This is a genomic window from Rahnella sp. GSA61A, assembly GCF_019969905.1.
In the GTDB taxonomy this organism is placed as follows: domain Bacteria; phylum Pseudomonadota; class Gammaproteobacteria; order Enterobacterales; family Enterobacteriaceae; genus Rahnella; species Rahnella aceris.
This window is the reverse complement of sequence record NZ_JAHXYO010000012.1, coordinates 115,145-172,815: the sequence shown is the minus strand read 5'-3', so window position 1 is coordinate 172,815 and position 57,671 is coordinate 115,145. Positions and strand designations below refer to the sequence as shown.

The following is a 57,671-nucleotide window of genomic DNA, read 5'->3' as shown; positions in this document are numbered from 1 at the left end:
ACATATTACCGGTAATTTCACTGCCCACGGACTCAAAGCTTTCATGCGGATCAAGGCTGGTAATGATGTCGAGCTGAATAGCCATGACCAGTATTGATGCCGGCGTGGCAGCAAACACGGCATCAAATTTCAGGTAGGACAGCACAGGTATTGCGGAAAAACCGGTAACAAATTGACGCCTGGTAACCATAACTACTCCCATCGTGTTGATATATAAAAGTAAAATTAAAAATCACGGTGGCAAACCCTTGACTTAACTCCGGGCAACTGGCTTAAATGAAAAACGGTTGCTTTGCACTCGTCGACGTTTCATATCGAAAAAACTAATGTGAAGCGTACTGTGTTTGTTCAAAGCTGGTGCAGCATGACTCCATTACTGCACCCCGCATGAACAAATCTCCGTTGTCTTAGTCATGCTTAATCAAAGGTAGACCTTTTTTATGAATAACGTAGCGCACGGAACTGAAGAATTAATGCCGGTTTTTGATGGACATAACGATGTTTTGCTGCAACTTTGGACAGAACATCATCAGGATCCTGAACGCGCATTCCTTCAGGGGCCCGCCAGCGGACAACTGGACCTGCCGCGCTGTCGTGAAGCAGGCTTTGCTGGCGGGCTTTTCGCCGCCTGGGTGCCGACTCCGGATATTGATCTAGCAATTAGCGTGCCGGATCGTTCAGTGGACCCCCGTTTTCTGCCCGAAGGTACTCAAAAACATCCTGATTTTTCCCCGACACCTTCTTTCGATTTTGCACGTGATGTCACATTTGGCATGATGGCGTTCCTGCTGAGAATCGAAGCGCAATCGCAGGGCAAGGTGAAAATTTGTCGTACCGCGCAGGAGATCAGGCAGTCAATGCATAACCATGCATTAGCTGTGGTTATGCATATTGAGGGCGCCGAGGCAATTGATGAGGATTTGTATAATCTTGATGTGCTTTACAGCATGGGCCTGCGTTCCCTGGGGCCGGTATGGAGTCGTCCGAACATCTTCGGTGAGGGGGTACCGTTTAAATATCAGACCTCACCGGATACCGGACCGGGGCTGACAGAGGCGGGTGTGCGTCTGGTGAAAGCCTGTAACCAGAAACGCATCATGATTGACCTCTCTCATCTGAATGAAAAAGGCTTCTGGCAGGTGGCTGAATTAAGTGATGCGCCGCTGGTGGCCAGCCATTCCAACGCATTCAGTATCTGCCCGCAGTCACGTAACCTGACCGATAAGCAGCTGCACGCCATCAAAGAAAGCCAGGGCTTCGTCGGGCTGAACTTTGCGGTGCCATTCCTGCGTGAAGACGGTAAACGCAGTGATGATACCGGCACCGATATTATGGTACGTCATATGGATTATCTGGTTGAGCATCTGGGTGAGGAGGGGGTCGGATTGGGATCAGACTTTGATGGCGCATCGATGGCACCGTTTTTGAAGGATGTGCGCGGGTTACCGGTGCTGGTTGAAGCCCTGCGCAAAGCGGGCTACGGCAATGCGCTGCTGGAAAAAATCTGCTACAAAAACTGGGTGAATGTGCTGGAACGTACCTGGGGAAACTAAGCGGGTTGCAAGGGCGTTCGCGGCAAAAAAAAGCAGCCACCAGGGTTAATGCCGGTCACTTAAGGTGACCGGCATTGTTTTTTAAGGGATATTTCGACCTTTTTTCTCTCACTTCCCTGGCATATTCACGCTCACGTCTCGAGGGCAGTTTTAGCATCGCTGCGTTGCTGTAAAAATGCTTCAGATGACCCGGGATGGCTTGCTGAATGAGGTCAGGAGACAGGAGGTCAGCGAGGCTTTGAACTTCATCGGGGGCAGTAAGATTGATAATACCGAGAGCTTGTGAAAGTTCCATTTAAAAAGGGTCCATGATGAGCATGAACCCTTTTTACACGAGCCACCGGATCGGTCAACTGATCCTTAAACGATCGGCATTAAGCCACCTGGGCTGCCTTTTTGCTGTCTGTCATTCAGACTTATTTGAAGAAGTCTGCGCTTACAGTCAGGTTGCCACCGCTCTTGTTCTGCCACTGGCGGGTAATGTGGTAGAACTTGGCACCCTTGGCAGCCGCACGGTTCGCGACTTCCTGCGAAACATCCGTGGTGCTGTTGAAGTGGCCGGTAAAAGTGGTGGAATCAAACGGAACCATCTGTGCGGCAGTTACGTCATTCACTTCCTGAATCTTTGCACCGTTAGTGGCAGTGACAGTGTAACGCTTGCCAGTTGATGACTGCGTTTCAAAGAAACGGCCAACATCACGGCTTGGGCTACCAGAGGATGCCACACCCGGGATTTCGACCTTGGCTGCTGCTGCGCCGCCCGCTGCCAGTGCTGCTTTACCGGCTTCAGAATCAGCAGGGATAGCATCCGGAGACTGAACAACACGTTTTTGTGCATCTTTCTTATAAATGAATGCAGTGATGTACTGGTTGCCGCCGCTGTTGGCATCAATCTGGCGAACGATGAAGAAGGAATACGCCCCTTTTTCTTTCGCTGCTTTCGTAATGGCATCGTTGACGTCTGGCTGGCTGCGGTAGAAACCGTTAACGGTGACGGTATCGAAAGGTTCGAGGCCGTAAGCAACATCTTTAGGCAGCTCAACCACACCGTTGATAACACGGTAGTGAGGATCATTGCTGATTTCTGGCGCATCTTTTTTATAGATGTCTGCAACTACGCGCCAGTTCCCGCTATTGTTAGTGCTGTTGGTATCTTGAATATAAAAATAATCTGCACCCAGCGTATCGGCACGGCGGGAAACGGCGTCAGCGGCGTCGCCCAGCGTGTTGAACCGCCCGGTAATAACAATGCGATCAAAAGGCTTGATGGCTGCGGCTTTCTGCGGGCTAATTTCCTGCGCGGCATGTGCAGCAGACAGCGCAGAAACAGAAAACAGGGCCGATGCGATGATCGTTTTTGTCAGCTTCATAAAAAATCCTTCCACCTTGCGCAGTAATGTTGAAACGTGCTGAATTCTTGATGTGTAACAGGTTAGCGGACGATTATTGCATGTAACAATGCCAAGTGTCTCAGCAATTTATGGCAATAATGCGTGTGCTACCGGTATATCACATCACTTTTATTACTGCGCATAACTTATATAAGTTTGTTGAATAATCCAAGTAGTGAAATAAATGTTAATTATTCACTATTTTCTAACTTTTATGCCCAGTCCGAGCGGGTTATGGTAGAAGGATCCTGAGTGATTGATCCGGTGTTACGGTTGTTATGAGGTGGATTAAAGGCTTGTTTCTCAGGGTTTGCAGCAGGTTTGCGGACCATATCGACTTTTTTAATATTAATTACCTGTCTATCGCTGTGATACGTAGATTATTGATTAGATATTCAGTAGGTTATAGTCAGCCTGAAAAAATAAAATTCGGTGGCTTATGAACCGACGGGCTTGTACTTGAATTGTTATGTCGATGACAAAAATCATCAATGAAAAGGGTGAAGGGAATACTATGCGTATTGGTGTACCAAGAGAGCGGTTGACCAATGAAGCCAGGGTTGCAGCCACGCCGAAAACGGTGGAGCAGTTGTTGAAACTCGGCTTTACGGTCGCTATCGAACAGGGGGCCGGTAAGTTAGCCAGCTTTGAAGACTCGGCTTATGAGCAAGCGGGGGCATCAGTCGTCAGCGGTGATGATGTATGGCACTCAGATATCGTTTTGAAGGTTAATGCGCCAGAAAACGATGAAATCGATAAATTACAGGCGGGAACCACGTTAGTCAGCTTTATCTGGCCTGCGCAAAACCCTGATCTGATCCAAAAACTGGCCGACCGTCAGGTGACGGCAATGGCTATGGATTCTGTGCCGCGTATTTCCCGTGCGCAATCCCTTGATGCCCTGAGCTCAATGGCTAACATTGCCGGTTATCGTGCGATCGTTGAAGCGGCGCATGAGTTCGGTCGTTTCTTTACCGGGCAGATTACTGCCGCAGGTAAAGTGCCACCGGCAAAAGTGATGATTATCGGTGCCGGTGTGGCAGGGCTGGCTGCTATCGGTGCAGCTGGCAGCCTCGGTGCTATCGTCCGTGCGTTTGATACCCGCCCGGAAGTGAAAGAGCAGGTCAAAAGTATGGGCGCTGAATTCCTCGAGCTGGATTTCGAGGAAGAAGCAGGCAGCGGCGACGGTTATGCCAAAGTGATGTCCGAAGCGTTCATTAAAGCGGAAATGGCGTTGTTTGCGGCGCAGGCCGAAGAAGTGGACATTATCGTCACGACCGCGTTAATCCCTGGCCGTCCTGCACCGAAACTCATCACCAAAGAGATGGTTGCCTCTATGAAGCCGGGCAGTGTGATCGTCGATCTGGCGGCTCAGACAGGCGGTAACTGTGAGCTGACAGTAGCAGACAAAATCACGACCACTGAAAACGGCGTGAAGATTATCGGCTATACCGATTTGCCAAGTCGTCTGCCAACGCAGTCTTCCCAGCTTTACGGTACCAACCTGGTTAACCTGCTGAAATTGCTGTGCAAAGAGAAGAACGGGGAAATCGAGATTGATTTCGAAGATACCGTTGTGCGCGGTGTGACAGTCGTGAAATCCGGCGAAGTCACCTGGCCTGCACCGCCGATTCAGGTCTCTGCTCAGCCTCAGGCTGCGAAAGCCGCAGAGCCTGTTGCCAAAGCTGAAGCCAAACCGGCGTCGCCGTGGACCAAATTCATCATTATGGCTGTGGCTATTGTGCTGTTTGGCTGGCTGGCGAACGTTGCCCCGAAAGAATTCCTTTCCCACTTTACCGTATTCGCGCTTTCGTGCGTGGTCGGTTATTACGTGGTGTGGAATGTCAGTCATGCGCTGCATACCCCGCTGATGTCGGTGACTAACGCCATCTCCGGGATTATCGTGGTCGGTGCCGTACTGCAAATCGGTCACGGCGGCTGGGTGAGTTTCCTGTCCTTCGTCGCAGTTCTGATTGCCAGTATCAATATTTTCGGCGGATTCACCGTCACTCAGCGCATGCTGAAGATGTTTCGTAAGAACTAAGGGGAATATATGTCTGGGGGTTTAGTAACAGCAGCATATATTGTTGCCGCAATTCTGTTTATTTGCAGCCTGGCTGGGTTGTCAAAACATGAAACATCCAAGCAGGGTAACATTTTCGGTGTCACCGGGATGGCGATCGCGTTAATCGCGACCATCCTTGGACCTGACTCCGGCAATGTTGGCTGGATCATCGTTGCTATGGTGATTGGCGGTGCGATCGGTGTTTATCTGGCGCGTAAAGTCGAAATGACCGAAATGCCTGAGCTGGTGGCGATTCTGCACAGCTTCGTGGGTCTGGCGGCGGTTCTGGTGGGCTTTAACAGCTATCTGGATCACGGTGTTGTGCCGATGGAAGGCGTGATGGAAAATATCCATCTGACCGAAGTATTCCTCGGTATCTTCATCGGCGCAGTGACCTTTACCGGTTCGATTGTGGCGTTCGGCAAACTGCGTGGGATCATCTCTTCCAAACCGCTGGCATTGCCACACCGGCATAAACTGAATCTGGCTGCACTGGTCATTTCCTTCCTGCTGATGGTGATGTTTGTTCGCACTGAAAGCGTAGGGCTGCAGGTTCTCGCATTACTGATCATGACCCTGATCGCACTGGCGTTTGGCTGGCACCTGGTGTCCTCCATCGGTGGCGCGGATATGCCGGTTGTGGTTTCCATGCTGAACTCCTATTCCGGTTGGGCTGCAGCTGCGGCAGGTTTCATGCTCAGCAACGACCTGCTGATCGTCACCGGTGCGCTGGTGGGGTCTTCCGGTGCAATTCTGTCCTATATCATGTGTAAAGCCATGAACCGTTCGTTCATTAGTGTGATTGCAGGCGGTTTCGGTACTGACGGTTCTTCTACCGGTGATGCTGAAGAGATGGGTGAATATCACGAAGCCAGCGCGGAAGATGTGGCTGATATGCTCAAAAATGCCAGCTCAGTAATCATCACTCCTGGCTATGGCATGGCAGTTGCTCAGGCACAGTATCCGGTGCATGACATCACGGCGAAATTGCGCGCGAAAGGCATCAAGGTGCGTTTCGGTATTCACCCTGTTGCGGGGCGTCTGCCGGGCCACATGAACGTCTTGCTGGCCGAAGCAAAAGTGCCGTATGACATCGTGCTGGAAATGGATGAAATCAATGATGATTTCAGCGATACCGACGTGGTGCTGGTTATTGGTGCCAATGACACCGTGAACCCGGCCGCGCAGGAAGATCCGCGCAGCCCAATCGCCGGTATGCCAGTGTTGGAAGTGTGGAAAGCGCAGAACGTGATTGTGTTTAAACGTTCAATGAATACCGGTTATGCCGGTGTGCAGAACCCGCTGTTCTTCAAAGAAAATACCCAAATGCTGTTTGGCGATGCTAAAGAAAGCGTAGAGAAAATCCTGCGCGCGCTGTAATCAATCGAAATCCGTAATGCAAAAAGGCCAGTCAGTTGACTGGCCTTTATTTTTTGTATGAATCAGACTTTACTCGTCTTCATCTTCTTCGTCGTCATCTGACGTAATAGGGCATTCGAAATCATCGGGTTTGATTGCCAGCAAATCGCATTTCAGATGGTCGATCACCTGTTCGGTAGTATTCCCCAAAAATGCGGCAGAAAGGCCGGTGCGGCCAATCGCACCAAGAACAACCACACCTGCCTGCAAATGCTCTGCAAGGTCAGGAATGACTTCTTCCGGCAGGCCTTTTTCCACGTGCGTATATTTTTCATCAAGCTGGAATTTCTGTCGCAACGCTTTCATCGCGATCAGATGCTGACCGCGGATGGCGTCGTTATATACGCTTGGGTCGAAGTCCGGCAGTTCAATAGCAATATTGATTGGCGTAACCGGATAGGCGCCGACCAGATGGACTTCCGTCTGATTAACGTGAGACGCCAGCTCAATGGTCTCTTTCACCAGTTTAATGTTGAGCGGGTCGTGATAAGGTTCTTCGCTGGAAAGGTTGACAGCAACCACCGCTTTGCCGCCTTCCGGCCACGGCTGGTCTTTTACCATCCATACCGGACATGGACATTTACGCAGTAAGTTCCAGTCAGTCGGGGTGAAAATAACAGACTCAAGGCGGTCATGCTGATGAGCCATTTTCAACAACAAGTCGTGATTATTGGAAACGACTTCCTGAATAATGGCTTCGAAAGGCTTGTTATGCCAGACAACTTTGACATCAATGGGAATGCCCGCTTCGACATAATACCGGCACTGTTCTTTAATCCATTCTTCCCGTTCGCTGATCACACTTTGTCGCATACTGGTCCGTTCGTCGGGCGACAGCATGGTGGTCATCTCATAGGAGAAGTCATAAATCGACAGGAAGGCTTTGATGCGGCCACCATTACGTTGCACCAGATAAACGGCACGACGTAGCGCGGGTTGGTCATCCTGATTGGGGTCTATAGCAACCAGTAAATTCTGATACTTAGCCATGGGGACTCCTTAACACCTGTAGAGGAACGGCGGTCAGTGTATTAAGTACAGAGTAAACCAAGATTAAGCAATCGGACAGAGGAGAAATTGAGTCGGATCAACAAATTATTCTTTGCAGATCCGACTCAATATTTATCAGGCAGAAACCGGAGCAGACTGACCGGCTAATTGAGAAAGCATTTCATGATTCTCAATGGTGATGTATTTACCTTTTACGCTCAGCATTTCTGATTTCTGGAAACGACCGAGTAAACGGCTGATAGTTTCCACGGTCAGGCCGAGGTAATTACCGATGTCGCCACGGGTCATGGTCAGGCGGAATTCGCGCTGAGAGAAACCACGTTGCGCAAAGCGGCGGGAGAGGTTGTAGATAAATGCAGCCAGTCGTTCTTCAGCATTTTTCTTCGACAACAGCAGGATCATATCCTGGTCGCCTTTTATCTCACCGCTCATCAGGCGCATCATTTGCTGGCGCAGATTCGGCATTTTTCCGGAGAGATCGTCGAGGGTCTCAAACGGAATTTCACAAACCATAGACGTTTCCAACGCTTGCGCAAAACTTGGATGCTGTAAGCCTCCAATGGCATCAAAACCCACTAAATCGCCCGCAAGATGGAAGCCAGTGATTTGCTCGTCGCCTTGCTCAGTGATGGTGTAACTTTTGATGGTGCCTGAGCGAATCGCATATAAAGACTTCAGTTCATCACCGGCTTTAAACAATGCCTGACCTTTTTGGATCGGCTTTTTCCTTTCAATAATGTTGTCTAACTGATCGAGTTCATGTTCGTTCAGCGTGAAAGGAATACAAAGCTGGCTGATGCTACAGTCCTGACAATGGATTGCACAGCCACCAGATTGGATACGTCGAATAATACGCTTTTCCGGGATCATAAGAGTCACTCTGGCAATATTGATATGGGTCAATTTTAACATCTTTTGCAGCGAGTGATAAGTAGCTATAAGTAGCTAAAAGGGCGAAATGTTAAAAAACCCCGTTTTTTAACGGGTTTTTTTTCTCATTATTTTGATCTGCACTGAGAATTAAGCCCAATTGAGAATCAATGAGATTCAAAGCTGGATCAAATTATCAGTAAAAAGAATATTTAAATTTTAGAGAATAAGTAGATTGAATCAATTTAGGAGAGAAAACGTCTATTTCATTATCCGTTTTGGTTCGTTATTGACCAAGGTTTTTTGCAATTCTTGCCGTAAAAGACGCATCGGATTATGGCATAAAACGCCGTACCGGATCGACTTTGATACCCATTCACCTCACAACCGCTTACAATGGCTGAATTCGTTTAGCTTTTGTTTACTTTAGGAAAGGTGTAATGCAGTCTGATTCTCTGGGTTTTCCGTTTGAAACCACGCTTGTTTTTGTCGTTGTAGCTGTTGCGGCGCTGCTGACTGACATCTTTGCCCACCGCAGTCATAAGCCTATCGGCCTGAAAAGTGCCTCCCTTTGGACCCTATTCTGGATCGCTGTTTCTCTTGGTTTTGCCGGATTCTTATATATCCATCACGGCAAAGAAGTCGCCAGTCTTTTCCTTACCGGTTATGCGCTGGAACAGGTGCTTTCCATTGATAACCTGTTTGTGATTATGGCCATTTTTGCCTGGTTTAAAGTGCCGGATGGCTATCGTCACCGCATTCTTTACTGGGGCGTGATTGGCGCAATTGTCTTCAGGGGGATTTTCGTGGTGATTGGTACCAGCCTGCTGGCGCTGGGGCCATGGGTGGAAATGGTGTTTGCCGTTGTCATTCTCTGGACCGCTATTCTGATGATGCGCGCCTCCAGCGATGATGAAGAAAATGATGATTACTCCGATCATATTGCTAACCGTATGGTACGTCGTTTCTTCCCGGTGTTCCCGAAACTGGTGGGGCCACATTTTCTGGTCAGCAGTGAGCAGGTAGAAGCTGAACTGGCGAAGCCGGAAAATCAGGGCTTCAGCTTTACGGTGAAGAAGGGCGTACGTTATGCAACGCCGTTATTGCTGTGCATTGCTGTGGTTGAAATTTCAGACCTGATGTTTGCGTTTGACAGCGTACCTGCCGTCATCGCTGTCAGCCGTGAACCTCTGATCGTCTATTCCGCCATGATGTTTGCCGTGCTTGGTTTACGTACGATGTATTTCGTGCTCGAGGCTCTGCGTAAATATCTGGTGCATCTGGAGAAATCAGTGATCTTCCTGCTGTTCTTCGTGGCGGCAAAACTGGCACTGAATTCCAGTAACCATCTGTGGCATCACGGGATTGAAATCAGCGCATTAGCCAGCCTTTACGTGGTGCTGGGTGTTCTGGCGTTAGGCATCATTGCCAGCTTACTTTTCCCAGGGAAAAAAGAAGCCGCGTAACGCCAGTCTGAAATTTATGCATAAAAAAACGCTGCGATTGCAGCGTTTTTACTTTCTGCGGTAATTCTTTTAAAAGGCGTTACACATCGCCTTCATTATCTTTTTCGACTGCTTCATGAATGCGGTCCAGCATGTCCGGGAAGGCGGACTGCACACGGCTCCAGCTTGGAATGAACGGCTTTTCGCTCGGCGTATCCACAAAAGCCTGACCGGCTTCCATGATCGCGCCTGAGAATAATTCTACCGCCGATTCCTCGCTGTGACGGTCAAAAGTTAACCCGTTCATTTTGGCGTCATTTTCAAATCCGTCGATCATGTCCAGCGCATTACGATAATAGGTCGCTTTCAGAATACGGAAAGACTCACTGGTAATATTCACGCCGAGAATAGCCATCTTACGATACAGCGCTTTGGTGATATCAATACTCATGCGCTGTAAACCATTAGACGCATCCTCTTCTGACATCGGCTGGTGTTTATGGTCGTAATTGTCGGCAATATCCACCTGACAAATACGCTTGGTCGCCGTATTACGGTGCAGTTCTGACAGCACACCAATTTCCAGCCCCCAGTCACTCGGAATGCGCAAATCGTTCAGAACATGCGTGCGCATCGCAAATTCACCTGAAAGCGGGTAACGGAAGGTGCGCAGATACTCAAGAAAATCAGAATGGCCGTAAACGATTTGCAGGGATTTCAGCAACGGGAAAACCAGCAGGCGACCGACGCGGCCATTGAATTTCCCGTCTGCCACACGGGCGTAATAACCTTTGCAGAAATCGTAATGGAAGTTGGGATTTGCCACCGGATACATCAGGCGAGCCAGCATCTCGCGACTGTACGTGACAATGTCACAATCATGCAGCCCGACCACTGAGGTGCGGCGCGAGGCCAGCGTATAGCCGACACAAAACCACACATTGCGGCCTTTGCCCGGTTCATTCGGGGAAAGGTTTTCTTTCTTAAGCTCCTCATCCAGTGCAGTCAGGCGCGGACCGTCATTCCATAAAATGCGGTGACGCTGCGGCAGGCGGGAGAAAAATTCGCGGGCAAATAAAAATTGATCACGGTCAGCGCGATCTAAACCAATAACGATTTCTTCCAGATACGGGACTTTCGTCAGCTCGTCGACAATGCGCGTCAGCGCCGGACCTTCCAGTTCTGAAAATAACGACGGTAATATTAATCCCATTGAACGGCGGCCGGAGAACACCTGCAGATCGTATTCCAGTTCTTCGACTTTACGGTTCGTCAGATTATGAAAATTAGTAATGACACCATCCTGATAAAAATCGCTCATACGGTATTCTCCAATTTTAGAATAGATAAAATTATTGGAAGTCTTCTCTGCAAACACAGAACGATAAACAATGTGGAAACCAACTATTAATAAAGTATTTTACCTTTTCCATTTTTCCTTCAGAGAAGGGTAATAAAATGATTCAGCCCCTGACTCCAGCCGCGCGGGCCAAATTCATCGGTGCGAAAAACCTGTGTCACATCGTCTCGCTGTAGCGGCATTTCATGCTCATGATGGCCTTTGATCACCACGGCGTAATTCACCGCTTCCAGCATAGATAAATCATTAGGGCCATCTCCCAGACCTATGCTTAACACCGGATGACCGCGTTTTTGCTGATAGCGCGCCGTTAACCATTGCACCGCCTGACCTTTACCGGCACCAGCCCCCATTACGTGCCAAAAACGCCCGCCGCGTGTCAGTGACAGGCCTTCGCGCGTGAGACATTTTTTCAGGTGCGCGAAATCCAGATCATTACCGAACCAGATCAGCGGTTCAGAAGCGTCACGTTGCATCGCCAGTGCCGCGTCCTTGACCGCCAGTCCGGTCCAGACTGCGACCTGTTTCGCCGTAACATCACCAAAGCCGCGAAACTCAAAATCATAACGCTGGCGTAGTTCCACTAAAACCTGGCGGATCTCGCGATAACTCGCGCCGGAAAGGTGAAACGGCGCGGCGTCCTCATCCCGCCAGTCAGGTGGCAGATGAATGATTGCGCCATTTTCTGCAATAAAAGGCTGCTGTGTCAGATTCAGATCAGCCTGCAGTTCCGCCACTTCGGCTGAGGTTTTACTGGTGGTTAAAATTAACGGAACCTGTGCCACCGAGAGTTTATCCAGCCAGGGCTGCGCGGGTTGCCAACTGTAATCATGATGGTCGAGCAGTGAGCCATCAAGGTCAGTGAAAATAATCAAGGGATCATCAAGGTAAGGCATTTTTTCTCCTCAATTGTGCCGGGGAACGCAAGCACAAGCTCACTGGTTTACTTCTTCCCCAGCAGCTAAGTATAGATATAAAAATGAGTTTTAACGGCGGGCAGGGCATTTCCGGAATTTTTACCGACGCAGTTCCGCAGGCGTGTGACTTTACCCGCAGCGGGTTTATGGCGATAATTTGGTGCAGTCCCCCCGCTGAAAAAGAGGTAAGCAGATGAGCGAAGATGATGATTTATTCAGTCAGGAGATGGCAGGTGTACAGCCACTGGCGTCGGATAAACGGGTGGTCTACCTCAAAAACTCAGTTGCAGGGCACAAGGTGAGTGCAGACCCTGAGTCGGAAATGCGTGAGAATCCGCTGACTACCGGCTTTCTGAATATTCAGCCATGCGATGACCCTCTCGAATACAAACACGATGGCGTACAGCAGGGAGTGCTGGATAAACTCCGGCAGGGGAAATACCCGCTGGAAGCCAGCCTGAACCTGCTGCGCAAACCTGTTGAGCAGTGCCGTCAGGAACTGTTTGCCTTTTTCTGTCAGGCACAGGCTGAAAATTTACGCACCTTGCTGATTATTCATGGGCGTGGCCGCGAAGACGAAAGTCATGCGAATATTGTGCGCAGTTATATTGCCAAATGGCTGCAGCAACTGGATGACGTGCAAGCGTTTTGCGTCGCTGTTCAGAAAGATGGCGGTGCAGGAGCCTGTTATGTCGCACTAAAGAAAACCGCGCAGGCAAAACAGGAAAACTGGGAGCGCCACGCCAAGCGCAGCCGGTAATTTTTATTGCGCTATGGTTCAACGGTGCGTCCGTTGCAGCGTGGTTTAAGCATCACCCCTTACTGTCCTGATACTTTTCATGCCCGGCGACGGGCACTTAATCGAGTTATTTCCATGTTCTCAAAACCGGTTTATCTGCGCTGTACACTTGTGTTGTGCGGCGTCAGCCTTTTATCTGCCTGTGATCGTCATATTCCTGAGCCGCTGGTGATTGAGGGCAAAACTATGGGCACGTTTTATCGTGTCAGTCTGGCAGGAGTGGATAAAAACCGGGAACCGGCGCTGCGCGAACAAATTGAAGCACAGCTTAAAGAAGACGATCATCAGCTGTCGACTTACAAAGATGACTCCGTACTGTCACGTTTTAATCAGTATCAGGGCAACGTGCCGCAGCCGATCAGTGAAGGAATGGCCGATGCGATTGTTACCTCCATCCGGATTGGCAGGCTGACCGGTGGCGCGATGGATATTACTGTCGGCCCGCTGGTGAATCTGTGGGGATTCGGGCCGGACAAACAGCCGGTAAAAATCCCGACAACGGAGCAAATCGATGCCGCCCGCGCCCGCACCGGTTTACAGCATCTTAAAGTGATCCAGCAAAATGACGGGCAGTACCTGCAAAAAGATTTACCCGGGATGTATGTCGATCTCTCGACCGTGGGCGAAGGCTACGCTACCGATCATCTGGCACGTTTAATAGAAGGCAACGGCATCAGCAATTATCTGGTGTCTGTCGGCGGAGCGGTGGTTTCCCGCGGGCATAACGCGCAGGATAAACCCTGGCAGGTGGCAGTTCAGAAACCGACAGACAAAGAAACTGCGGTGCAGGCGATTGTTGATTTGCAGGGCATGGGGATCAGCACTTCCGGCAGTTATCGTAATTATTACGAACTGAACGGCAAACGCCTTTCACACATCATTGATCCGGCGACCGGTTCGCCGATCACGCACAAGCTGGTGTCAGCCACGGTGATTGCACTGACCGCACTGGAAGCGGATGGCTGGGATACCGGCCTGATGGTACTTGGCACGAAGAAAGCGCTGGCGCTGGCTGAGCAACAGCATCTGGCGGTGTATCTCATCACCAGAGAAGGCGACACGTTTAAAAGCTACATGTCTCCACAATTCAAAGCCTATCTGAAAGATCCGGAGTAGGTTTTCGCTGCTTCAGATCCTCCTTGTCTGAAGCAGCGCCAAAGTCTTAGTGTTTCGCGGTGCTGATCAGCTCGAACAACACGACAGTGCGGGAGGTGCAGACGTACTCGCGGCCAAACTCAAAGTTGTGCTCGTTGATGTCGTCCGGCTGGAAGGTATCGAAAATATGTCGCCAGCTTTCACCGTGCGCCACCGAAGGCAAGGTGAACACCACGTCTTCGTGTGACGCGTTGAACAGCAGCAACACGGTGCTTAGTGAGCCCTGGCGAACCAGACCGGTGGGCTGGGCGCGCCCGTCAAGCAGCATCGCAATGCATTTGGCATGCGGATCTTTCCATGCCGCATCCGTCATTTCCGGCCCCTGTGGCTGGAACCAACTGACATCTTTCACTCCCAGTTTTTCATGCAATGCGCCCGTCAGGAAACGTCCGCGATGCAATATCGGGAAGCGCTTACGCAGGGCAATGAGCCGGTAGGTGAATAGCAACAACGACTGACCTTTGTCTCCAATATCCCAGTTCACCCAGGCAATCTCTGTGTCCTGACAATAGGCGTTATTATTGCCGTTTTGCGAGCGGCCAAATTCATCACCCGCAAGCAGCATCGGCGTTCCCTGAGAAAGCAGTAACGTCGCCAGCATATTACGCATTTGCCGCAACCGCAGTTCATTGATGGCCGGATCGTCAGTCGGGCCTTCCACACCATAGTTGGCCGAAATATTGTTATCGCTGCCATCCTTGCCGTCTTCGCCGTTCGCTTCGTTGTGTTTACTGGCATACGACACCCAGTCATTGAGCGTGAAACCATCATGGGCAGTAATAAAATTCACGGAAGCATAAGGCTTGCGGCCCCGGTGATTAAACAGATCTGCTGAACCGGAAAGCCGTGTGACAAACTGCGCCAGTTGGCCCTCGTCGCCACGCCAGAATTTGCGCACCGTGTCGCGGAACCGGTCGTTCCATTCCATCCAGCCCGGCGGGAAGCCGCCCACCTGATAGCCGCCGGGACCGCAATCCCAGGGTTCGGCGATCAGTTTGCACTGACTGAGGATCGGATCCTGACGGCAGGTGTCGAGAAAACCGCAGCCCTCATCAAAGCCATAGCTTTCACGTCCGAGGATCGTCGCCAGATCAAAGCGGAAACCATCGACCTGCATCTCGGTTGCCCAGTATCGCAGCGAGTCTGTGACCATCTGTAATACGCGCGGATGACTGAGATTGAGCGTATTACCGGTACCGGTATCGTTAATGTAATAACGCTTATTGTCCGGCATCAGCCGGTAATAGCTGGCGTTATCGATACCTTTAAAAGACAGCGTCGGACCCAGCTCGTTACCTTCAGCGGTATGGTTGTAAACGACATCCAGAATGACCTCAATACCCGCAGCGTGCAGGGTGGCGATCATTTGTTTGAATTCGTTGACGGTATGCGTTGCCATATATTGCGGATGCGGCGCAAAGAAACTCAGCGTGTTGTAGCCCCAGAAATTATGCAGACCTTTGTCCTGCAAGTGCCGGTCATCGGTGAAAGCGTGGACCGGCATCAGCTCGACAGACGTGACCCCGAGAGAACGGATATAGTCCACGATATGCGGCGTGCTCATGCCGGAAAACGTGCCGCGCAAATGCTCAGGTACTGCCGGATGGCGCATGGTATAGCCGCGTACATGCGTCTCATAAATCAGGGTTTTTTCCCAGGGGATATGTCTTTTACGTGAACGGGCCCACGAGAATGCCGGATCAATCACCCGGCATTTAGGCAAAAACGGTGCGCTGTCACTGTTATCGATGTGCAAATCTTTCTTTGGGCTTTGCAGGTCATAGGCAAACAGAGCATCGTCCCATTTCAGTTCGCCGACAATCTGCTTGGCGTAAGGGTCGAGCAGTAACTTGGCGGGATTAAACCGGTGACCATCGTGCGGCGCATAGGGACCATGCACGCGATAGGCATACAGCAGGCCAGGACGGGCATCCGGCAGATAACCATGCCAGACTTCATCGGTATATTCCGGCAGTTCGATCACATCATATTGCTCGCCGTTTTCGTTAAAAAGACACAGTTCTACCTTGGTGGCGTTGGCTGAAAACAGTGCGAAATTTACGCCCAGCCCGTCCCAGGTCGCCCCCAGAGGCACCGGCAGTCCTTCGCGTACCCGTGTGGTGTGTCCGGAATCGAAACTGCGCACAATTTCACCGTCGCTGTAAGGCTCGATAATACGTACGCCAAACTCATCTACTGCAATATCAACCTGTAAATGCGCCGGAAGGGTGCGGATTGCTTCCGTTGTTACGGCAGGTTTACTTATCTTGCTGGATCGGGCCTTTGCCATACTTGACGTCACTCCGTTTCAGGGAAATCTGACAAAAATTGCCGAAAAGGGCCGTCTGCGTTCACGCAGACGATAACAACGAGTGTAGACCGGACTTCGTAACTTCTCCCGTAAACCGCCGAAAAGCTGTACAAGAGGAAGGGCTTCGTCGATAGTGAAAGCGAAAAAGCTAGCCTGCTAGTTATTGTCTGACTTTATCCAGAGGAATCTCCATGACCATCGCGTTGCTCAGCCATGTTGAACTTGATGCTGGCTATCCTGACCGGTTCGAAGTGGCCGGTTTTACTCTCTTTTTTGCGACGACGCCTGAACAACGTGCGAACCTTGATCCGCAGATTGCTCAGCAAATCCGTGCGGTATTAACCATTGGCAGCATCGGACTAAGTGCAACTGAAATGGACGCGTTACCGGCGCTGGAAATCATTTGTGCACAGGGTGTGGGGTTTGAACATATTGATGTCGCGGCTGCAAAACAGCGCGGTATTCACGTCACGAATGGCCCCGGCACCAATAACGCTTCTGTCGCTGACCATACACTGGCGCTGATGCTGGCGGTCACGCGGAAAATCCCGCAGTTTGATGCCGCTGTACGTACGGGAGAATGGAAAAAAACGCGCTGGAATACGCCGGGAATGGCGGGTAAACGTCTGGGAATTATCGGGCTGGGAAATATCGGTGCATTGATTGCCCGCCGCGCGGCGGGCGGATTTGATATGGCGATCGGGTATCACAACCGGCGTTCGCTGGAAGACAGCCCGTACCGTTATTTCCTCACCATCACTGAGCTGGCTGAGTGGGCTGATTATCTCGTGGTGGCGACGCCGGGCGGCAAAAATACCGCCAGGCTGGTGGATGGCAATATTCTGCGCGCGCTGGGGCCGGAAGGGTTTTTGATTAATATTGCGCGGGGAAGTGTGGTGGACAGTGCCGCGCTGATTGCCAGCCTGCACAATAACGAAATCGCCGGTGCCGCACTGGATGTGGTGGACGGCGAGCCGCAGGTGCCGGCGGAAATGCTCACGCTGGATAATCTGGTGATCACGCCGCACGTCGCGGGGCGTTCGCCGGAATCAGTAGAAAATATGCTGACCCTGGTGTTATCAAATCTTGAGGCGCATTTTGGCGGCAAACCGGTCTTGACGCCGGTGCCAGAGTAAGCCGCTGATTGTTACCGTTTTGCTGAGAATGCTTTAAAAACGCTGCTTGCCGGCGTTTTTTATGGCAGCCAAAAAACAGACACCTGATTTCTATAGTCGTAAAAAGCATAAGTAACCGCTTTTTCTTATTTGTCTGGCATAGCAACAGATCGTAACAATAGGGTTTTCGGCAAGCAAAGAGGCAGACAGCGGTGAACTTTCAACAACTCAAAATTATACGGGAATCAGCGCGATGCAATTACAACCTGACCGAAGTATCGAACATGCTGTTCACGTCGCAGTCAGGTGTCAGCCGTCATATCCGCGAGCTGGAAGATGAGCTGGGCGTTGAGATATTTATCCGTCGTGGAAAGCGCTTACTGGGGCTGACTGAGCCGGGTAAAGAGTTGCTGGCAGTGGCCGAGAGAATTCTCAATGAGGCGCAGAATATCCGCCGTCTTGCGGATGTTTTCTCTAAAGAAGACGCGGGCGTGCTGACCATCGCCACCACTCACACTCAGGCGCGTTACAGTTTGCCTAAAGTCATCAAAGCTTTCCGTGCGATTTATCCGGGGGTACGCCTCGAGTTGCATCAGGGTTCGCCACAGGAAGTGCTGACAATGCTGCTGAGCGGGCAGGCGGATGTCGCCATCGCCAGCGAAAAGCTGATGAATGACCCGTCAGTCGCCGCGTTTCCGTATTACCGCTGGCATCACGCAATTGTCGTACCGCAAGGGCATCCGCTGACGTTGCAACACCCGCTGACGTTACAACATCTGAGCGAACAACCGCTGATCACCTATCGTCAGGGTATCACTGGCCGTTCCCGTCTCGATGAAGCTTTCAGCCGTGCCGCGCTGACCGCCGATATCGTGCTGAGTGCACAGGATTCTGATGTGATTAAAACCTACGTCGAGCTGGGATTGGGCGTGGGCATCCTGGCAGATAAGGCATTTGAAGCCGCCCGTGATACCGGCCTGCAGTTGATCAATGCCGAGCATTTATTTGAAGCCAATACGGTCTGGCTGGGACTGAAGAAAGCGCAATTGCAGAGAAACTACGTATGGCGGTTTATTGAGTTGTGTAATCCGGGTCTTTCTGTGAATGAGATCAAAGAGAAGGTATTTGCGACGGGCGGGGAGCCGGTGATTGACTATCAGATCTGAGGGCCAAGCTTTTCGCTCCTCCCCCTGCGAAGGAGGAGGCTGGGAGGGAGCTAACGGAGCTAGGTAAATTTTACATATAAAAAAACCGGTCATGAGACCGGTTTTTTATCTTCGCTAAAAGCGAAACCTAGACTGCCGGTTTGGCGATCACATTGCGGTTTTCCATGCGAACTTCAGCAATGTTAACCTCAATAATGTCGCTCTGGCGGTAGGCCACTTCGCCTTTAATCAGGACAGTACCGGTATCGGCGCTGCACACCAGTTCGTCGCGCACGCTGTGCAGGAACGGAGCAGGGATGAACGCCACGGCACCGATATCTTGCAGACGTATGCGCAGGCCGCCGCGGGTGACATCGATAATTTCAGCACTGAATTTAACGTCAGTGCCGACTTTATCTTCCAGGTAACGGGCATACAACCAGTCACCGACATCGCGCTCGGCCATGCGGTTGGCACGACGGCGTTCTGCCAGTTGAATGGTCATGTCGTCCTGAGGTTTTTCAGCAGACTGTTGCAGGATCATCGCTTTCAGCAAACGGTGGTTCACCATGTCGCCGTATTTACGGATAGGTGATGTCCAGGTCGCATAAGCTTCCAGCCCCAGACCGAAGTGCGGCCCCGGAGTGGTGCTGATTTCTGCAAAGGTCTGGAAACGACGGATGCGACTGTCGAGGAACTGGGTTGGCAATGCATCAAGCTTACGGCGCAGAGCGCAGAAGCCCGGCAGGGTCAGCAGTTCTTCAGCGTTGGCTTCAACGTCATTCGCCTGCAGCACGGTGACCGCGTTTTCCACCAGCAGAGGATCAAAACCGGTATGCACGTTATAAACGCCGAAACCGAGGCTGTCGCGCAGGGCGATAGCGGCACAGACGTTGGCGGCAATCATCGATTCTTCAACGATGCGGTTAGCAATGCGGCGATGCTCGGCGATGATTTCCAGCACGTTACCTTTCTCACCCAGCACGAAGCGGTAATCAGGACGGTCTTTAAATACCAGTGCATGTTCGGTACGCCATGCGCTGCGCACGTCGCAGACGCGTTTGAGCAGGCGGATCTGTGAGGCGATCACCTCACTGGCCGGTTGCCATTCGCTTTTCTCATCCGCTTCCAGCCAGTCAGACACGTCGTCATAAGCCAGTTTGGCTTTCGACTCGATAGTCGCCGCGAAGAAACGAATGTCGCTGCCCAGTGTGCCATCTGCGCCTACCGTGACAGAACACGCCAGAACCGGACGGCTGACGTCCGGCCACAGGGAACAGATATCATCGGACAATTCACGCGGTAGCATCGGGATGTTGAAGCCCGGCAGATAGTTGGTGAATGCGCGTTTTTTCGCAATGTTGTCCAGCTCGCTGCCTTCGCTGACGTAAGCCGTCGGGTCAGCAATTGCGACAGTCATTTGCAGGGTGCCGTCGCTGTTGTCTTTCACATACAGCGCGTCATCCATGTCCTGCGTACTGCCGCTGTCGATAGTGACAAATGGCAGGGCGGTCAGGTCTTCGCGGGTCAGGCCTTCATCGCGTAGCTCGGCAATGTCAGATTTCGGCGCTTCACGTTCAAGGTTATGACGTGCCAGCGTGACCCACCACGGCGCAAGATCGTCGGCGCCGGTGGTGATCCATTCGGTGATTTCAGCCTGGAAGCTGTGGTCGCCTTCTTTCAGCGGGTGACGGCGCATTTCAGCCACACACCAGTCGCCGTCATTCACTTCATGATTGATGCTGCGGGCAACGCGGCACTGAATAGCATCACGTAATAAAGGATGATCCGGAATGATAGAAAGACGGTCGTCTTTCTTCGTTACGCGGCCAACAAAACGGCTGAGAAAAGGTTCAACCAATGTTTCCGGCTGGACGACTTCACGCTCTTTTTCGGTTTGCAGGGAAGCGATAACGCGATCCCCGTGCATGACTTTTTTCATGTACGGAGGCGGAATGAAATAGCTTTTTTGACCGTCTACTTCAAGAAAGCCAAAGCCTTTCTCAGTGCCTTTTACGATGCCTTCGACACGCGGAGTCTGAGAGTGAAGTTGCTGTTTTAGCTGCGCGAGCAGCGGGTTATCTTGAAACATATCGTCCAGAGAATTGGGGGTTAATGTGGCTCGATTAGCGGCAGACAGTTTTACGCGATCTGACCCCTTCGGGCAAGCGGCATCTGCCCCTTTCGCCTCATAACCCTGAAGCGAAAGGGGAGATTTGCGCGATGTCGCGCAAGTACGACTTATGCGATACGTTGCAGGTCCACTTTTTGTTCGCAGCGACGGATAGTCACCGGTACGGCTTTGGAGGTCGGGGTGTGGGTCTGGTCACCAAAACTGGACATCGGCACCAGCGGGTTGGTTTCCGGATAATAAGCCGCCAGGTTACCGCGTGGAATATCGTAGCTGACCAGTTTAAAACCGGTCACTTTGCGCTCAATGCCGTCGTTCCACAGCGTTTCGATTTCCACCAGTTCACCGTCTTTCAGGCCCAAGTCCGCCAGATCCTGCGGGTGAATGAACAACACTTCACGCTGGCCGTAAACACCACGGTAACGGTCATCGAGGCCATAAATGGTGGTGTTGTACTGGTCGTGAGAGCGTAACGTTTGCAGGGTGAACGGCGCATTCTGGTCGCCCATCGGGATCAGCACTTCAGGCAACGGTGATGCACTGAAATTGGCCTTGCCACTCAGGGTGTTGAATTTCAGCTCTGCTGCCGCATTACCGAGATAGAAACCGCCTTTGATATCGCAGCGCGCATTGAAATCCCGGAAGCCCGGAATGGTGGCTTCAATATGCTCGCGGATAAGATTGTAATCGTCAGCCAGCGCCATCCAGTCGAGGTATTTATCACCCAGAACGGCATTAGCGATACCGCAGACAATCGCGGTTTCAGAACGCTGTTCTTTGGATAACGGAATGCCTACGCCTTCGGAGGCATGTACCATGCTAAAGGAGTCTTCAACGGTGATGAACTGCGAACCGGTCGCCTGCATATCCAGTTCGGTACGGCCCAGCGTTGGCAGGATCAGCGCTTCTGCACCTGGCGTCAGGTGTGTACGGTTCAGTTTGGTGCTGATCTGAACGGACAAATCCAGATTGCTTAGCGCCTGTTCTGTACGCGGAGTATCCGGTGCCGCCGCCGCCAGATTACCGCCAAGGCAGATCAGGACTTTGGCTTCTTTACGCAGCATGGCTTCCAGCGCTTCTACGGTGTTATGACCCGGGACACGCGGTGGTGTGAATTTGAAGTGGCTTTCCATCGCATCGAGCAACGCTTTTGGCGCTTTCTCATCGATACCCATGGTGCGGTTACCCTGCACGTTGCTGTGACCGCGAACCGGACACAACCCGGCGCCAGGTTTGCCAAGCTGACCAAACAACAGTTGCAGGTTAGTGATTTCGCGCACGGTCGGCACAGAGTGTTTATGCTGCGTCACGCCCATCGCCCAGGTACAAATCACCCGTTCGGCGTTCATATAAATGCTTGCCGCTTCGCGCAAGTCCTGTTCACTCAGACCTGACTGTTCAGTAATTTTTTCCCAGCTGGTGGCATCGACCACGGCCAGATACTCATCGACACCGGCACAGTTTGTCGCGATAAATTCTTCATCGAACAGGGAAGGCTGACCGGAAGCAATACGTTCGCGGTGTGTCTGCAATAACGCTTTAACGATACCGCGCACGGCAGCCATGTCGCCGCCAAGGTTTGGCTGATAATAGGCTGCGCTGATACGACCGGCTTTCGGTGTCACCACTTCCAGCGGTTTTTGCGGATCGGCAAAACGTTCCAGACCCCGTTCACGCAGGGTATTAAAGCTGACCACTTTTGCCCCCCGGTCAGACGCATGACGCAGACTGTGCAGCATACGCGGGTGGTTGGTGCCCGGGTTCTGGCCGAAGACAAAAATGGCGTCTGCTTTCTCAAAATCATCCAGACGGATAGTGCCTTTACCGACGCCGATGCTTTGTTTGAGGCCCACACCGCTGGCTTCGTGACACATGTTCGAACAGTCAGGGAAGTTGTTGGTACCGAACATACGGCCGAACACCTGATACAGATAAGAGGCTTCGTTACTGGCGCGGCCGGAGGTGTAGAAATCTGCCTGATCGGGACTTTCCAGCCCGTTAAGATGGCTGGCGATCAGTGAGAATGCGGCATCCCAGCTGATAGGCTCGTAATGATCGGTGGTGCGGTTGTAACGCATCGGATGGGTAAGACGCCCCTGATATTCCAGGAAATAATCGCTCTGTGCACGCAGCTTACTCACACTGTGTTGAGCAAAGAACTCAGGTTCGACGGCTTTGCGGGTGGCTTCCCAGCTGACGGCTTTCGCACCGTTTTCACAGAAGCTGAATGTGCTGTGATTATCGTCTCCCCAGGCACAGCCCGGACAGTCAAAACCGCGACCTTTGTTAACACGCATCAGGTTACGCAGGTTAGAAAGGACCTTCTTACTGTCGAAGACGAAACGGGTGGTGGATTCCAGTGCTCCCCAGCCGCCGGCCGCGCCGTGGTAGGGTTTGATCTCAGTTTTGAATTTCATAGTTATGCTTCGCAGGTGGTTTTTGTCTTGTCTGTGAACAAACCGGATGATGAGTTGTTAACCGGATTGTTAATTTTATGTCACAAGTTTAGGAGCGGGTGACAAGAACGTCTAATCGAATGCTGTGATGGAGCGATAGGAATCCTCTATCGCAGGGAAATATCGGGGAATAACGGAAATTCCCCGCAAGGAAAGGGGCGCATCACCGTATTTCATCCCTGTTGAAAACAGCGGGTTGTGATAATAAAACCTGATTGCAGGCTCAGTGGCAGGTGTTGGTGGAAATTAACGCAAGTTGTAACAGAACCGTTTCACTATGAAATGGTTAGCAAAAGACTAAGGGTTTTTCTGCAGGGGGTTTTAGTGCAACCTATGCCGCAGATTTTATCCTATAGGTTTTTGATATATTGCCGAGTTTAATAATAGCCCGGCAATATGGCGTGTTTAAGGAAGATTCAGTGAAACGTAGTGTAATGAGTGTTTTATCTTGTGTATTGATGTTCTCCGCAGGCAGTGCGAAAGCTATCGCGCCACTGGATTTCCCTGTCGTGCCGCCAAGCATTGACGCCGCTTCTTTTGTGCTGATGGATTATGCCAGCGGTGATGTGCTGGCCGCCGGCAACCCGGATGAACGCCGTAACCCGGCCAGCCTGACCAAACTGATGACAGGTTATGTCATTGACCGCGCGTTAGATCATAAAAAAATCACCATGGATGATGTGGTGACGGTACCGCAGGAAGCCTGGGTCGCTGGCAATAAAAGTCTGGCCGGTTCTTCACTGATGTTTCTAAAGCCAGGTGACCATGTCACCGTCCGTGACCTGATCCGCGGCATCATCATTACTTCCGGTAATGACGCCTGCGTGGCCATGGCCGATTATGTGGCGGGCAGCCAGGATTCATTCGTAGGAATGATGAATCAGTACGTGGTGAGCATGGGGCTGACCAACACCCATTTCGAGACTGTGCATGGCCTGGACGCGCCGGGGCAATACACCACCTCTTATGATCTGGCGAAACTTTCCCGCGCCATTATCGGCGGGGAACCTGAGGAATATCATATGTATGCTGAAAAATCGCTGACGTATGACAACATCACTCAGCAAAACCGTAACGGCCTGTTGTGGGATAAAAACCTGCAGGTTGATGGCCTGAAAACAGGTCATACCGAAAGCGCCGGTTTCAACATTATTGCCTCTGCGACGCAGGGTGACCGTCGTCTGATCGCCGTCGTGATGGGCGGTAAAAGCTCAAAAGGCCGCGAAGAACAGGCGCGCAAACTGCTGACCTGGGGTTTCCGCGAATATACCAGTAAACAGATTTTCAAAGCTGATCAGACCGTTTCCAGCGAACATGTCTGGTTTGGTGCTAATGCACAGGTGAAGGTCGGTTCACTGAGTGATGTCTTTATCAGCGTGCCGCAGGCCGATGCCGATAAACTGAAAGCCCAGTACGTGCTGACCCGTCCGCAGATTGACGCGCCGCTGAAGAAAGGTCAGGAGCTCGGCAGTATTAATATCGTAGATAACGGCAAAGTCATCAAAACCGTGCCGCTGGTAGCACTGGAAGATGTCGCAGAAGGCGGGATCATCAGTCGTGCGATTGATTACGTGAAACTGAAAATTTAACGTCTGTTCCGCTGGTCAAAACGCAAAAAGAGCCTGCCCGAAAAGCAGGCTCTTTTTTTGCACCTGCTGCACCACAGTTGAACATTCTGCGGCACCGGGGCGACATCTTTATTCCTCCCCGTCGGACAGGGCAGGTGTAATTACCTGAAAATCCCATCGAATCAATGTGGCATGTTTGTTGCTGAGAACTTATTTCTTGCTAGCAATGTTAAAAATCTTTGGCTGGCGTTGACAGGAAATAAGGGAGACGACGAATGACAACATTGAATATGCCCATGACAATCGCGGCCAGCGCACGGTGGCGGCAGTTAGTTCTGGGGCTGATTTGCATGGCGGCGATTTCCAGTCCGCAATATGTCTGGACTCTGCTGACTAAACCGCTCGCGCTTAAACTGGGGGTTCCGCTGGCAGAGTTACAGGTTACGTTCTCGCTACTGATAATTCTGCAAACCTTCTTTTCTCCTTTTCAGGGCAGCCTGATTGAACGTTTTGGCCCGCGGAAACTGATTTCAATCGGCACGCTGTTATCAGGGTTCAGTTGGGTACTGGCGTCACAAGTCAGCAGTATTACCGGCCTTTATCTGGTCTATGGCTGCATCGGCGGACTGGGTACCGGCATTGTTTATGTCGGTGTCGTCGGGTTGATGGTGCGCTGGTTCCCGCATAAACGTGGCTTTGCGGCGGGAATGGTGGCTGCCGGATACGGAATGGGGGCGATTCTGACCACGTTCCCTGTTTCGACGTCCCTGACCAGTCGCGGGCTGGAAAGTACGTTGATTATCTTTGGCGTTATTTTCGCCGTCATTGGTTTTCTGGCCAGCCAGGGATTACGGCTGCCGCCGTCGCTCAGCGAGCGTCAGGATGTGCCGGTCATGGTGACGGAAGGCAAACAGTACCGTCCGAAACAAATGCTCAGACAGCCTCTGTTCTGGCTGATGTTTTTCATGATGGCGATGATGTCGACTTCAGGGCTGATGGTCACCTCGCAAATGGCGGTGTTTGCCCATGATTTTGGTATCACGGAAGCGGTTGTGTTTGGCATGGCCGCGTTGCCGCTGGCACTGACCATTGACCGTTTTACCAACGGGCTGACACGCCCGCTGTTCGGTTTTATTTCGGATAAATTTGGTCGTGAGCAGACGATGTTTATCGCATTTGCGCTGGAAGGCTGTGCGATGATTTTGTGGCTGATGTGCCGCGACAATGCTGTGTTGTTTGTTCTGCTGTCCGGCGTGGTGTTTTTTGGCTGGGGAGAAATTTTTTCCTTGTTCCCGTCAACGCTGACCGACACCTTTGGCAGTCAGAATGCCACTGCCAATTATGGCTGGTTGTATATGTCGCAGGGCATAGGATCCATTTTTGGCGGCCCGCTTGCGGCACTGATTTATCAGCACACGGGCGGATGGAATATTGTATTCACCTGCGCCATCACGCTGGATTTTGTCACCGCCATTCTGGCGCTCTGGGTACTGAAACCCTGGCGTGCCCGTTTTATGCAGGCAGCCCGTGACTGAATAATCCTAAACTAGCGGGGTCTGGAGACGTTGTCACAGAGGAATGTTAACAAGCTGTAATTCAGGTAAAGCAGCGGGGCGACCGGCTCACGGACGCCCCGAACGGCCTAAAACACTTTCGAAGAAAAATCCGTTTTCACTTCGCTTTCAATGTAGGTATTTAAACCCCAACCGGCGCGCGCCAGTTCCTTCATTTTTTCGAGATGTTCGGGGCCAGGATGGCGGATATCGTAGAGATAAACGTGATTGTTCTTGAAGCGGATTTTGATCGAGTTGGCATCAATCTGGAAGCTGACAACCTGTGAATCACCGCTTTTGTTGGCGTAATTTTCCATGCTGCATCCTGTTAGCTAAGCCTGATTTCGGGCGACATCTTCTATTAACCACGTCCGGACTTTTCTTGCAGGGCGACAGTTCACAGTTTCTTCAACTCGCTGAAAACTTAGCTTATCTGTGTATTAATAAACTCGCCTTTGCGTAGTTTAAGCCCTGCTGCGGCTGTCGCGAGGCGCCTTGTCTCAATAAAGGAAGCCATCTGTTTTTGTGCCTGTTCAACGTGTTTCGCGGATGCCACACGGGGAGAACCTGACGAAAAGGGCGGTTCAGGGTCGTACTCCATTTGCAACTGAATACCTTGCGCTATGTCGTTGCCATAGATATCGGCAATGACATTCAGGGCAAAGTCTATGCCTGACGTTACCCCCGCACCGGTGATCCGGTTGCGATCCCTGACGACGCGTTCATTAACCGGTTCGGCCCCCAATAATTCAAGCTGGTCAAGCGAAGCCCAGTGGGAAGTGGCTTTGTACCCCTGCAACAGGCCTGCTGCGCCCAGCACAAGAGAACCGGTGCATACTGACGTCACCAGCCGGGCATTTTCACTTTTCTGGCGGATAAAAGTGAGCGTCTCATCATCGGACATCAGTTTTATCTGGCCTGGCCCGCCGGGGATGCAGATGACATCCAGTTCAGGGCAATTTTCAAATGTATGAGTGGGTAAAATACGCAGGCCCCGGTCAGACGTCACGGGTTCCGGTGTTTTCCAGATAAGATGGACTTTGGCCCCCGGGGCTCTGGCGAAGACCTCAAACGGCCCCGTCAGATCTAATTGGGTCAGTTCCGGAAACAAAAGCATGCCGATTGATAAAGCCGGAAAGTCGCTCATTTAATGGTCCCCGGTTGCCAGACATCAGAGGTCAGATTGATAAAGGAAGTGATTAAGCAGAGTAGTCAATTAACCTGCGTATGACTACCCATCACTCCCCAATTTTTCGGGAAGTGATGGAACCGGGGGGCGTTACGCTTCTTCGCGATTATTTCAGCAGGAACGAATGATCAAAGGTGCCGCTGACATTCAGCGCGACGGGCAATAATCCCTGCGCGTGATAGAAATCTGCTGTTTGCTGTTGCTGCGTCTCGGTTGCGGCATCTATCGGCTGCCAGTAGGATTTACGCCGCTCGAACCCCAGCTTTGCGGCGTCCAGCGGGAAGCCGATGATTTTCGCCAGTTTTTCGCTGTACGCATCCAGATTTTTGTACGCCCATATCTGTGCATCGCTCAGGCGCTGCAGATAGTCAGCGATGGCCTCGCGTTTAGCTTTATCTTTCAGCGCCGTATCCGTCGCGGCAAGGAAGCTGTTACCCGACCACAAGCCGCGGCCATTTACGACCACACGCAGATGATCCTGAGTCTCAGCGAAGGCGGTGTAGGGTTCCCACGTTGCCCAGACATCCACTGAACCTTGCGTCAGTGCCAGCTTCGCATCGCTTGGCGGCAGGAAGCGGAACGTGACGTCTTTGGCGCTCAGTCCGGCAGAGGCAAGGGCTTTCAGCGCGACAAAATGTCCGATGGAACCGCGGTTGGTCGCGATACTTTTGCCTTTCAGATCCGCGGCGCTTTTGACCGGGCTGTCCGGTTTCACCAGCAGCGCGGTGCCGTAGGCGTCTGACTTATCCACGGCGATGGCTTTTACCTGCGCACCTGCGGCCTGTGCAAATAACAGCGGCGCATCACCGATGATGCCCACATCTACCGCCTGTGCATTCAGCGCTTCTGCCAGCGGCGCAGCAGCCGGAAACTCTGACCATTCAATTTTATAGGGCAGCTTATCCAGCTTATTTGCCGCTTCCAGCTGTGCCCGCATGTTGCCTTTCTGATCGGCGACCCGCAGGGTAATTTGTTCGGCATTTGTGGCGAACACAGCGCCGGTCAGCGTGACCAGCAGCAGAAGATTTCTCACATTCAGTCGCATCGGGTTTCCTTAAATCAGGGCAGTAACGGCGGTGTGTTTTCGGGCTTCCCGCGCAGCGATTTTCTGCTTCGTCAGCGGGATCAGACTCTTACCGTATTCGACGGCGTCATTCAGCGGATCAAAGCCGCGGATCAGGAAAGTGGTGATGCCCAGATCGTAATATTTCAGCAGTGCATCGGAGACCTGTTCCGGCGTACCGACCAGGGCCGTAGAATTGGAACCGCCGCCAATCAGCCCGGCGATGCCGGTCCACAGGCAGGAATCGAGACGATCGCCTTGCGCGACGGCTTTCAGTAAACGCTGAGCTCCCACGCTTTGGGGTTTGGCTGCCAGCACCTGACCTTTCTCAGCTTGCAGGGCGGTGGCTTTAGTGAGAATTTCATCCGCTTTCGCCCAGGCTTCTTCTTCTGTTTTGCCGAGGATAGGGCGGAAGGAAATACTGAAGTTAATATCCCGGTTGTGTTTTGCCGCAGAGGCTTTTACCGCTTCCACCGTTTCTGCCGCACTGGCCAGCGGCTCGCCCCATAACGCAAACACATCCGCCTGTTTACCTGCAACACGGATGGCATCATCGGAAGATCCGCCGAAAAATACCGGCAGTTTTTTCTGACAGGGCTTAATGGCAGAGAAAGCATTTTCCGCCTGATAAAATTCACCCTGATGGTCAAAACCGGTTTCTGAATACCAGCTCTGTTTCAGTACATCGATGTATTCATCCGTGCGCTGATAGCGGCCGGATTTCGCCACATAATCACCGTCACGGCGTTGTTCCGCATCGCTGCCACCGCTGATGATATGCACTGCCACGCGACCATCAAGCAGGTGGTCGAGGGTCGCCAGCTTACGGGCGGCGAGGGTCGGCGCGACGAATCCCGGCCGGTGAGCCAGAAGAAAATGAATGCGGGATGTGCTGGCCCCGGCGTGCGCGGTGACCAGAAAAGCATCGGGCTGGTCGGAGGCATAGGCCACCAGAATGCGGTCAAAGCCAGCATCTTCATGGGCTTTGGCGAAATCGGAAATGTATTTTTTATCGAAAATCGGGCCGGTCGGTGGGATGATTTCAGAAGCCAGACGGTGTCCGATCATACCAATAAATTGCACGCTCATAGGCTGTCACTCCTCGGGATGAGGCCAGCGGATGAAGGTCTGCGCTGGCAGGAGTTATCACCATAAACGGCAACTTACTATGTGAGAAATTCATTATCTTCATAAGCTAATATAAAAAATGTGCATGAACAGGTGTTGCTTTGGGCACCGCGCCCAGGGGGTTGACCTTAATGCCAGTCCGGATGGCAATCCCATAATCACTACCTGCCACAATCCAACCCGTTAGCAATCGCGGCGGCAAACGCATCAATCGCCGGTACCTGACTCGCAGGAACGTTGGGATAAATCAGCCACAACTGGCTGCGGGGGGCGAAATCTTTCAGGTCATACAGCGCCAGTTCAGGGCGCAGTGCATGTTTTTCTACCAGCGCGCGCGGCATCAGCCCCAGGCCGCGCCCTTCAGCAATCAGGGATAATTGTAAGGTCGTGCCAAACGCCTCAAGATTGATGAGCAAAGGTAAACCCTGTTCAGTCAGCGCGCGCTGCAGGGCGGCGCGGAAACCACAGCCATGCGGATTGAGGATCCACCCGTGCTGATAACAATCTTCCAGACGTTGTGGCAAAGCCTGCGGTGCTTTCGGGCCGACAACCACTAAATCGACCGTACCCAGCGGCTGGTTTTCGACACCCTCCGGGAATTGCTTACTGGCAGGGAACAGCACGACCGCCGCTTCCAGTTCCTGCTGCTGTATCCGTAACAACAACTCGTCGCCCCAGCCGCTGGAAAGTCGCGGCTGGATTTGCGGAAATTGCGCAGACAGGGTTTTCAGGGCAGGCAACAGACTGCTTTCGCTCAGGCTTTGTGGCACGGCAAGGCGCAGAAGGCCGGAAGGTGGACTGTCGGCGGCAACCAAATCACTGAGCGCATCCACCTCACGCAAGATATGACGGCATTGCTGATAAACACGGTTGCCCATCAGCGTGGGTTTCAGGGGTTTGGTCTGGCGGTTCAGCAGCGGAATGCCCAGCGATTCTTCAAAATTTTGTACCCGACGGGTAATTGCCGGCTGTGTCAGCCCCAGCTCATCGGCGGCAAGCCGGGTAGATTGCAGGCGGATAACGGCGACAAAAGCAGTCAGGTCTTCAATTTTCATAGGCACTCAGCGTCAGGATTAACGTAAAAACGGCTGCCGGCAGGATAAAACAATTTTCACGCGGACGCTGGATCCTGATGCACATTTTTATGTGTGATTTGCATATTAGCTTATCCATAAAATGAATTTTGCTTGGATCATGGCGATGCTAACCTGTCGGAAACAGTGATGAAGTATGAGGAAAGTGATGACGACTTTACAGCTCGCGCCGCTGAGACAATTTCTGGCGGACTTCACCCGGCTGGTGCAGGAACCGCACGGTCAGACGCAAATACTGGCGCAGGGAAGCGAACTGCTGACCCGTCTTATCGGCGAAGATAACTGGCTGCCGGAGGAGTTTGCGCAGCCTCATCCTGAACATTATCAGCAATATCTCTTGTACGCCGATCCGCTGTCGCGTTTTTCTGTGGTGAGTTTTGTCTGGGGGCCGGGGCAGAAAACACCAGTGCATGACCATCGTGTCTGGGGGCTGATAGGTATGCTGCGCGGTGCAGAAGTCAGCCAGAATTATACCCGCCACCCCGACGGAACGCTGCAACCGGAAGGAAATCCCATTACGCTGCACGTTGGCGACGTCGGGAAAATCTCCCCCGATCACCTGGATATCCACCAGGTCAGCAATTTTTTCAAGGATCAAGTATCGGTCAGCATTCACGTTTACGGCGGCAATATCGGTGCGGTTTCACGGGCGGTTTATCTGCCAGACGGCACCGGGAAAACCTTTATTTCCGGCTACTCCAGCCCGCACCTTCCCAATATCTGGGACCTGTCAAAAGAGAGAAATCATGACTGATTCATATTCACTGCCTTTGCGCCATTTTTCTGAACTCCGCGAGGCGTTGCTCGAAGGACAGGATGTGGCACTGGTTGACCTGCGTGAAGAAGCGGCCTTTGCCACCGGACATCCCTTATTTGCTGCCAATCTGGCTTTGTCTAAACTCGAACTGGAAGTGCTGGATCGCATACCAAACCGTCTGACGGCTATTACGTTGTATGACAATGGTGAATTTTATGACGTGCAGCGCGGCGAGCGTAAAACCATGCGGGCGGCTCAATTGCTGAAATCGCTGGGGTATCAGAATATCGCGTTGCTGGCCGGTGATCTGGCTGGCTGGAAAGAAGCGGGTGGTGAGATATTTATTGATGTGAACGCGCCCAGTAAAGCCTTCGGGGAATGGGTTGAACATCATTACGAGACACCGTCCCTGAGTGCGGAACAGGTGCTGGCATTGCAACAGCAGGGGGCAAACATTGCTGTGCTGGATGTGCGCCGTTTTGATGAATACCAGGTGATGAGTATTCCGGGCGGCGTGAGCGTACCGGGAGGCGAACTTGTGCTGCGCCTGAAAGATGTGGTGCCTGATGACAACACGCAGGTGATCATCAATTGTGCGGGGCGTACCCGCAGCATTATCGGCACGCAATCTCTGATTAATGCCGGATTAACGCAGCCGGTGTCTGCATTGCGTAACGGTACGATTGGCTGGACGCTGGCGGGGCAGGCACTGTCGCACCTGCAACATAAACAGTTTCCGGCACTGAGTGAAGCCTCACGCAGGGTTGCGCTGAAAGGCGCGCAAACTCTGGCTTTACGCGCGGGCGTGCGCTCAGTGACGTTGTCACAATTACGTAACTGGCAACAGGATGATTCCCGCACGTTATACGTGTTTGACGTGCGCACGGCAGAAGAGTTTCGTGCCGGGCATCTGGCAGGCACGCGACACGTTCCCGGTGGCCAGTTGGTTCAGGAAACCGATCACTATGCCAGCGTTCGTGGCGCGCGAATAGTGCTGGTGGATAATGATGGTGTGCGTGCGCGCATGGCGGCCTCATGGCTGGCACAGATGAACTGGGAAGTGTATATCGCCGAAGTGAGGGCTGAAGATCTGACTGAACAAGGCGACTGGAAAGCCCGGGTTGCGCCCGCACCGGCTGTGGAATCTGTCAAACCGGAACAACTGCTGAACTGGCTGAGTGAGGGTAATACCGGCATTATCGATCTCACCACCAGCGCGAATTTCCGTAACCGGCGCATTCCGGGTGCGGTCTGGACAACACGGGGCAATATCCCGCAAATTATTGCCTTACAACCGCAGAAAGCGCGTTGGGTTGTCACCTGCACCAGCGGTTTGCTGGCACGTTACGCTGTCACGGAAGTGGCCGGATTAACCGGCAAACCCGTTTATTTGCTGGAGAAAGGCACGGTGGGCTGGATCGACCACGGGTTGCTGCTTGAGCGGGGGGATTCTGCTTATCTGGACGACGCGCAAGACAGATATCGTCGTCCGTACGAAGGCACGGATGTCAGCCCGCAGGCGATGCAGGATTATCTGGACTGGGAATACGGGCTGGTCGGGCAGTTGGAAAAAGACGGAACGCACGGTTTCAGATTACTGGAAGCCTGAGGGCTGAGGCCTCTGCGTGAGGAACGCAGAGGTTCAGTTAACGTTTAACGACGACCACGCGGATGAGTGCGGGCTGTCCAGTCGTATGTTGCAGAAGTGCTTGGAACGGCTTTATTACGGCGCTTTTCGGCCCGCGCTTTCGCAGCGACTTTTTCTTTTTCTGCCATCAACGTATCGATGTAGTCATCTTTAATCCGGTTATTTTCCGAATTCGTCAGCTCACGGCCCTGTGCTTTACGGGCTCTGTCCAGCAGTGTTTTTAACTCACGCTGTTCGCTTTCCGTCATATCTTGTTGGGTCAGTCTTTTCATTTTTACCGCATCCTGTGAGGAAAGTGGCTACCATTGTAGTCGAAATGGTGGCAGGAGTCGCTGCAACTCATCACCTTACTTGTTTTGTTTTTTTAAAAGGCAGTTGTTTCAGAAAGCTTGCTGAACGGAGCGGCAGCGTGTGTTGAAAACGTGAAGGGATATCCGGGAGGGAAAAAGCACTTTTCTCTCCCGGTGGTTTCGGTGCGAAGATCGTATGATAACTGTTATTAAGAAACCGAAAGGTTCCCGATCAGGTCATCGGGCTTTCACTGCAAGTGATAAACCGCCGGTGATATCCGCTCCGACATCACCGCGAATATTACTGTGAATCCTGGCTGGTCCCGGTCTTAGGACTTGCCGCTGAACTGTCACCCGCATCGGCGGTTTTGGTATACACAATCTTCTGACTGTCATTGCCGCAGTGGCCCACGACCTGCCCGCCAGTCTGATCGGCCTGATCATTTGGCACGATATCGAGTTTAAACCCTGATTCAGGCAAGCCGTTTGCCACGATTTTCTGGGTAATGTCAGCTTTTACGCTTTCACAGGAAGCCTGTGCCATCAGCGGTGCGAACATAACGACAGCAAGACCCGCTAAAAGTGTCTTTTTCATCATTCATTCCTTTTATGAAAACCAGTGTACTTATGAGTCTAGCAGATAGGATTTACGGAGCCAGTAACTGACGGCCATTACGACGGTCAAGGCAGCGCTCAGTGTTCGGTTCCCAGTACGCATTGATGTTTTGGCTGGCCTGACACTTGTCGCGCAGATCAATCGAATTGTCGTATTTGGAGAAGTCTTTCTCGTTACGCTGGTTTTTCATGGCGCGCAGGCGTTGGGTTTCATTCCATTGCTCTTTGCTCTGACGTGCTTCTTCGTTGGTCATGGCATCATTGCCGGTACCGCCAAAGACACAGGTTCCGCCCGCACAATTGGTGGCCGCGAGTGCAGGCGCCTGCCAGCTGGCGGTTATAGCCAGCAAAGCCACAGGCAGAATGCTGCGGGTCAGTCGGGATTTAAACGTTGTATTCATCAGCTCATCCTTTTAATTTACACATCGCTCAGGCGAATAATTGCATTATAACATCCGGCCGAATGACGTCACCCTCTGCCGGTAAACTGGTTGATATCTTATTGAACTTCGGACTGTAAACCTGGCCCAATTATGCTCAAAACGTCTTTACTGTTCTTTGCGACCGCACTGGCAGAAATCATTGGCTGCTTTTTACCTTATCTCTGGCTGCGCAAAGGGGCAAATGTGCTGCTTTTATTACCCGGGGCGCTCAGCCTGGCGGCGTTTGTCTGGTTGCTGACATTGCATCCGGCGGCAAGCGGCAGGGTGTATGCGGCTTACGGCGGGGTCTATGTCATGACCGCCATGCTGTGGCTGCGGTTTGTCGATGGCGTGAAGCTCAGCGCCACCGACTGGCTGGGCGCATGTGTGGCACTGGCGGGGATGCTGATCATCATTTCTGGCTGGAAAACGGCGTGAACGGCTATTGCGATAATCTTTCCATCAGCACAATCACTTTCTGAATCACAATTTGCGCCGCGCGGGATAACTGGCGGCGCGGGGCAACGCACAACGCCAGCGTCAGCGGTTTGGCGCTGCGGCCCTGAAGCGGCACAAACGCCAGTCGCTTTTCCTGTAAATCTGGCAATACATCTAACAAACTCAGCACGCCGACACCGGCCCCTTTGCGGATAAGTTCGCGCATCATGCGCACGTCATTACAGACGATCGACGGCGTTTCCAGTAACTGATAGCGGTTATACAGCAGTCTGGCGCGGGCATTGACCATCAGCGGTTCGGAGGGAATGATCTGCCGGTAGGAGGCGATGTCGCTGAACGACAACGATTCCTTCTGCGACAGTTTATGACCCACCGGCATCGCAATTCCGATGGGCAACTCCGCAAAAGCGCGTACTTCCAGCCCGGTATGTTCGACGGGATCGAGCAACAATCCAAAATCCACTTCCGCTGAACTGACCTGTTCGCTGATGTTCCGGCTGTCTTCGATGCGGATGTCAAACGTCAGGTAAGGGTGTTCTGCGCCCAAGTCGGCAATCAGTTCCGCCACCATGCCTTCGCTGAGAGCGGCAATCATAGAGATGGTGACATGCCCGCGTCGCAGTCCCTGAATTTCATCGAAACGTTCGCGGGTGCGGGAAAATTCTTTCCGCCAGCGGCGAATGTCATCGAATAAAATTTCGCCTGCTGAGGTCAGTTTCAGGCCTGTCGGCAAGCGTTCAAACAGCGGGGTTTCCAGCGTTTGTTCAGCCTGCAGGATCTGCCGGTTTATGGCTGAAGCCGAGACGTGCAGCACTTCTGCCGCTTTGCGCAAACTTCCTGTTCGGGCGACTTCGGTAAAATATTGCGAAAAACGGGAGAATGGCGACATGGGTGTACTAATTTATGCAGTGAATAAGTGAGATAACTATTATGGACTGCATCACTCATTTTTCCTAGATTGTGCGATGCCCCTTTGTAAAACAATCACCTCAGGTTGTTTTACAGGCAAAACGGGCAATGACAGGGTTCGTCAAAACACGTTTAAGCTCGCGTGCCGTATTCCACGGGATAATGGTGGGACGAATTGTGGCGTTCGTTCTGCTGGTGCGCGCGCGTGTGTTTTGAAAAACAACACTAATAACAAGCGTGCATTTTTGATCACCAGACTGAAAGTGATCACGCGACCAAGAGATTCCTTCTCATGTTAGAAAAACTATTTAAGTTAAAAGCTCACCGTACTAACGTGCGGACTGAGATTGTGGCTGGACTCACTACATTTTTAGCAATGGCCTACATTCTGTTTGTTAACCCGTCTATTTTGGGCGCGACGGGGATGGATAAAGGTTCGGTTTTCGTGGCTACTTGTCTTGCTGCCGCAATCGGTTCAGCACTGATGGGCTTTATCGCCAACTACCCGATTGCACTGGCACCGGGCATGGGTTTAAACGCCTTCTTCACCTACACCGTGGTGCTGCATATGGGTTACACCTGGCAGATCGCGCTGGGGGCCGTTTTCCTTTCAGCCTGTATTTTCTTCGCGTTATCGATTTTTAAAATCCGCGAATGGATTATCCGCAGTATTCCGCTGCCATTGCGTTCGGCCATTGCGGCGGGTATCGGTTTATTCCTGGCGCTGATTGCGCTGGAAAATGCCGGTATCGTGATCGCTAACCCGGCGACGCTGGTCGGTCTGGGCGATCTGACCAAGCCGGGTCCGCTGTTTGCGATGCTCGGTTTCATTCTGATTGTGGTGCTGGAAGCGCGTAAAATCACCGGCGCGGTGCTGATCGGTGTGCTGGCCGTGACCGTTCTGGCGATTGCGCTGGGTTATTCGCCGTTTGGCGGCGTAATGTCGATGCCACCTTCCATTGCGCCAACCTTCATGCAACTGGACATCAAAGGCGCGTTTAACGTTTCGCTGATTAGCGTGGTGTTCGCGTTCCTGTTCGTGGATGTGTTCGACAACTCCGGCACCCTGATTGGCGTGACCAAACGCGCAGGGCTGGCGGATGAAGACGGCAATATCCCGAAAATGGGCCGTGCGCTGGTCGCTGACAGTGCGGCGGCGTTGTTCGGCTCACTGCTCGGCACCTCAACCACCACCAGCTACATCGAATCCGCAGCAGGCGTGAGCGCTGGCGGGCGTACCGGTCTGACGGCGATTGTGGTGGCTATTCTGTTCCTGCTGAGCCTGTTCTTCGCTCCGCTGGCAGGCAGCGTTCCGGCCTTCGCCACGGCTCCGGCTCTGTTGTTCATCGCGGTTCTGATGACGTCTGGCCTGGCTGAAATCGACTGGAAAGACATTACCGTGGCAGCGCCTGTTACCGTGACTGCGCTGACCATGCCGTTCACGTATTCCATCGCCAATGGTATCGCATTTGGTTTCATCACCTGGACGCTGGCAAAACTGCTGACCGGTCGCTGGCGTGAGCTGAATTCTGCGCTTATCGTCTTGTCGATTCTGTTTGTGATTAAACTGGGCTGGCTGAGCGCGTAATACGTTTTCGGTTGCCGGATGTCGGAAAGGCGCGGGCAGGTTGCCGCGCCTTTTTTGTGCGCACTGATAAAAGGCAGATAATAAAAAAGCAGCCGGAGCTGCTTTTCGTGTCAGTCAGGGTGCAATATTACCCTTCGCGATGTACCTGCAAACCGGCGAGAGACTGGCTGACCGGCATCATTTCGATGCTATTGATGTTGACGTGTGCCGGCAGGGTGGATACCCAGAATACGGATTCGGCCACATCGGCTGCGGTGAGCGGATTAGTGTTATCGTAGGTTTTACTGACTTTCTCGTCGTCGCCTTTAAAGCGCACGCTGGAGAATTCAGTACCACCGCACAGGCCCGGCTCGATATTGGTGACGCGAACGTGGGTGCCATGCAGGTCGGTGCGCAGGTTCAGACTGAACTGACGCACAAACGCTTTGGTCGCGCCATACACGTTGCCGCCTGCGTATGGCCAGTTGCCTGCGGTGGAACCGATGTTGATCACATGCCCGGTGTTGCGTTCAACCATGCCCGGCAACACGGCGCGGGTCATGTACACCAGCCCTTTGGTGTTGGTGTCGATCATTTTGTCCCAGTCTTCCAGCGAGGCTTTATCCGCTTTTTCCAGACCGAGTGCCAGACCGGCGTTGTTAACCAGAACATCAATGTTACGCCAGTCAGCAGGCAGGCTGGCGATAGCTTCTTCAATAGAAGCCCGGTTAGTCACGTCCAGTTCAACAGCGTACAGCGCGTCTCCCAGTTCGGCTTTCAGGTCATCCAGACGCTCTTTACGGCGACCGGTAGCAATCACTTTATGGCCTTCTTTAACAAATTTACGTGCGATTTCAGCACCAAATCCGGCAGTTGCGCCGGTAACAAAAATAATCATCCCGGTATTCCTCTGTTTTTAAGCAAGGTGTGCACGAGGCCCACTAAAGAAACTCTTTAAGTATTAACACAAAAATAACGAGACCGGCATAGTCAACCGGTCTCAGTGCGTATCATTTTGTTGCAGTTACTTTTTCAGATAGGGCGCGATCAGCGATAAATCCGCTACAGACAAGCGATCCGGTGCGGTCTGCGCCTGATGCCAGTAAGGATACAACAAAGGTAACTGGCTGACCTGATTAAGTCGTTCAATTTCTTCGTTATTGAGGGTTAAATCAGCGGCGAGCAGGTTATCCTGCAACTGCGTGTCGTTGCGCGCCCCGACAATCACCGAGGTCACCTGCGGACGGGCAATCAGCCAGGCCAGCGCAATCTGCGCCGCAGAAACGCCACGGGCTTCGGCGATGTCCACCAGCACATCGACCACGTCGTACAGCGCACTTTCATCACGCACCGGCGGTTCGCCCCAGTCGGCCAGATGACGGGTGCCTTCCGGTGCCGCCTGATTGCGGCGATATTTACCGGAAAGCAGGCCGCCTGCCAGCGGGCTCCAGACCAGCACGCCCAGCCCCTGATCCTGCGCGGCAGGCAGCAACTCATATTCAGCTTCACGCGCCTGCAGGGTGTAATGGATTTGCTGACTGACCGGGCGGATGTAGTGGTTAGCGTCGGCCACGCCCAGCGTTTTCATCACGTGCCAGGCGGAGAAGTTAGAGATACCGACGTAACGCACTTTGCCACTGCTGACCAGATCGTCGAGCGCCCGCAGCGTTTCTTCCAGTGGCGTCAGGCCGTCCCATTCATGCAACTGATATAAATCCAGATAATCCGTGTTCAGACGTTTCAGGCTGGCTTCACAAGCGCGCAGAATATGATGACGGGACGAACCACGGTCATTCGGGCCTTCACCCATTGGAAAGCGGGCTTTACTGGCCACCAGCACGTCGTGACGTTTGTTGCCCAGTGCTTTACCGAGGATCACTTCCGATTCACCGCCTGAATAGACATCGGCGGTATCGAACAGATTAATCCCGGCATCAAGACATAATCCTGTCTGACGTTGTGCGGCCTCAACGTCAGTTTGCCCGGTTTTGGCAAATTTCCCCTGACCACCAAACGTCATGGTACCCAGGCTGAGAACTGAAACTTTCAGGCCAGACCGGCCTAACAGACGGTATTCCATAGTTTATCTCCATTGAGAGTCATTTTTACCGCAGATCCTCTGCCAGCCGTTCACCGGTCTGGGCATCAAACAGATGGATCGCCTCGCGGTTGGCATCGAGATACAGCGGCTGACTGGCGCTGATACGGGCGCGTCCGGCGAACTGAACGTGCAGCGGGAAACCGCACCAGTCGATGTGCAACAGGCTGCTTTCTCCGGTCACTTCCAGCAACCGTAATGTGGCGGCAGGTTGGGTACTGTGCTCTGCCGGTTTTAAATCGTGCGGACGCAGGCCGAGCGTGACGGGTTCTCCCTCAGCGTGCCGTGCCTGCAACGCCCACTTCTCCGGCAGTGCGAACCACAACTGATTACAGTTCACACCTGGCTGACCGTCAATATTGCGGAAGACACCGCTGAGCAGATTCATGGGCGGTGAACCGATAAAACGCGCCACAAAGGTATTTACCGGCTTATCGTAAATCGACAACGGATCGCCCTGTTGTACGATAAAACCGTCTTTCATCACCACGATATTATCGGCCAGCGTCATGGCTTCGATTTGATCATGGGTCACATATACCGTGGTGGTGCGGAACTGCTGATGCAGCGATTTGATTTCTGCGCGCAGTTCCATACGTAACTGGGCATCGAGGTTGGAAAGGGGCTCATCGAACAGAAACACTTTCGGATTACGCACCAGCGCACGACCCATCGCCACACGCTGGCGCTGACCGCCGGACAAATCTTTCGGCAGGCGTTTCAGTAAGTGATCGATACCCAGCACTTTTGCGGCCTGTAGCACTTTGGCCTGTTGTTCGGCTTTCGGCACCTTCTTCACCTGCATGTGGAATGCCATGTTTTCGGCCACGGTAAGATGCGGATACAGTGCGTAACTCTGGAATACCATCGCAATATCACGATCGGCGGGGTCAAAATTATTGATCTGCTGTTTATCGAGCAGAATATCGCCGTCAGACAGGGATTCCAGCCCGGCCAGCAGGCGAAGTAAGGTGGATTTTCCACAGCCCGAGGGGCCGACCAGCACGGTGAAACTGCCGTCAGGGATGGTCAGATCCAGCGGTTTCAGCACCTGCACTTTGCCATAATGTTTGGCGACTTTTACCAGTTCTACCAGAGCCATTTAGATTTTCTCCACAAGGCCAAAAAGTGATTGCCAGTCAGGGTAACGGCGCGGGGAACTGCTGATGGCACAACCGGCAACGCGAACTCCCCATTGCAGCGCCGTGGCAGGCGGCAGGCCATAAATCAGCGCGGATAAAAACCCGGCATTAAAACTGTCTCCGGCACCGATGGTATCGACCACCCCGACCGGTTCGGCGTGCTGATGCAGCGTCAGATTTTTGGCCCACAGACGCGCACCCTCCGGCCCGCATTTCGCCACGCAAAAGGCGTTATCCGCCATCTGCTGCAGCAACGTCAGCGCGGCGACGTCCAGTGTGGTAGCGTCGGCCAGCCCGAGTGTTTCGACTTCATTGAGCAGCAGCGCATCGCAGAATGGCAGCCATTTTGCCGCCTGTTCACGTAACGCATCGCTCCAGTCTCCCGGCGGCCAGCCACTGTCGACAGCCACCTGATAACCACGCTGTTTCAGCACTGCCAGCAGTTGCGGATAGTCAGTGTAAAGCGCGGTACACAGCCAGGTGCCGCACAGCAATACCCAGTCTCCGGCCTGTGCCGTTTCAGGGATTTGCCCCAGAACGTCCTGCATGGATAAACGAACTATATGTCCCTGATTGCTGAAAAATGTTCTTTCGTGATCAGGATGTGTCACGCCAAAGGTCAGCGAGGTTTCGCAATCGCAGGTCGGCCAGCGTGAGGCGCTTTCCGGGAACATACCTGCCAGCCAGCCGCTGAACTGGTCATTGCCCTGATTTGCCACCAGACGAAAAGGGGAACCGAGCGCAGAGAGTGCCAGCGCGCAGTTTCCCGCCGACCCGCCGGGGCGCAGTGAACTGCTTTCGAGCATCGCTTCCGTGCCTTTTTTCGGCCATTCGTGCAACGTGCTCATGATCAAATCCACGTTGATATTGCCCGTCACATACAGCGTGGCGCGGGTCAGAGGTTTTGTTGTCATTGATGAGGTTTCCCTGATGTTCATTTTCAGCCCTTGCTGCCGCCGGCGGTCAACCCGCTGACCATGGTTTTTTGCAGCCAGAGCGCAATAAAGAGCGGCGGAATGGCCGCAAGGATCCCGACAGCGGCAATCAGACCGTCGTCAGTGGCGCGCCCGGCGGTGAATCCGGCGATGGTGACCGGCAGCGTCTGGGCGTCGATATTGTTGGTAAACAGCAGGGCGTAGAAAAATTCATCCCAGGCCAGCAACCAGCCAAACATCGCCGATGCACCCAGCGCCGGTTTTGCCAGCGGCAGGGTGATGCGCAGCAATACTTGCCAGTAACGCAGCCCGTCGAGACGCGATGCCTGTTCGATATCCACCGGCAGCGCGTCAAATTGGTTTTTCAGCATCCAGGTGAGGAACGGCAGGATCATCGAGCAATACACCAGAATCAGCCCGAGATGGGTATTGAGCAGCGCGAGCTGTTGCAGGATGAAATACAAAGGCAGCACAAACGCCACCGGCGGAACCATGTAAATCGCCAGGCTGCCAAACAGCCAGCCGTCGCGACCGGGATAGCGCGAGAAGCTATAGGCCGCCGGTATTGCCAGTAACAACGACACCAGTGTGGCACCACAGGCGACCAGCACACTGTTGCCGAGCGCATGCAGGAACAGCGCACCGGGCGTTCCGGCCTGTAAGGTCAGCAGGCGGGTATAACGGTTGAAATCCCAGTGGCGCGGCAGCCATTCCAGCGGAATGCGGGTCAGATCTTCCGCCGAGCTGACGCTCATCAGGAACATCCACAGCAGCGGGGCAAGAATCGAAATGGCCACCATCAGCGCCGCAAAGTAACGTAAAACGAGCCGGATTTTTTGTTTCATTCGCTGCTCCCTGAACGGCGCTGACGCAGTAACATCAACATATAAATCATGATCAGCAGCGCGCAGATCAGCGTCATGAGTATCGCGTACGCAGCACCGCTGCCAGCGCGCAGATAACTGAACGATTCCTGATAGACAAAGAAACTGACGGTTTTGGTGCTGTCGAGCGGCCCGCCACGGGTCATGACATAAATGATGTCGAAGATTTTGAAGGCGTCGATGGTGCGCAGGACAAGCGCGACGGCCAGCGGTGCGGCAATCGCCGGTAAGGTGATTTTACGAAAACGGCGGAAAGCCGATGCGCCGTCGAGTCGTGCGGCTTCGAATAAATCTTCCGGAATGGTTTGCAGCGCCGCCAGCACCAGCAGGGTGATCAGCGGATAGTTTTTCCAGATATCCGCGAACATCACGGCATTGATCGCCGAAGACGGATCGCCGAGCCAGCTACGGTAGGCGTCAATCAGCCCGAGCTGAGAAAGCAGGGCGTTAATGCTGCCGTAATCGGGATTAAAGTTCAGCCGCCACAGGGTGGCGTTGACGATAGTCGGCAATGCCCATGGCAGAATCACCAGCACGCGCAGAGCGCTGCGTCCCCAAAACGGCTGGTTCAGCAACAGCGCGACCAGCACGCCGATGATGCCTTCAATAACCACTGAGACGACAGTGAAATAGAGCGTCCGCCAGAGTGCGGCGCGAAAATCCGGATCCGTCAGCGCATAGATGAAATTCTCGCTCCCCACCCAGTTGGGCGCAGAACCGTCGCCGATTAACCCGGCATCCGTAAAGCTGAGCCACAACGTGCGGGCGAGCGGCCAGGCGGTCAGTAAGAACATCATCAGAAGCATGGGCGCAAGCAGCAACCAGGCCTGACGTTTCTCGCGTTGGGGTAATGTCAGCATATCTTTTCCCAGCCCGTCCGGCCGGAACCGGGCGGGCTATTATAGTGTTGGCTTTAAAACTTAACGTAAACGATCAGCGGCTTTGGTTGCGGCTTCCATACCATCCTGAGCCGGGGTTTTACCCTGCAATACCGCCTGAATGTTTTGCTGCAATATGTTCGACAGACGGGAGTAATCTGCTGTAACCGGGCGCGACAACATCACATTCAGCGAGGTTTTCGCCGCCGCGATCAACTGCTCCTGATCTTTCTGCACCGCCGGATCTTCATAAGACGATTTCCAGATTGGCAGACTCAGTTTGGCGTATTTGTTCTGCACTGGCTGCGACGTCATGTAGCTGATGTATTCCCATGCCTGGTCCGGATGTGCGCTGGCTTTGGCGATGCCCAATCCCATCGACCCGTTAACGCCGGATGCGCCGCCTGCGGTTTCACCCGGTGCCGGAATGACCCCCACGTCACCCGCGACTTTGCTCTGTTTCGGGTCGTTCGCCATGTTGTACATGTAGGTCCAGTTCAGTGCGAAAGCCGCATCACCGTTGGAGAACGACTTACGCACATCTTCTTCCAGATATTCACGCGAATTCGGGTTAGTCAGCCCTTTATCCAGCGTCTCTTTCATGTAGCTGATGGCTTTCATCGCGCCGGAATTGGTGAAATTCAGTTTGCCGTCTTTGTAGAAATCCCCTTTGAACGCCGACACCAGCGTGGTGTAGTCGCACAACAGCGCTTCGGATTGTGACCAGCTCCAGACCAGCGGATATTTCACGATGCCTTTTTCTTTCAGGATCTCAGATTGCTTTTCAACATCAGCCCAGGTGGCGGGCGGGGTAGTGATCCCGGCTTTGGCCAGCATGGCTTTGTTGTAATACAGATATTTGGTGTCGAGGATCCACGGCATCCCCCAGCGTTTATCTTTGTAGGTCACGGTAGAAATCGCGCCGTCAAAAATCTTGTTGCTTTCTTCAGCCGGAATACGCGCCGTGACATCCTGCAACAGGCCGTATTTGTTAAATTCAGCAGGCCAGATCGCATCGAACAGCACCACGTCATAACCTTTGTCACCGGCACCGCGTGCGGCGACGATTTTGTCGTGCAGGGCTTCATATGGCACAAACTCCAGGTTCACTTTGATATCCGGATGCTGTTTGGTGAACTCGGCGGTCATTGCGCGGATATCCGCTTCGCTGTACGCCGCCTGAGTCATAAATAAGGCACTGAGCGTCGTATCGGCCAGCGCGCTGGCGGAATATCCCAGGGTGAGGGCAGAGAGGGCGCACAGGGTGGCCGCAGGGGTAAATCGTAGGCTCATCGTCATTCTCCGAAACAGGGTTAGGTTTATTAAATCAATTTGATTGCTTTAATTGGCTAAAAAAAATGGGAAGGCATAGTTCTGCCAGTCCCTGCGTCCCTGCCGGATGATTACTTTGCTACCGGGTCTTAATGTGAATCTCAAAAAAGATGGAAAGTGAATAATGACTGGCGATTATTATTAACATGGCAATAACATTCAAAGCTGTGATGCCACCGTCATATTCATCTTCTGTAATTTATAAAATCAATTTGATTGCTGTAATCACTGGCCACATACTGCCCGCAAGGTCTTCACCGTGGAGAGGGATGTGATAACAACGTCTGGTACCAATCTTGAGCACGCCCGTGCTCACAATCGTCGGGTGGTGATCGAAGCCATTCGCCTTAACGGTGAACTGACCCGCGCTGAAATCGCCCGGCTGACGTCGCTCACCCCCCAAACGGTCTCCAACATTGCCACCGAACTCGAGCAGGCGGGTATCCTGTCTTCCCACCTGCCGCGCCGTGCGGGAGGGCGTGGTCAGCCAGCAACGCCACTGACACTCAATCCTGACAGCGCCTATTCAATAGGCATCCATCTTGATCATCAGTCGCTGCTGACTGTGCTGGTGGATCTGACCGGAACTGTTCGCTTTCGCAAACTGATCCATGTACAGAAACCGCAGCCAGAGCCCACGCTGGCTCTTATCGATCAGGTTCTGCAAGAAATGCGCCAACAGGTGAAAATTGACTGGCGAAAAATATTAGGCGTGGGTGTGGTGATGCCGGGGCCGTTTGGCGTAGAAGGCATTTCCTCACAAGGGCCGACCACGTTGCACGGCTGGGATAATATTGATATTGAAGCGCGTTTAAGCGCCGCGACCGGCTGGCCGGTGACGCTGGAAAACGATGCGACGGTAGCCGCAATCGGTGAGCGTTTTCACGGTGTGGCCAAGCAATTATCGTCGTTTGTGTATCTGTATATCGGCACCGGGCTGGGTGCCGGCATCTTCACCGACGGACGGATTTACACCGGTCATGCACACAATGCGGGCGAAGTCGGCCACATTGTGGTGCAACCGGGCGGGCGAGAATGTTATTGCGGCAACAAAGGCTGCCTCGAACGTTATGTTTCTTTGCAGGCGGCGTATGAAGCCTGCGGACTGGATCCGATGTCGGCCATGCCCGAAGATCTGCTGAAAGTCGATGAAAAAGTGTTCGATAAATGGCTTGATACTGCCGTCGAACCGGCACTCCAGGCCATCAATATTATGGAATGCGTGTTCGATGCGCAGAGCGTGATTATCGGCGGCACCATGCCTAAACCATTGGTGGAAAAGCTGATTAAGCGCCTGACGCCCCTGTATAATTCGGTGCGCAGCCGGTACGCGCAGAGTGCACGCATTCGCCTCGGGATGTCCGGCAGCGACACACCCGCGCTCGGTGCTGCCGCGTTGCCAATATTTGATGAATTCAATCCGCAATATGAAGTGCTGTTGAAGTAGTGATGTTTAAGTGCTTTGATTTATATTGTGTTATCTGCAAATAGGGTGTGCGTGAAGGGGGATATTTTTTTGATATCCAGTCCTGACAAATAAAAGAAGAAAAACTTCTGCTTTTTGTTATCTCAAACTCACCCAGATTGGGGTCAAATATTTTATAAGTCCCTTTATGTATGCTCATGCCAATGCAGTGTGAGTAACCATTTTTTGAATAAACAACGATACTGAAAACACCCCTGATGGTGGATCTTGCAAATGACTGAAAATCATTTGTTTTTAAATCAACTTGTCTTATCGGGTAAAATAAGTCGCTGTTGAAAGCCAGGTTTATTTTTCCAGATATCAGGTACTTACACGTTAATGCGCGTTGGCGGGAAATAAAGTTATAAGTGTTTTTATAGAATAAAAAAGATTGAGGTTTCTCAGAAAGTTCATGCTGGATCCATGAACTTACCATCCCGGCACATACGCCATAACCTGAAACTGATATATCCCTGGTTTGTGTTTTTAAAAATGCCATCTGGTCAAGATGAAAATTACATGTCATGTGTTTTGTAGTCATAAAGATAGAGATTAATTAATGATTTCTGATGGGGCTAAATGTTATCACACGCACGCATCAGAAGATGTCTGGCATAGCTAAATGAATTATTTTCGATCCGGTATTGAAATTTCGAACCAACCGGTCTGACTCTTTGATCTGACCGGTTGGTCAGATTTGGCATAAGCTTTGCAAATGTTCTGTTATCAATCGTGAACGAGAATGTTGCAGAGAAGGACAATGCCATGAGTCAGATCATCACCCGCGCCGTCCGCGGAAATTTCTTCGATATCCGCGAGCCGGTATTACGGCCGGAAGATTTAGAAGCGCAGGTGCGTTATATCGAAGACGGCCTGATGTTGCTCAGCGGCGGCACAATCATCTGGCTGGGAAGCTGGCAGGAAGGTGAGGGCAAGCTGGCGCTGGTACGTAAAACCGCTGTTCTGGAAATTGATGATTATCGCGACAAGCTGATCGTCCCGGGATTTGTCGATACGCATATTCACTATCCGCAGACCGAAATGATCGGCGCGTACGGCGAGCAGTTGCTCGAATGGCTGACGCGCTATACCTTCCCGACCGAACAACAATATCACTGCGCGGATTACGCCAGGCGCATGTCGAAATTCTTCATCAGTCAGTTGCTGCTTAACGGGACCACCACGGCGCTGGTGTTTGGCACCGTTCATCCGCAGTCCGTCGATGCCCTGTTTAAAGAAGCCTCCGACATCAATATGCGGCTGGTGGCGGGCAAAGTGATGATGGACAAAAACGCCCCCGACGCCCTGCTGGAAACCCCTGAAGAAAGTGAACGCGACACGCGCGGGCTGATTGCGCGCTGGCATAACCGCCAGCGTCTGAGCTATGCGCTGACGCCGCGTTTTGCGCCGACATCTTCGCCTGAACTGCTGCAAAAAGTGCGGTTGCTTAAGCAGGAATTCCCCGACGTGTACATGCATACCCATCTGAGCGAAAACGTCGCCGAACTCTCCTGGGTGAAAGAAATGCACCCTGAACATCAGCATTATCTCGACGTTTATCATCAGTACGGACTGACCGGCGAACGTTGCGTGTTTGCACACTGTCTGCATCTGGATGACAGTGAATGGGATTGCCTGCACGACACCGATTCGACTATCGCTTTTTGCCCGACGTCTAATCTGTTTCTGGGCAGCGGTCTGTTTAATTTGCAGAAATCCTGGCAGAAACAAATTCGCGTCGGCATGGGCACGGACGTCGGTGCGGGCACCACCTTCAACATGCTGGAAACGCTGTCAGAAGCCTACAAAGTCGGACAACTGCAGCGTTACCGTTTATCTGCATTCGAAGCCTTCTATCACGCCACACTCGGCGGCGCACGGGCGCTGCACCTCGACGATAAAATCGGCAACTTTAATACCGGTAAAGAGGCGGATTTTGTGGTGCTCGAACCGGGTGTCAGTGCGCTGCAAAAATTACGTGCCACCAACAGTAAAACGCTGGCTGAAAAGCTGTTTGTGCTGATGACGCTGGGTGATGACCGTAATGTGTATTGCACCTACGTTGACGGCGAACCGGCGTATGTACGGGATGCTCAGCGGGAGGAACTCTCAGCATGATGAACAGTGATACCGGCGGCAAAGTCCGCCTTGCGCGTGAACGCACCCTGGAAAATATCCACGCGGCGGCCATTGCAGAATTCAGTGAAAAAGGTTTTCAGGGGGCAACCACTCAGGCCATCGCTCAGCGCGCCGGGATCAAAAAAGCCCAGTTGCATTACTACATCGCGGGCAAAGAAGAGTTGTACGAAGAGCTCTTGCAGAAAGTGCTGAAAGTCTGGGGCGATATCATTCAGTTCGACCCGTCCCTCAGCGAACCCGAGGCGGTGCTCAGCCGTTATATCCGCAATAAGCTGAATTTCTCGTTCGATCAGCCGCAACTGTCGCGCATTTTCACCAGTGAGGTGCTAGGCGGCGGTCACTATCTGCATAAATACTGGCCGCTGGCCACGCAGAATATCACCGGCAAAGAGAACCTGATCCATCAGTGGATTGAGCAGGGGAAAATCCGTGCGCTGGATGCCCGCCTGTTCATCATGCATATCTGGGCGGTGACGCAGTATTACGCCGATTTTGCGGTGCAGGTGAAGCATATGTACGGCAATTTCGAAGGCGATGAACAGGCGCGTGAACACATTATTGGTGAGGTTACGACACTGATTCTGAATGGCTGTAAAGCCTTTGCTCCTCCCCCTGCGAAGGGGGAGGCCGGGAGGGGGTATTAAGGGCAAACTCCCAGTCAAAGCATACATCAACTTTTTGATTTTGCTTTAAAACCCCACCCCAACCCTCCCCTTCGCAGGGGAGGGAGCAAACCAGTGATTTTTGAAGGATATGATCATGATCCAATTTCTGATGAACGGCAGGATCCACACGGAAAATCTGCCCGCTGACACGACGGTATTACAATATCTGCGCCGCGATGCAGGGCGCTGTGGTACCAAAGAAGGCTGTGCCTCCGGTGACTGCGGCGCCTGTACGGTGGTGCTGGCAGAAAAGCAGGGTGAGCAACTGCAATACCGCACGGTCAACGCCTGCCTGACGTTTATGCCTGCGGTGCATGGCAAACAGCTTATTACGGTTGAAGATCTGAAACATCGCGGCGAGCTCCATCATGTACAGCAGGCTATGGTGGATAATCACGCTTCGCAATGCGGTTTCTGCACGCCGGGTTTTGTGATGTCACTGTTTGCGATGGAAAAAAATAAACCTGTTTTTACGGTTGAAGGCGTGCAGGAAACCCTTTCCGGCAATCTTTGCCGTTGCACGGGTTACCGGCCAATCATGGATGCGGCGAAAGCCATTTGTGAAGCCCCGCAGGCCGATCAGTTTGATGCTGATGCCCGGCAAACGCTGGAAAAACTCGCCGCGATATCCGCGACTGAACAGCCGGTGACTATTGATGAACTGGCCGGACGTTATCTTGCCTGTCCGGATTCCCGTCTGGTGGCAGGCGGTACCGATCTGGCGCTGGAAGTCACACAACGTTATCAGCGCCTGCCGAAGCTGATTTCGCTGAGTCATATTCCCGAACTCAAGGCAATTACGCTGACCGGTCAGGCTATTCATATTGGCGCCGCCGCGCCGCTCAGCGCCTGTATGCCGTTTTTACATGAAGAGTTCCCGGCGTTTGGCGAACTGCTCGAACGGTTTGCATCACAACAAATTCGCAACCAGGGGACCTTCGGCGGCAATATCGCCAACGCTTCGCCAATCGGTGACGGCGGGCCGGTGTTGCTGGCGCTCGGCGCTTCGCTGCTGCTGCGGCGTGGCGCTGAACAACGGGAGTTACCGCTGGATCAGTTCTTCCTCGGTTATCGCAAAACTGCGTTGCAGCCGGGCGAATTTATTGAACAAATCCGCATTCCCCGCAATACCCCGGCGGCACGCCAGTTACGGGTTTATAAAGTGTCGAAACGGCTGGAGGACGATATTTCTGCGGTCTGCGCGGCGTTGCATATTGAAGTGCTAAATGGCGTGGTGGTGCATGCACGCGTGGCGTTTGGCGGCATGGCGGAAGTGGCGAAACGGGCCAGCGGCTGTGAGGCGCAATTACTTGGTCAGCCGTGGCAGACGGCAACTGTCGAGCGGGCCTGTCAGGCGCTGGAACTGGATTTCACGCCAATCAGTGATTTTCGTGCCAGCCGGGAATACCGCATGCAGGTGGCGAAAAATCTGCTGCGCCGCTGCCATATCGAAATGACTTCTCCTGAAACACTGATGCGGGTAACACATTATGTCTGAATCGAAACCATCACTTTCTCAGGCTGAGATGGAAGCGTTGTTCCGCACAGGGTTGCAGAGCGGCGTGGGCAAAAGCCAGAAACATGAAAGCGCGGAGAAACACGTCAGCGGTGAAGCGGTGTATATCGATGACCGGCTGGAATTCCCCCGTCAGCTGCATCTGGTGCCGCTGCTCAGCCCTCATGCGCATGCTGACATTTTGCATATTGATACCGAACCTTGTTACGCCGTACCGGGTGTGGTGCGGGTGATGACTGCACAGGATGTGCCCGGCAATCTGGACATTGCGCCGCTGACCCATGGTGATCCGCTGATGGCGCAGGGCACAGTGCAGTATGTCGGCCAGATTGTGCTGGTGGTGGCGGCAACCTCAATGGATGCCGCCCGGGCGGCGGTGGCGCTGGCGAAAGTGGAGTATCAGCCGCGTGACGCGGTGCTGACGGTAAAACAGGCGCTGGCGCTGGAACATTACGTCGAAGAACCGCATCAGCATAAACGCGGTGACGCTGAGATGGCGCTGGCCTGTGCGCCGCACCGTTTACAGGGCGAACTGGAAATTGGCGGCCAGGAGCATTTTTATCTCGAGACGCAGATTGCCTCAGTGATGCCCGGCGAAGACGGCGCGATGCTGGTGTACAGCTCGACACAGCATCCGACAGAAGTGCAGAAACTGGTGGCCTCGGTGCTGGATTTGCCGATGCACAAAGTCGTGGTTGATATGCGACGCATGGGCGGTGGTTTTGGCGGCAAAGAGACGCAGGCCGCTGGTGCAGCCTGCCTTGCCGCGCTGGCGGCGCATCTGACCGGACGTCCGGCAAAAATGCGGCTGTCGCGTCAGGATGACATGCTGATCACCGGCAAGCGCCATCCGTTTCATGTCAGCTATGACGTAGGGTTTACCGATGACGGCGTCATTCACGGTATCGACATTAAACTGGCGGCCAACTGCGGTTATTCGCTGGATCTCTCCGGTTCTATCGTCGATCGCGCCATGTTCCATTCCGATAACGCCTATTACCTCGGCGATGCGCTGATCACCGGTTATCGCTGTAAAACTCATCTTGCGTCGAACACCGCTTACCGCGGATTTGGCGGCCCGCAGGGCATTGTGGCGATTGAGCACATTGTTGATCATATTGCCCGCGAACTGGGTCTGGATCCGCTGACGGTACGCAAAAATAATTACTACGGTCAGGAAGCCCGCAACGTTACGCATTATCACCAGCCCGTCGGGCAAAACCTGTTGCAGGAGATGACGCAGCAACTGGAGGATAGCGCGGAATACACCGCAAGACGTGACGCTGTCACGAAATTTAACCGCAGCAACCCTTATCTGAAAAAGGGGCTGGCGCTGACGCCGGTAAAATTTGGTATCTCCTTCACCGCCAGTTTCCTCAATCAGGCAGGCGCGCTGGTGCTGGTCTATACCGACGGCAGTATTCAGCTCAATCACGGTGGCACAGAGATGGGACAGGGGCTGAATACCAAGGTCGCGCAGGTGGTGGCTGAGGTGTTTCAGGTGGATATCAGCCGGATTCAGATCACCGCGACTGATACCGGCAAAGTGCCCAATACCTCGCCGACGGCAGCGTCATCCGGCGCTGACCTGAACGGTAAAGCGGCGCAAAACGCGGCAGAAATCATCAAAGGGCGCATGGTTGAGATGCTGATGCGTGTTCATGATGCACAGGAAACTGACATCACCTTCAGCAACGGTCAGGTGCGCGTTAAAAATCAGTATTTCAGTTTTGAACAGGTGGCGACCCAGTGCTGGCTGAATCAGGTGCCGCTGTCCAGCACCGGCTATTACAAAACACCGAAGATTTTCTATGACCGCAGTAAAGCCGCCGGGCATCCGTTTTATTATTTCTCCTACGGCGCGGCTTGCGCGGAAGTATTGGTCGATACGCTGACCGGTGAATACAGGCTGTTGCGGGCAGACATTCTGCATGACGTCGGCGACTCACTGAATCCGGCGATTGATATCGGTCAGGTGGAAGGCGGATTCGTGCAGGGCATGGGCTGGCTGACCACGGAGGAGCTGGTGTGGAATGACAAAGGGCGCTTAATGACCAGTGGTCCGGCGGCGTATAAAATTCCGGCAATTGGCGATATTCCGCAGGATCTGCGCGTGAAACTGGTGGAGAACCGTAAGAATCCGGAAGATACCGTTTTCCATTCCAAAGCCGTGGGTGAACCGCCGTTTATGCTCGGGATATCCGTCTGGTGTGCCATCAAAGATGCCGTTGCCAGCCTGGCCGGTTATCGTGTACATCCGCACCTTGATGCACCTGCCACGCCGGAAAGAGTGCTTAACGCCATAAATCAGATGCATTTTCAGGGTGACGTTGTCACTCATTCCGCTATGGCTACCGCAAAAATTGCCGGCTGACGGGGGTTCTCATGCGTACTGATGACTGGGTAACGCGTTTACATGACCTGCAACGTCGCGGAGAACCGTGCGTGGTGGCGACGCTGGTGGAGAATCAGGGCTCCACGCCGCGTGATGCAGGCAGCAAAATGGTGATCACCGCTGACCAGCAATTTTATACGCTGGGCGGCGGCAATCTTGAGTTTCAGGTTACAGCCATTGCCCGCGAGATGTTGCAGCAGGGTGCGAAAACCAGCCGCTTCGAACGCTTTTCATTAGGGGCGCGGCTCGGACAATGTTGCGGAGGCATGGCGTCGGTGTTGCTTGAACCGCTGGGGCAACCGCAACCGCACGTTGTGGTTTACGGCGCAGGTCATGTCGGGCGGGCACTGGTGAACATTCTCAGCACCTTACCCTGTCGCATTACCTGGGTAGATGCCCGTGCCAGTGAGTTTCCGGCACAGGTGGACCCGCAAGTCACCTGCCTTGTGGATGAGGAACCCGAAAGCACGGTGGCGCAGATGCCCGCTGACAGTTATTTCATGGTGCTGACGCACGATCACCAGCTGGATTTCGCTCTGAGTGAGCGCATCCTGAAGCGCGACGATTTCCGCTACTTTGGCCTGATTGGCTCGGATACCAAGCGTAAACGCTTTGATTACCGTTTATCGGGCAAAGGGATTTCGTCTGAGCAACTGGCGAGAATGCGTTGCCCGGTGGGGCTGCCCGATGTGCGCGGCAAACTCCCGGCAGAAATTGCCGTGGCGATTGCCGGAGAATTTATCGCCGCGTATGGAAAATGATTGTTTCTTATAGATAATCTTTTTTCTATTCAGAACTCTTCAGATATTGCATTGATTTATAATGTGTTTTAATTAAAAGGAAGTGATTCATTTTAATCAGGAAGCTATATCGCATTTATGTCTTCTCCTGCCATGTCGTGTCGAACCAAACCTTCTCCACCGGTTCATAAAACAGTCACAAAACCGCAGTAATTTGTTTCCTCATTGAACGGGCCAGTGCCGCTTTGAGGAAACATCCGACGCATGTCTGCCATACAGATTTCCCACCTGAGTAAATCCTTTACCACTCAGCCGGTGCTCAATGACGTCTCACTGCATATTCATCACGGTGAGTTTGTTGCCGTGCTCGGTCCCTCAGGTTGTGGCAAAACCACGTTGCTGCGGACCATCGCGGGATTCGAGCCGGTAAACAGCGGCACAATCATCGTCGGTGAACGACTGTTTTCATCCACCGACGTCCATGTTCCAGCGGAAAAGCGCGATCTGGGCATTGTGTTTCAGAACTACGCGCTGTGGCCGCATATGTCGGTGGAAGAAAACGTAGCGTACAGCCTGAAAGTGGCGGGGATGGATCGCCATGAACGACGCACGCGAACGCAGGATGCGCTGGCGCTGGTGGGGCTGAGCGATTACGCCATACGCCGTCCTTCCGATTTGTCCGGCGGTCAGCGACAACGTGTGGCACTGGCACGTTGCCTGGTCACACGCCCCGGCGTGGTGCTGCTGGATGAGCCGCTGGCAAATCTTGATGTGCATTTACGTGCGGCGATGGAAGAAGAGTTCCGGCGTTTTCATCAGCACACCGGCGCAACGCTTTTGTATATCACCCACGATCAGCAGGAAGCGATGGCGATGGCTGACCGTGTCGTGGTGATGAACGAGGGCCAGGTGATGCAGTTTGCTACGCCGCAAACGCTGTACCGTGAACCAGCCAACGCCATGGTCGCGACCTTTATCGACGAGGGTCGCGTTATCCCGGCAAAAAATATTCAACCCGCCGAAAACGGCACGGCCTGGGCCGATGTTTTCGGTATGCGTATCCGGTTACGGGCTCCGGCACATCAGACAACGGTGAGTGAGGCGCAGGTGTGTGTCCATGCTGCGGATTTACGTTTTGCTCAGCACGGCGAACCGGGCATCGCTGCGCGGATCACCCGGGTGATTTACCGCGGCGGCTATCACCAGATTGACGTCGCGCCGGTAAACACGCCTGCGCTGAAGCTTTCCCTTCATTCCTCTCTTTCGCCCGATAGTTACGTGAGTGACATTGTCACTTTCGTCATTGCCGACGGCTGGATCCTTCCCCAATAATTTTCTCATTCTAAGGACAGGGCTATGCATATTTTAAAAACCATCACGTTATCCTTGAGCGCATTGCTGATTTGCGCCACGCAGGGAGAGGCAAATGCTGCCGAAGCCGCCTCCGGAAAGCTGGTGGTTTATACCTCTCAGGCACCGGAAATTGCCCAGCAAACGATTGACGCCTTCAAGGTGGCTTATCCGGATGTGCAGGTGGAGTGGACGCGCAACGGCACGACGCAACTGATGAATGTTTTGCAAACTGAAATGATGGCCGGGGACGTAAAAGCTGATGTGCTGTTGGTTGCGGATTCCATCAATCTGGGCGCGTTGAAAAAAGACGGCAAACTGATGGCCTATACCGATGCGCCGGTGGGAAATATCAGCCCGGATTTTTACGACAAAGATAAAACCTGGTTTGGCACCAAAATTATCGCCACGGTCATTGCCTACAACACTAAAAACGCCACACCGGTTGATAGCTGGATGGCGCTGACCGAACCGCAAAACAAAGGTCAGGTGGCCGTGCCAAGCCCGCTGTATTCCGGGGCGGCGTTGTATCACCTGCATACGGCCATTAATACGCCGGACATCGGCTGGGCGTTTTATCAGAAACTGGCGCAGAACGGCATTACCCCGGAAGGTGGCAACGGCCCGGCGCTGAAAGCGGTAGCGAGTGGCATGGCGAAGTATGGCGTGATTACCGATGCCGATATTATCCGCGCTAAAAAGCAGGGCTCGCCGATTGATCTGGTGTATCCGAAAGAGGGGGCTTCATTTGTGACTGAGCCGGTAGCCATTCTTTCCGGGGCACATAACGTGCCTGCGGCGAAGGCGTTTGTTGATTTCATGCTCTCACCGCAGGGCCAGCAATTGGTTGCGAAACAAGGTAACCGGCCAATTGAATCCGGCATTGCGGTACCTGAAGGCTTTGCACCGCTGGATTCGATTAAGCTGCTGACGCTGGATTCAGATAAAGCGGTGGCGGATGATAAAGAAGTTCGCGCGAAATTCACTGAAATCTTCGGTGGCTGACAGCCCAAAGGACAGCCAGATGAGCGTGATGAGTGAAGTTCAGCGCCGCGCCACCCCCTCGCGTCGGTTCTGGCCGGGCAGTGAGAAGGGCGTGCTTTGGGCCCTGACGTTGCTGATCGGGATATTGTCGATAGCGCCCCTGATGCGACTGGTTTGGGCGGCAATGGCGCCTGAAGGTGTGCCGGACATCTCGCGGCTCAGCCATTTACTGGGCACACGAAAAGTCCTGACCGCCACGCTGAATACACTGACGATTGCTGTCGTCTCAACTTTGCTGGCGATGGTGCTGGGTACAGTGGCGGCGCTGCTGATCGCGCTGACTAATTTGCGCGGTAAACAGGCCTGGGTATTTACTTTTATTCTGCCACTGATGATCCCGCCGCAGGTAACAGCGCTGGCGTGGGTTCAGGCACTTTCGCCATCCAGTCCGGTATTGCAGTGGCTGGGGTTAACGCTGCCCGCCGGTTCGACTTCGCCGCTGTATTCGCTGACCGGCATTATTGTTCTGCTGGGATTGCACAATGCGCCGCTGGTTTTCCTGATGGTGCGGGCCGGGTTGCGCAGGTTGCCAGCCGAACTGGTGGAGGCCGCGCGCAGCGGTGGGGCACAACCGTGGCGGGTATTGTTTACCGTGATTTTGCCGCTGGTGCGCCCGGCTATTTTTGCCGGTGCGGCACTGTCGTTTGTCACCGCAGCGGGTAATTTTGGTATTCAGGCAATGCTCGGCATTCCCGGTCGTATCCCGACGCTGATCACGCTGGTGTATCAGCAACTCAACAGCGTGGGGGCGTCGGCGCTGACGGATATGGCGGTGCTTTCGCTGCTGATTGCCGCTATTACGCTTGCCGGACTGATGTTCAGCCGCTGGCTGGGCGGGCGGCAGGATGTGCGTGTCACGGGGACGCCGCGCGCGCTGCATCAGTCTCTGGGGCGATGGCGTTTACCGGCAGAAATTGCGGCCTGGCTGTGGATGTCGCTGACGCTGTTATTGCCGCTTTCCGCGCTGATGACCACGTCCCTGACCACGGGTTTTGGTCAGGCACTGACCTTGCAGAGTCTGACGCTGAGCAATTATGCCAATGCGCTGTTCGGGTATCCGGCAATCCGCCATGCCTTTATGACCAGCCTCGGGCTTACCGTGATGACTGCGCTGATCCTGACACTTTCCTCGTTGTTTCTGGCGTATTTCCTGAGCTGGCAGCGAACGCGGCTGGTGCGTATTTTACAACTGTCGACCGAACTGGCTTACGCGTTGCCGGGGATAGTGACCGGAATTGCGGCGATCCTGTTTTTCCTCAAACCGTTGCCACTGGTGCATATCAGCCTTTACGGCACGGTATGGATTATCCTGGCGGCTTATCTTTCCAGTTTTATGGCACTGGTGCTTCGTCCGACGCTGGCCGGTTTTGCGCAAATCGAGCGTTCGCTGGATGAGGCCGCACAAATATTCGGTGCCAGTTTCCTCCAACGGATGCGCGATATAGTGATGCCGCTGGCGGCGCCGTCGGCCATGGCGGGCACGATTCTGGTGTTCCTGACCGCACTGAATGAGATTCAGGTGTCGATTCTGCTGGTCACATCCGGTACGCAAACGCTCGGACCGATGATTGTGTTTCTTGATGAAGGCGGTTCTTCCACGCTGGCCGCAGCCGTGGGGTGCCTGATGATTGGTGTGGTGCTGGTCTTTATGCTGCTTGCGTCGCTGTTTGCGCGTCGACTGCC

49 protein-coding genes and 1 pseudogene (2 of these 50 running past the window's edge) are annotated in these 57,671 nt (G+C 53.1%); 23 read left to right on the top strand and 27 right to left on the bottom strand.

All coding sequences use genetic code 11. The annotated features are described in order from the left end of the window. On the bottom strand, window positions 1–190 hold the 5' portion of the coding sequence (locus LC431_RS16445) for an ABC transporter substrate-binding protein (protein ID WP_223510093.1). The gene continues 1,406 nt to the left of window position 1, outside the view; the window shows 190 of its 1,596 coding nt (coding positions 1–190); its start codon is at window positions 188–190; the stop codon falls past the left edge of the window. Window positions 191–440: 250 nt separating this feature from the next. Between LC431_RS16445 and LC431_RS16440 the strand changes: the two genes are divergently transcribed. Continuing rightward, window positions 441–1,553, top strand: coding sequence for a dipeptidase (locus LC431_RS16440; protein ID WP_119261654.1), 1,113 nt, complete (start codon window positions 441–443; stop codon window positions 1,551–1,553). Between the two features lie 55 nt (window positions 1,554–1,608). Here the strand turns inward: LC431_RS16440 and LC431_RS16435 are convergent. Continuing rightward, a pseudogene (locus LC431_RS16435) lies at window positions 1,609–1,752 on the bottom strand (IS4 family transposase); the annotation flags it as partial. 217 nt (window positions 1,753–1,969) lie between these two features. Further along, window positions 1,970–2,923 (bottom strand): DUF1471 family protein YdgH, encoded by a 954-nt coding sequence (gene ydgH, locus LC431_RS16430; RefSeq protein ID WP_013575568.1) that lies wholly within the window; start codon window positions 2,921–2,923, stop codon window positions 1,970–1,972. A 535-nt stretch (window positions 2,924–3,458) separates the two neighbouring features. Between ydgH and pntA the strand changes: the two genes are divergently transcribed. Together pntA and pntB are read left to right on the top strand one after the other, a co-directional pair. Beyond that, a complete protein-coding gene (pntA, locus tag LC431_RS16425; RefSeq protein ID WP_013575567.1) occupies window positions 3,459–4,988 on the top strand; it encodes a Re/Si-specific NAD(P)(+) transhydrogenase subunit alpha in 1,530 nt (509 codons plus the stop codon). Window positions 4,989–4,997: 9 nt separating this feature from the next. Beyond that, on the top strand, window positions 4,998–6,389 hold the full coding sequence (gene pntB / locus LC431_RS16420; RefSeq protein ID WP_013575566.1) for a Re/Si-specific NAD(P)(+) transhydrogenase subunit beta: 1,392 nt from the start codon (window positions 4,998–5,000) through the stop codon (window positions 6,387–6,389). A gap of 69 nt (window positions 6,390–6,458) precedes the next feature. Here pntB and uspE read toward each other — a convergent pair whose 3' ends face one another. Then, on the bottom strand, window positions 6,459–7,418 hold the full coding sequence (gene uspE, locus LC431_RS16415; RefSeq protein WP_013575565.1) for a universal stress protein UspE: 960 nt from the start codon (window positions 7,416–7,418) through the stop codon (window positions 6,459–6,461). A gap of 135 nt (window positions 7,419–7,553) precedes the next feature. After that, the gene (locus LC431_RS16410; protein ID WP_013575564.1) at window positions 7,554–8,309 is read right to left on the bottom strand and encodes an FNR family transcription factor; all 756 of its coding nucleotides are present in this window, start codon (window positions 8,307–8,309) and stop codon (window positions 7,554–7,556) included. Between the two features lie 440 nt (window positions 8,310–8,749). Here LC431_RS16410 and LC431_RS16405 point away from each other — a divergent pair, with 440 nt between their 5' ends. Then, window positions 8,750–9,775 carry a TerC/Alx family metal homeostasis membrane protein gene (locus tag LC431_RS16405; protein WP_013575563.1) on the top strand — a complete coding sequence of 342 codons (1,026 nt, stop codon included), beginning with the start codon at window positions 8,750–8,752 and terminating at the stop codon, window positions 9,773–9,775. A gap of 79 nt (window positions 9,776–9,854) precedes the next feature. On the opposite strand, the gene LC431_RS16400 is transcribed toward LC431_RS16405, so the two are convergent. Continuing rightward, on the bottom strand, window positions 9,855–11,075 hold the full coding sequence (locus LC431_RS16400) for a glycosyl transferase (protein ID WP_013575562.1): 1,221 nt from the start codon (window positions 11,073–11,075) through the stop codon (window positions 9,855–9,857). A gap of 119 nt (window positions 11,076–11,194) precedes the next feature. Continuing rightward, entirely contained in the window at window positions 11,195–12,010 is an 816-nt protein-coding gene (locus LC431_RS16395) for a mannosyl-3-phosphoglycerate phosphatase-related protein (RefSeq protein WP_119261651.1), read from the bottom strand. Between the two features lie 214 nt (window positions 12,011–12,224). Between LC431_RS16395 and smrA the strand changes: the two genes are divergently transcribed. After that, a complete protein-coding gene (gene smrA, locus LC431_RS16390; protein WP_013575560.1) occupies window positions 12,225–12,791 on the top strand; it encodes a DNA endonuclease SmrA in 567 nt (188 codons plus the stop codon). A 114-nt stretch (window positions 12,792–12,905) separates the two neighbouring features. Beyond that, on the top strand, window positions 12,906–13,946 hold the full coding sequence (gene apbE, locus LC431_RS16385) for an FAD:protein FMN transferase ApbE (protein WP_223510092.1): 1,041 nt from the start codon (window positions 12,906–12,908) through the stop codon (window positions 13,944–13,946). A gap of 46 nt (window positions 13,947–13,992) precedes the next feature. Here the strand turns inward: apbE and glgX are convergent, their stop codons facing one another. Further along, window positions 13,993–16,275: a glycogen debranching protein GlgX gene (glgX, locus tag LC431_RS16380; RefSeq protein ID WP_013575558.1), complete on the bottom strand. Its 2,283-nt coding sequence runs from the start codon at window positions 16,273–16,275 to the stop codon at window positions 13,993–13,995. Between the two features lie 212 nt (window positions 16,276–16,487). Here glgX and LC431_RS16375 point away from each other — a divergent pair, with 212 nt between their 5' ends. Both LC431_RS16375 and cbl read left to right on the top strand, forming a co-directional pair. Beyond that, the gene (locus tag LC431_RS16375; protein ID WP_166860327.1) at window positions 16,488–17,432 is read left to right on the top strand and encodes a 2-hydroxyacid dehydrogenase; all 945 of its coding nucleotides are present in this window, start codon (window positions 16,488–16,490) and stop codon (window positions 17,430–17,432) included. A 191-nt stretch (window positions 17,433–17,623) separates the two neighbouring features. After that, the gene (gene cbl, locus LC431_RS16370; protein WP_013575556.1) at window positions 17,624–18,577 is read left to right on the top strand and encodes an HTH-type transcriptional regulator Cbl; all 954 of its coding nucleotides are present in this window, start codon (window positions 17,624–17,626) and stop codon (window positions 18,575–18,577) included. Between the two features lie 127 nt (window positions 18,578–18,704). Here the strand turns inward: cbl and LC431_RS16365 are convergent, their stop codons facing one another. Together LC431_RS16365 and LC431_RS16360 are read right to left on the bottom strand one after the other, a co-directional pair. Next, a complete protein-coding gene (locus LC431_RS16365; protein ID WP_013575555.1) occupies window positions 18,705–20,648 on the bottom strand; it encodes an exoribonuclease II in 1,944 nt (647 codons plus the stop codon). 149 nt (window positions 20,649–20,797) lie between these two features. Then, window positions 20,798–23,104 carry an FdhF/YdeP family oxidoreductase gene (locus tag LC431_RS16360; RefSeq protein WP_223510091.1) on the bottom strand — a complete coding sequence of 769 codons (2,307 nt, stop codon included), beginning with the start codon at window positions 23,102–23,104 and terminating at the stop codon, window positions 20,798–20,800. A 458-nt stretch (window positions 23,105–23,562) separates the two neighbouring features. Here LC431_RS16360 and LC431_RS16355 point away from each other — a divergent pair, with 458 nt between their 5' ends. Together LC431_RS16355 and oxlT are read left to right on the top strand one after the other, a co-directional pair. Continuing rightward, window positions 23,563–24,732, top strand: a complete 1,170-nt coding sequence (locus tag LC431_RS16355; RefSeq protein WP_037034044.1) for a serine hydrolase — start codon at window positions 23,563–23,565, stop codon at window positions 24,730–24,732. 254 nt (window positions 24,733–24,986) lie between these two features. Beyond that, window positions 24,987–26,246 (top strand): oxalate/formate MFS antiporter, encoded by a 1,260-nt coding sequence (gene oxlT / locus LC431_RS16350; RefSeq protein ID WP_013575552.1) that lies wholly within the window; start codon window positions 24,987–24,989, stop codon window positions 26,244–26,246. A gap of 107 nt (window positions 26,247–26,353) precedes the next feature. Here the strand turns inward: oxlT and LC431_RS16345 are convergent, their stop codons facing one another. The 5 genes from LC431_RS16345 to LC431_RS16325 all read right to left on the bottom strand — a co-directional run bounded on the left by LC431_RS16345 (window position 26,354) and on the right by LC431_RS16325 (window position 30,699). Further along, window positions 26,354–26,581, bottom strand: coding sequence for a hypothetical protein (locus tag LC431_RS16345; protein WP_013575551.1), 228 nt, complete (start codon window positions 26,579–26,581; stop codon window positions 26,354–26,356). Between the two features lie 107 nt (window positions 26,582–26,688). Further along, a complete protein-coding gene (locus LC431_RS16340; RefSeq protein ID WP_013575550.1) occupies window positions 26,689–27,411 on the bottom strand; it encodes a DJ-1/PfpI family protein in 723 nt (240 codons plus the stop codon). Window positions 27,412–27,559: 148 nt separating this feature from the next. Then, window positions 27,560–28,498 (bottom strand): ABC transporter substrate-binding protein, encoded by a 939-nt coding sequence (locus LC431_RS16335; protein WP_013575549.1) that lies wholly within the window; start codon window positions 28,496–28,498, stop codon window positions 27,560–27,562. Between the two features lie 9 nt (window positions 28,499–28,507). Continuing rightward, the gene (locus tag LC431_RS16330) at window positions 28,508–29,605 is read right to left on the bottom strand and encodes an LLM class flavin-dependent oxidoreductase (protein ID WP_013575548.1); all 1,098 of its coding nucleotides are present in this window, start codon (window positions 29,603–29,605) and stop codon (window positions 28,508–28,510) included. Between the two features lie 200 nt (window positions 29,606–29,805). Next, window positions 29,806–30,699, bottom strand: a complete 894-nt coding sequence (locus LC431_RS16325) for a LysR family transcriptional regulator (protein ID WP_013575547.1) — start codon at window positions 30,697–30,699, stop codon at window positions 29,806–29,808. Window positions 30,700–30,886: 187 nt separating this feature from the next. Here LC431_RS16325 and LC431_RS16320 point away from each other — a divergent pair, with 187 nt between their 5' ends. Then, a complete protein-coding gene (locus tag LC431_RS16320; protein ID WP_013575546.1) occupies window positions 30,887–31,492 on the top strand; it encodes a cysteine dioxygenase in 606 nt (201 codons plus the stop codon). Beyond that, window positions 31,485–33,104 carry a rhodanese-like domain-containing protein gene (locus LC431_RS16315; RefSeq protein ID WP_223510090.1) on the top strand — a complete coding sequence of 540 codons (1,620 nt, stop codon included), beginning with the start codon at window positions 31,485–31,487 and terminating at the stop codon, window positions 33,102–33,104. The genes LC431_RS16320 and LC431_RS16315 overlap by 8 nt, the downstream gene beginning before the upstream one ends. Before the next feature lie 44 nt (window positions 33,105–33,148). On the opposite strand, the gene LC431_RS16310 is transcribed toward LC431_RS16315, so the two are convergent. The 3 genes from LC431_RS16310 to LC431_RS16300 form a co-directional block, all read right to left on the bottom strand. Then, window positions 33,149–33,415, bottom strand: a complete 267-nt coding sequence (locus LC431_RS16310; RefSeq protein WP_013575544.1) for a DUF3811 domain-containing protein — start codon at window positions 33,413–33,415, stop codon at window positions 33,149–33,151. A 319-nt stretch (window positions 33,416–33,734) separates the two neighbouring features. Next, window positions 33,735–34,028 (bottom strand): DUF1161 domain-containing protein, encoded by a 294-nt coding sequence (locus tag LC431_RS16305; RefSeq protein ID WP_037034038.1) that lies wholly within the window; start codon window positions 34,026–34,028, stop codon window positions 33,735–33,737. Window positions 34,029–34,080: 52 nt separating this feature from the next. After that, window positions 34,081–34,449, bottom strand: a complete 369-nt coding sequence (locus tag LC431_RS16300; RefSeq protein WP_037034037.1) for a DUF1283 family protein — start codon at window positions 34,447–34,449, stop codon at window positions 34,081–34,083. 132 nt (window positions 34,450–34,581) lie between these two features. Between LC431_RS16300 and LC431_RS16295 the strand changes: the two genes are divergently transcribed. Further along, on the top strand, window positions 34,582–34,908 hold the full coding sequence (locus LC431_RS16295) for a YnfA family protein (protein WP_015689934.1): 327 nt from the start codon (window positions 34,582–34,584) through the stop codon (window positions 34,906–34,908). A gap of 4 nt (window positions 34,909–34,912) precedes the next feature. Here LC431_RS16295 and LC431_RS16290 read toward each other — a convergent pair whose 3' ends face one another. Next, window positions 34,913–35,818 (bottom strand): LysR family transcriptional regulator, encoded by a 906-nt coding sequence (locus LC431_RS16290; RefSeq protein ID WP_223510089.1) that lies wholly within the window; start codon window positions 35,816–35,818, stop codon window positions 34,913–34,915. 312 nt (window positions 35,819–36,130) lie between these two features. Here LC431_RS16290 and LC431_RS16285 point away from each other — a divergent pair, with 312 nt between their 5' ends. After that, entirely contained in the window at window positions 36,131–37,426 is a 1,296-nt protein-coding gene (locus LC431_RS16285; protein WP_013575539.1) for an NCS2 family permease, read from the top strand. Between the two features lie 127 nt (window positions 37,427–37,553). Here LC431_RS16285 and ydfG read toward each other — a convergent pair whose 3' ends face one another. The 7 genes from ydfG to LC431_RS16250 form a co-directional block, all read right to left on the bottom strand. Then, the gene (gene ydfG, locus LC431_RS16280) at window positions 37,554–38,303 is read right to left on the bottom strand and encodes a bifunctional NADP-dependent 3-hydroxy acid dehydrogenase/3-hydroxypropionate dehydrogenase YdfG (protein ID WP_112152274.1); all 750 of its coding nucleotides are present in this window, start codon (window positions 38,301–38,303) and stop codon (window positions 37,554–37,556) included. 126 nt (window positions 38,304–38,429) lie between these two features. Continuing rightward, window positions 38,430–39,485 carry an aldo/keto reductase gene (locus LC431_RS16275; RefSeq protein ID WP_013575537.1) on the bottom strand — a complete coding sequence of 352 codons (1,056 nt, stop codon included), beginning with the start codon at window positions 39,483–39,485 and terminating at the stop codon, window positions 38,430–38,432. A gap of 25 nt (window positions 39,486–39,510) precedes the next feature. After that, on the bottom strand, window positions 39,511–40,605 hold the full coding sequence (locus LC431_RS16270) for an ABC transporter ATP-binding protein (RefSeq protein WP_013575536.1): 1,095 nt from the start codon (window positions 40,603–40,605) through the stop codon (window positions 39,511–39,513). After that, window positions 40,606–41,559, bottom strand: coding sequence for a carbohydrate kinase family protein (locus LC431_RS16265; protein WP_223510088.1), 954 nt, complete (start codon window positions 41,557–41,559; stop codon window positions 40,606–40,608). It abuts the gene before it with no gap. Between the two features lie 26 nt (window positions 41,560–41,585). After that, window positions 41,586–42,425: a carbohydrate ABC transporter permease gene (locus LC431_RS16260; protein ID WP_223510087.1), complete on the bottom strand. Its 840-nt coding sequence runs from the start codon at window positions 42,423–42,425 to the stop codon at window positions 41,586–41,588. Then, on the bottom strand, window positions 42,422–43,324 hold the full coding sequence (locus LC431_RS16255; RefSeq protein ID WP_223510086.1) for a carbohydrate ABC transporter permease: 903 nt from the start codon (window positions 43,322–43,324) through the stop codon (window positions 42,422–42,424). The genes LC431_RS16260 and LC431_RS16255 overlap by 4 nt, the downstream gene beginning before the upstream one ends. Window positions 43,325–43,384: 60 nt before the next feature. Continuing rightward, window positions 43,385–44,635, bottom strand: a complete 1,251-nt coding sequence (locus LC431_RS16250) for an extracellular solute-binding protein (RefSeq protein WP_013575532.1) — start codon at window positions 44,633–44,635, stop codon at window positions 43,385–43,387. A 313-nt stretch (window positions 44,636–44,948) separates the two neighbouring features. On the opposite strand from LC431_RS16250, the gene LC431_RS16245 reads away from it, so the two are divergent. After that, window positions 44,949–46,121: an ROK family transcriptional regulator gene (locus LC431_RS16245; protein ID WP_173362098.1), complete on the top strand. Its 1,173-nt coding sequence runs from the start codon at window positions 44,949–44,951 to the stop codon at window positions 46,119–46,121. Here the strand turns inward: LC431_RS16245 and LC431_RS16240 are convergent. Next, entirely contained in the window at window positions 46,090–46,638 is a 549-nt protein-coding gene (locus LC431_RS16240; RefSeq protein ID WP_157962106.1) for a YopT-type cysteine protease domain-containing protein, read from the bottom strand. The two genes, LC431_RS16245 and LC431_RS16240, sit on opposite strands and share 32 nt — an antisense overlap. Window positions 46,639–46,904: 266 nt before the next feature. On the opposite strand from LC431_RS16240, the gene guaD reads away from it, so the two are divergent. From guaD to LC431_RS16200, 8 genes are all read left to right on the top strand, one after another. Continuing rightward, complete coding sequence (gene guaD / locus LC431_RS16235; protein ID WP_217244101.1) at window positions 46,905–48,257, top strand: guanine deaminase; 1,353 nt, start codon at window positions 46,905–46,907, stop codon at window positions 48,255–48,257. Continuing rightward, a complete protein-coding gene (locus tag LC431_RS16230; RefSeq protein WP_013575529.1) occupies window positions 48,254–48,922 on the top strand; it encodes a TetR family transcriptional regulator C-terminal domain-containing protein in 669 nt (222 codons plus the stop codon). Before guaD ends, LC431_RS16230 begins: the two co-directional genes overlap by 4 nt. 115 nt (window positions 48,923–49,037) lie before the next feature. Continuing rightward, complete coding sequence (gene xdhA / locus LC431_RS16225; RefSeq protein WP_013575528.1) at window positions 49,038–50,441, top strand: xanthine dehydrogenase small subunit; 1,404 nt, start codon at window positions 49,038–49,040, stop codon at window positions 50,439–50,441. Continuing rightward, window positions 50,434–52,833: a xanthine dehydrogenase molybdopterin binding subunit gene (gene xdhB, locus LC431_RS16220; RefSeq protein WP_223510085.1), complete on the top strand. Its 2,400-nt coding sequence runs from the start codon at window positions 50,434–50,436 to the stop codon at window positions 52,831–52,833. Before xdhA ends, xdhB begins: the two co-directional genes overlap by 8 nt. An 11-nt stretch (window positions 52,834–52,844) precedes the next feature. Continuing rightward, entirely contained in the window at window positions 52,845–53,615 is a 771-nt protein-coding gene (gene xdhC, locus LC431_RS16215; RefSeq protein ID WP_223510084.1) for a xanthine dehydrogenase accessory protein XdhC, read from the top strand. A gap of 243 nt (window positions 53,616–53,858) precedes the next feature. Then, window positions 53,859–54,926 (top strand): ABC transporter ATP-binding protein, encoded by a 1,068-nt coding sequence (locus tag LC431_RS16210; protein WP_013575525.1) that lies wholly within the window; start codon window positions 53,859–53,861, stop codon window positions 54,924–54,926. Between the two features lie 24 nt (window positions 54,927–54,950). After that, entirely contained in the window at window positions 54,951–55,949 is a 999-nt protein-coding gene (locus tag LC431_RS16205; protein WP_223510083.1) for an ABC transporter substrate-binding protein, read from the top strand. A gap of 19 nt (window positions 55,950–55,968) precedes the next feature. Continuing rightward, window positions 55,969–57,671, top strand: partial view of an iron ABC transporter permease gene (locus LC431_RS16200; protein ID WP_126124887.1) — the 5' portion only. It continues 28 nt past the right edge of the window; 1,703 of the gene's 1,731 nt are visible here — the first part of the coding sequence; the start codon lies at window positions 55,969–55,971; its stop codon lies beyond the right edge, outside the window.

Coding starts and splice junctions, on each gene's coding strand:
- LC431_RS16205 (WP_223510083.1), top strand. CDS start 54,951: ATGCATATTTTAAAAACCATCACGTTATCCTTGAGCGCATTGCTGATT.
- LC431_RS16330 (WP_013575548.1), bottom strand. CDS start 29,605: ATGAGCGTGCAATTTATTGGTATGATCGGACACCGTCTGGCTTCTGAA.
- LC431_RS16310 (WP_013575544.1), bottom strand. CDS start 33,415: ATGAAAAGACTGACCCAACAAGATATGACGGAAAGCGAACAGCGTGAG.
- xdhC (WP_223510084.1), top strand. CDS start 52,845: ATGCGTACTGATGACTGGGTAACGCGTTTACATGACCTGCAACGTCGC.
- pntA (WP_013575567.1), top strand. CDS start 3,459: ATGCGTATTGGTGTACCAAGAGAGCGGTTGACCAATGAAGCCAGGGTT.
- LC431_RS16295 (WP_015689934.1), top strand. CDS start 34,582: ATGCTCAAAACGTCTTTACTGTTCTTTGCGACCGCACTGGCAGAAATC.
- LC431_RS16345 (WP_013575551.1), bottom strand. CDS start 26,581: ATGGAAAATTACGCCAACAAAAGCGGTGATTCACAGGTTGTCAGCTTC.
- LC431_RS16335 (WP_013575549.1), bottom strand. CDS start 28,498: ATGCGACTGAATGTGAGAAATCTTCTGCTGCTGGTCACGCTGACCGGC.
- LC431_RS16300 (WP_037034037.1), bottom strand. CDS start 34,449: ATGAATACAACGTTTAAATCCCGACTGACCCGCAGCATTCTGCCTGTG.
- LC431_RS16375 (WP_166860327.1), top strand. CDS start 16,488: ATGACCATCGCGTTGCTCAGCCATGTTGAACTTGATGCTGGCTATCCT.
- uspE (WP_013575565.1), bottom strand. CDS start 7,418: ATGGCTAAGTATCAGAATTTACTGGTTGCTATAGACCCCAATCAGGAT.
- LC431_RS16395 (WP_119261651.1), bottom strand. CDS start 12,010: ATGCCTTACCTTGATGATCCCTTGATTATTTTCACTGACCTTGATGGC.
- LC431_RS16250 (WP_013575532.1), bottom strand. CDS start 44,635: ATGAGCCTACGATTTACCCCTGCGGCCACCCTGTGCGCCCTCTCTGCC.
- apbE (WP_223510092.1), top strand. CDS start 12,906: ATGTTCTCAAAACCGGTTTATCTGCGCTGTACACTTGTGTTGTGCGGC.
- smrA (WP_013575560.1), top strand. CDS start 12,225: ATGAGCGAAGATGATGATTTATTCAGTCAGGAGATGGCAGGTGTACAG.
- LC431_RS16260 (WP_223510087.1), bottom strand. CDS start 42,425: ATGAAACAAAAAATCCGGCTCGTTTTACGTTACTTTGCGGCGCTGATG.
- oxlT (WP_013575552.1), top strand. CDS start 24,987: ATGACAACATTGAATATGCCCATGACAATCGCGGCCAGCGCACGGTGG.
- LC431_RS16285 (WP_013575539.1), top strand. CDS start 36,131: ATGTTAGAAAAACTATTTAAGTTAAAAGCTCACCGTACTAACGTGCGG.
- LC431_RS16410 (WP_013575564.1), bottom strand. CDS start 8,309: ATGATCCCGGAAAAGCGTATTATTCGACGTATCCAATCTGGTGGCTGT.
- LC431_RS16265 (WP_223510088.1), bottom strand. CDS start 41,559: ATGACAACAAAACCTCTGACCCGCGCCACGCTGTATGTGACGGGCAAT.
- ydgH (WP_013575568.1), bottom strand. CDS start 2,923: ATGAAGCTGACAAAAACGATCATCGCATCGGCCCTGTTTTCTGTTTCT.
- LC431_RS16315 (WP_223510090.1), top strand. CDS start 31,485: ATGACTGATTCATATTCACTGCCTTTGCGCCATTTTTCTGAACTCCGC.
- LC431_RS16230 (WP_013575529.1), top strand. CDS start 48,254: ATGATGAACAGTGATACCGGCGGCAAAGTCCGCCTTGCGCGTGAACGC.
- LC431_RS16240 (WP_157962106.1), bottom strand. CDS start 46,638: ATGGCATTTTTAAAAACACAAACCAGGGATATATCAGTTTCAGGTTAT.
- LC431_RS16365 (WP_013575555.1), bottom strand. CDS start 20,648: ATGTTTCAAGATAACCCGCTGCTCGCGCAGCTAAAACAGCAACTTCAC.
- pntB (WP_013575566.1), top strand. CDS start 4,998: ATGTCTGGGGGTTTAGTAACAGCAGCATATATTGTTGCCGCAATTCTG.
- LC431_RS16270 (WP_013575536.1), bottom strand. CDS start 40,605: ATGGCTCTGGTAGAACTGGTAAAAGTCGCCAAACATTATGGCAAAGTG.
- LC431_RS16320 (WP_013575546.1), top strand. CDS start 30,887: ATGACGACTTTACAGCTCGCGCCGCTGAGACAATTTCTGGCGGACTTC.
- LC431_RS16305 (WP_037034038.1), bottom strand. CDS start 34,028: ATGAAAAAGACACTTTTAGCGGGTCTTGCTGTCGTTATGTTCGCACCG.
- LC431_RS16325 (WP_013575547.1), bottom strand. CDS start 30,699: ATGAAAATTGAAGACCTGACTGCTTTTGTCGCCGTTATCCGCCTGCAA.
- LC431_RS16440 (WP_119261654.1), top strand. CDS start 441: ATGAATAACGTAGCGCACGGAACTGAAGAATTAATGCCGGTTTTTGAT.
- xdhB (WP_223510085.1), top strand. CDS start 50,434: ATGTCTGAATCGAAACCATCACTTTCTCAGGCTGAGATGGAAGCGTTG.
- LC431_RS16340 (WP_013575550.1), bottom strand. CDS start 27,411: ATGAGCGACTTTCCGGCTTTATCAATCGGCATGCTTTTGTTTCCGGAA.
- LC431_RS16360 (WP_223510091.1), bottom strand. CDS start 23,104: ATGAAATTCAAAACTGAGATCAAACCCTACCACGGCGCGGCCGGCGGC.
- LC431_RS16290 (WP_223510089.1), bottom strand. CDS start 35,818: ATGTCGCCATTCTCCCGTTTTTCGCAATATTTTACCGAAGTCGCCCGA.
- LC431_RS16255 (WP_223510086.1), bottom strand. CDS start 43,324: ATGCTGACATTACCCCAACGCGAGAAACGTCAGGCCTGGTTGCTGCTT.
- guaD (WP_217244101.1), top strand. CDS start 46,905: ATGAGTCAGATCATCACCCGCGCCGTCCGCGGAAATTTCTTCGATATC.
- xdhA (WP_013575528.1), top strand. CDS start 49,038: ATGATCCAATTTCTGATGAACGGCAGGATCCACACGGAAAATCTGCCC.
- LC431_RS16400 (WP_013575562.1), bottom strand. CDS start 11,075: ATGAGCGATTTTTATCAGGATGGTGTCATTACTAATTTTCATAATCTG.
- glgX (WP_013575558.1), bottom strand. CDS start 16,275: ATGGCAAAGGCCCGATCCAGCAAGATAAGTAAACCTGCCGTAACAACG.
- LC431_RS16275 (WP_013575537.1), bottom strand. CDS start 39,485: ATGGAATACCGTCTGTTAGGCCGGTCTGGCCTGAAAGTTTCAGTTCTC.
- ydfG (WP_112152274.1), bottom strand. CDS start 38,303: ATGATTATTTTTGTTACCGGCGCAACTGCCGGATTTGGTGCTGAAATC.
- LC431_RS16210 (WP_013575525.1), top strand. CDS start 53,859: ATGTCTGCCATACAGATTTCCCACCTGAGTAAATCCTTTACCACTCAG.
- LC431_RS16405 (WP_013575563.1), top strand. CDS start 8,750: ATGCAGTCTGATTCTCTGGGTTTTCCGTTTGAAACCACGCTTGTTTTT.